43 protein-coding genes, 3 pseudogenes and 1 CRISPR repeat array (1 of these 47 running past the window's edge) are annotated in these 57,671 nt (G+C 41.9%); of the genes and pseudogenes, 30 read left to right on the top strand and 16 right to left on the bottom strand.

Annotation, left to right across the window (positions count from 1 at the left end; translation table 11 throughout):
* Nucleotides 1–1,323: the 3' end of a magnesium chelatase subunit H gene (gene bchH, locus IQ246_RS04565; protein WP_194000538.1), read on the top strand. It extends 2,394 nt beyond the left edge of the window; the window shows 1,323 of its 3,717 coding nt (coding positions 2,395–3,717); its start codon lies off the left edge, out of view; the stop codon is at nt 1,321–1,323.
* Nucleotides 1,324–1,580: 257 nt separating this feature from the next.
* On the opposite strand, the gene IQ246_RS04560 is transcribed toward bchH, so the two are convergent.
* The 3 genes from IQ246_RS04560 to IQ246_RS04550 all read right to left on the bottom strand — a co-directional run bounded on the left by IQ246_RS04560 (nt 1,581) and on the right by IQ246_RS04550 (nt 3,910).
* Nucleotides 1,581–1,976 carry a type II toxin-antitoxin system death-on-curing family toxin gene (locus IQ246_RS04560; RefSeq protein ID WP_194000536.1) on the bottom strand — a complete coding sequence of 132 codons (396 nt, stop codon included), beginning with the start codon at nt 1,974–1,976 and terminating at the stop codon, nt 1,581–1,583.
* A complete protein-coding gene (locus tag IQ246_RS04555; protein ID WP_244141927.1) occupies nt 1,969–2,466 on the bottom strand; it encodes a hypothetical protein in 498 nt (165 codons plus the stop codon). Before IQ246_RS04555 ends, IQ246_RS04560 begins: the two co-directional genes overlap by 8 nt.
* Before the next feature lie 166 nt (nt 2,467–2,632).
* Nucleotides 2,633–3,910 carry a CCA tRNA nucleotidyltransferase gene (locus tag IQ246_RS04550; RefSeq protein ID WP_194000532.1) on the bottom strand — a complete coding sequence of 426 codons (1,278 nt, stop codon included), beginning with the start codon at nt 3,908–3,910 and terminating at the stop codon, nt 2,633–2,635.
* Between the two features lie 85 nt (nt 3,911–3,995).
* Between IQ246_RS04550 and IQ246_RS04545 the strand changes: the two genes are divergently transcribed.
* From IQ246_RS04545 to IQ246_RS04535, 3 genes are all read left to right on the top strand, one after another.
* Entirely contained in the window at nt 3,996–4,244 is a 249-nt protein-coding gene (locus IQ246_RS04545; protein ID WP_194000530.1) for a Ycf34 family protein, read from the top strand.
* 160 nt (nt 4,245–4,404) lie between these two features.
* A complete protein-coding gene (gene tsaB / locus IQ246_RS04540; protein ID WP_194000565.1) occupies nt 4,405–5,061 on the top strand; it encodes a tRNA (adenosine(37)-N6)-threonylcarbamoyltransferase complex dimerization subunit type 1 TsaB in 657 nt (218 codons plus the stop codon).
* 302 nt (nt 5,062–5,363) lie between these two features.
* The gene (locus IQ246_RS04535) at nt 5,364–6,179 is read left to right on the top strand and encodes a DUF1838 domain-containing protein (protein ID WP_194000528.1); all 816 of its coding nucleotides are present in this window, start codon (nt 5,364–5,366) and stop codon (nt 6,177–6,179) included.
* Nucleotides 6,180–6,401: 222 nt separating this feature from the next.
* On the opposite strand, the gene IQ246_RS30775 is transcribed toward IQ246_RS04535, so the two are convergent.
* Nucleotides 6,402–6,536: a hypothetical protein gene (locus IQ246_RS30775; RefSeq protein WP_255515453.1), complete on the bottom strand. Its 135-nt coding sequence runs from the start codon at nt 6,534–6,536 to the stop codon at nt 6,402–6,404.
* Nucleotides 6,537–6,808: 272 nt separating this feature from the next.
* Nucleotides 6,809–7,868: direct repeats of the CRISPR family, unit length 37 nt; unit sequence ATTCCAATTACCTAAAATCCCTATTAGGGATTGAAAC.
* A gap of 54 nt (nt 7,869–7,922) precedes the next feature.
* Between IQ246_RS30775 and IQ246_RS04530 the strand changes: the two genes are divergently transcribed.
* Entirely contained in the window at nt 7,923–8,096 is a 174-nt protein-coding gene (locus IQ246_RS04530) for a hypothetical protein (protein WP_194000526.1), read from the top strand.
* Here the strand turns inward: IQ246_RS04530 and IQ246_RS04525 are convergent.
* On the bottom strand, nt 8,069–8,644 hold the full coding sequence (locus IQ246_RS04525; RefSeq protein ID WP_194000524.1) for a hypothetical protein: 576 nt from the start codon (nt 8,642–8,644) through the stop codon (nt 8,069–8,071). The two genes, IQ246_RS04530 and IQ246_RS04525, sit on opposite strands and share 28 nt — an antisense overlap.
* A gap of 178 nt (nt 8,645–8,822) precedes the next feature.
* Between IQ246_RS04525 and IQ246_RS04520 the strand changes: the two genes are divergently transcribed.
* The gene (locus IQ246_RS04520) at nt 8,823–9,176 is read left to right on the top strand and encodes a phage holin family protein (protein ID WP_194000522.1); all 354 of its coding nucleotides are present in this window, start codon (nt 8,823–8,825) and stop codon (nt 9,174–9,176) included.
* 144 nt (nt 9,177–9,320) lie between these two features.
* On the opposite strand, the gene IQ246_RS04515 is transcribed toward IQ246_RS04520, so the two are convergent.
* Nucleotides 9,321–9,803, bottom strand: coding sequence for a cobalamin biosynthesis protein (locus tag IQ246_RS04515; RefSeq protein ID WP_194000520.1), 483 nt, complete (start codon nt 9,801–9,803; stop codon nt 9,321–9,323).
* Between the two features lie 645 nt (nt 9,804–10,448).
* Nucleotides 10,449–11,732 (bottom strand): ankyrin repeat domain-containing protein, encoded by a 1,284-nt coding sequence (locus IQ246_RS04510; protein ID WP_194000518.1) that lies wholly within the window; start codon nt 11,730–11,732, stop codon nt 10,449–10,451.
* A 248-nt stretch (nt 11,733–11,980) separates the two neighbouring features.
* Here IQ246_RS04510 and IQ246_RS04505 point away from each other — a divergent pair, with 248 nt between their 5' ends.
* Nucleotides 11,981–12,451, top strand: a complete 471-nt coding sequence (locus IQ246_RS04505; protein ID WP_194000516.1) for a DUF4079 domain-containing protein — start codon at nt 11,981–11,983, stop codon at nt 12,449–12,451.
* Nucleotides 12,452–12,558: 107 nt separating this feature from the next.
* On the opposite strand, the gene IQ246_RS04500 is transcribed toward IQ246_RS04505, so the two are convergent.
* Complete coding sequence (locus tag IQ246_RS04500; RefSeq protein ID WP_194000514.1) at nt 12,559–13,242, bottom strand: DUF1997 domain-containing protein; 684 nt, start codon at nt 13,240–13,242, stop codon at nt 12,559–12,561.
* Between the two features lie 179 nt (nt 13,243–13,421).
* On the opposite strand from IQ246_RS04500, the gene IQ246_RS04495 reads away from it, so the two are divergent.
* Both IQ246_RS04495 and IQ246_RS04490 read left to right on the top strand, forming a co-directional pair.
* Nucleotides 13,422–14,081, top strand: a complete 660-nt coding sequence (locus tag IQ246_RS04495; RefSeq protein ID WP_194000512.1) for an NAD(P)H-binding protein — start codon at nt 13,422–13,424, stop codon at nt 14,079–14,081.
* Between the two features lie 329 nt (nt 14,082–14,410).
* Nucleotides 14,411–15,106, top strand: a complete 696-nt coding sequence (locus IQ246_RS04490) for a glycoside hydrolase family protein (RefSeq protein ID WP_194000563.1) — start codon at nt 14,411–14,413, stop codon at nt 15,104–15,106.
* On the opposite strand, the gene menH is transcribed toward IQ246_RS04490, so the two are convergent.
* Nucleotides 15,047–15,937, bottom strand: a complete 891-nt coding sequence (gene menH, locus IQ246_RS04485; RefSeq protein WP_194000510.1) for a 2-succinyl-6-hydroxy-2,4-cyclohexadiene-1-carboxylate synthase — start codon at nt 15,935–15,937, stop codon at nt 15,047–15,049. The genes IQ246_RS04490 and menH overlap by 60 nt on opposite strands.
* Before the next feature lie 111 nt (nt 15,938–16,048).
* On the bottom strand, nt 16,049–16,450 hold the full coding sequence (locus IQ246_RS04480; RefSeq protein WP_194000508.1) for a metal-sensitive transcriptional regulator: 402 nt from the start codon (nt 16,448–16,450) through the stop codon (nt 16,049–16,051).
* Nucleotides 16,451–16,757: 307 nt separating this feature from the next.
* Here IQ246_RS04480 and IQ246_RS04475 point away from each other — a divergent pair, with 307 nt between their 5' ends.
* The 3 genes and pseudogenes from IQ246_RS04475 (at nt 16,758) to IQ246_RS04465 (ending at nt 20,072) form a co-directional block, all read left to right on the top strand.
* Complete coding sequence (locus IQ246_RS04475; RefSeq protein ID WP_194000506.1) at nt 16,758–17,975, top strand: HhoA/HhoB/HtrA family serine endopeptidase; 1,218 nt, start codon at nt 16,758–16,760, stop codon at nt 17,973–17,975.
* Between the two features lie 138 nt (nt 17,976–18,113).
* Nucleotides 18,114–18,401, top strand: coding sequence for a hypothetical protein (locus tag IQ246_RS04470; RefSeq protein WP_194000504.1), 288 nt, complete (start codon nt 18,114–18,116; stop codon nt 18,399–18,401).
* A gap of 491 nt (nt 18,402–18,892) precedes the next feature.
* Nucleotides 18,893–20,072 (top strand): annotated as a pseudogene (locus IQ246_RS04465) (RNA-guided endonuclease InsQ/TnpB family protein).
* A 31-nt stretch (nt 20,073–20,103) separates the two neighbouring features.
* Here IQ246_RS04465 and IQ246_RS04460 read toward each other — a convergent pair.
* A complete protein-coding gene (locus IQ246_RS04460; RefSeq protein ID WP_194000502.1) occupies nt 20,104–24,297 on the bottom strand; it encodes a caspase family protein in 4,194 nt (1,397 codons plus the stop codon).
* A 67-nt stretch (nt 24,298–24,364) separates the two neighbouring features.
* On the opposite strand from IQ246_RS04460, the gene IQ246_RS04455 reads away from it, so the two are divergent.
* The 6 genes and pseudogenes from IQ246_RS04455 to IQ246_RS04430 all read left to right on the top strand — a co-directional run bounded on the left by IQ246_RS04455 (nt 24,365) and on the right by IQ246_RS04430 (nt 32,038).
* Nucleotides 24,365–24,742, top strand: a complete 378-nt coding sequence (locus tag IQ246_RS04455; RefSeq protein ID WP_194000500.1) for a CU044_2847 family protein — start codon at nt 24,365–24,367, stop codon at nt 24,740–24,742.
* Between the two features lie 167 nt (nt 24,743–24,909).
* Complete coding sequence (locus tag IQ246_RS04450; RefSeq protein ID WP_194000498.1) at nt 24,910–27,315, top strand: GH116 family glycosyl hydrolase; 2,406 nt, start codon at nt 24,910–24,912, stop codon at nt 27,313–27,315.
* Between the two features lie 687 nt (nt 27,316–28,002).
* A pseudogene (locus IQ246_RS04445) lies at nt 28,003–28,334 on the top strand (cysteine peptidase family C39 domain-containing protein); the annotation flags it as partial.
* Nucleotides 28,335–29,252: 918 nt separating this feature from the next.
* Nucleotides 29,253–29,525, top strand: coding sequence for a hypothetical protein (locus tag IQ246_RS04440; protein ID WP_194000496.1), 273 nt, complete (start codon nt 29,253–29,255; stop codon nt 29,523–29,525).
* A gap of 43 nt (nt 29,526–29,568) precedes the next feature.
* On the top strand, nt 29,569–29,907 hold the full coding sequence (locus tag IQ246_RS04435) for a HetP family heterocyst commitment protein (RefSeq protein WP_194000494.1): 339 nt from the start codon (nt 29,569–29,571) through the stop codon (nt 29,905–29,907).
* 1,492 nt (nt 29,908–31,399) lie between these two features.
* On the top strand, nt 31,400–32,038 hold the full coding sequence (locus IQ246_RS04430) for a histidine phosphatase family protein (RefSeq protein ID WP_194000492.1): 639 nt from the start codon (nt 31,400–31,402) through the stop codon (nt 32,036–32,038).
* 209 nt (nt 32,039–32,247) lie between these two features.
* On the opposite strand, the gene IQ246_RS04425 is transcribed toward IQ246_RS04430, so the two are convergent.
* Nucleotides 32,248–34,662 (bottom strand): tetratricopeptide repeat protein, encoded by a 2,415-nt coding sequence (locus IQ246_RS04425; protein ID WP_339379143.1) that lies wholly within the window; start codon nt 34,660–34,662, stop codon nt 32,248–32,250.
* Nucleotides 34,663–34,859: 197 nt separating this feature from the next.
* Here IQ246_RS04425 and IQ246_RS04420 point away from each other — a divergent pair, with 197 nt between their 5' ends.
* The 8 genes and pseudogenes from IQ246_RS04420 (at nt 34,860) to IQ246_RS04385 (ending at nt 45,465) form a co-directional block, all read left to right on the top strand.
* Nucleotides 34,860–36,248 carry a 3' terminal RNA ribose 2'-O-methyltransferase Hen1 gene (locus tag IQ246_RS04420; RefSeq protein ID WP_194000490.1) on the top strand — a complete coding sequence of 463 codons (1,389 nt, stop codon included), beginning with the start codon at nt 34,860–34,862 and terminating at the stop codon, nt 36,246–36,248.
* A 213-nt stretch (nt 36,249–36,461) separates the two neighbouring features.
* Entirely contained in the window at nt 36,462–39,038 is a 2,577-nt protein-coding gene (locus tag IQ246_RS04415; protein WP_194000488.1) for a polynucleotide kinase-phosphatase, read from the top strand.
* A gap of 412 nt (nt 39,039–39,450) precedes the next feature.
* Nucleotides 39,451–39,594 (top strand): annotated as a pseudogene (locus IQ246_RS29815) (RNA-guided endonuclease TnpB family protein); the annotation flags it as partial.
* Between the two features lie 71 nt (nt 39,595–39,665).
* A complete protein-coding gene (locus tag IQ246_RS04405) occupies nt 39,666–40,715 on the top strand; it encodes a glutathione S-transferase family protein (RefSeq protein WP_244141926.1) in 1,050 nt (349 codons plus the stop codon).
* 53 nt (nt 40,716–40,768) lie between these two features.
* On the top strand, nt 40,769–41,653 hold the full coding sequence (locus IQ246_RS04400) for an aspartoacylase (protein WP_194000557.1): 885 nt from the start codon (nt 40,769–40,771) through the stop codon (nt 41,651–41,653).
* Nucleotides 41,654–42,330: 677 nt separating this feature from the next.
* The gene (locus IQ246_RS04395; protein WP_194000484.1) at nt 42,331–44,808 is read left to right on the top strand and encodes a dynamin-like GTPase family protein; all 2,478 of its coding nucleotides are present in this window, start codon (nt 42,331–42,333) and stop codon (nt 44,806–44,808) included.
* A gap of 133 nt (nt 44,809–44,941) precedes the next feature.
* Nucleotides 44,942–45,187: an HNH endonuclease gene (locus IQ246_RS04390; RefSeq protein WP_194000482.1), complete on the top strand. Its 246-nt coding sequence runs from the start codon at nt 44,942–44,944 to the stop codon at nt 45,185–45,187.
* 35 nt (nt 45,188–45,222) lie between these two features.
* Nucleotides 45,223–45,465 (top strand): hypothetical protein, encoded by a 243-nt coding sequence (locus tag IQ246_RS04385; protein ID WP_194000480.1) that lies wholly within the window; start codon nt 45,223–45,225, stop codon nt 45,463–45,465.
* 65 nt (nt 45,466–45,530) lie between these two features.
* Here IQ246_RS04385 and IQ246_RS04380 read toward each other — a convergent pair whose 3' ends face one another.
* Nucleotides 45,531–48,299: a DUF3536 domain-containing protein gene (locus IQ246_RS04380; protein WP_194000478.1), complete on the bottom strand. Its 2,769-nt coding sequence runs from the start codon at nt 48,297–48,299 to the stop codon at nt 45,531–45,533.
* Nucleotides 48,300–48,896: 597 nt separating this feature from the next.
* Here IQ246_RS04380 and cax point away from each other — a divergent pair.
* Nucleotides 48,897–49,988, top strand: coding sequence for a calcium/proton exchanger (cax, locus tag IQ246_RS04375; RefSeq protein WP_194000476.1), 1,092 nt, complete (start codon nt 48,897–48,899; stop codon nt 49,986–49,988).
* A 566-nt stretch (nt 49,989–50,554) separates the two neighbouring features.
* Entirely contained in the window at nt 50,555–51,103 is a 549-nt protein-coding gene (locus IQ246_RS04370) for a peptidoglycan-binding protein (protein ID WP_194000474.1), read from the top strand.
* 38 nt (nt 51,104–51,141) lie between these two features.
* Here IQ246_RS04370 and IQ246_RS04365 read toward each other — a convergent pair whose 3' ends face one another.
* Nucleotides 51,142–53,562, bottom strand: a complete 2,421-nt coding sequence (locus tag IQ246_RS04365) for a sucrose synthase (protein WP_194000472.1) — start codon at nt 53,560–53,562, stop codon at nt 51,142–51,144.
* Nucleotides 53,563–54,846: 1,284 nt separating this feature from the next.
* Between IQ246_RS04365 and IQ246_RS04360 the strand changes: the two genes are divergently transcribed.
* Complete coding sequence (locus tag IQ246_RS04360; RefSeq protein ID WP_194000470.1) at nt 54,847–55,044, top strand: NblA/ycf18 family protein; 198 nt, start codon at nt 54,847–54,849, stop codon at nt 55,042–55,044.
* Between the two features lie 228 nt (nt 55,045–55,272).
* Here the strand turns inward: IQ246_RS04360 and IQ246_RS04355 are convergent, their stop codons facing one another.
* The gene (locus IQ246_RS04355) at nt 55,273–56,508 is read right to left on the bottom strand and encodes an LL-diaminopimelate aminotransferase (RefSeq protein ID WP_194000468.1); all 1,236 of its coding nucleotides are present in this window, start codon (nt 56,506–56,508) and stop codon (nt 55,273–55,275) included.
* Nucleotides 56,509–56,940: 432 nt separating this feature from the next.
* On the opposite strand from IQ246_RS04355, the gene IQ246_RS04350 reads away from it, so the two are divergent.
* Nucleotides 56,941–57,189, top strand: a complete 249-nt coding sequence (locus tag IQ246_RS04350) for a hypothetical protein (RefSeq protein ID WP_244141925.1) — start codon at nt 56,941–56,943, stop codon at nt 57,187–57,189.
* 371 nt (nt 57,190–57,560) lie between these two features.
* Here the strand turns inward: IQ246_RS04350 and IQ246_RS04340 are convergent.
* Nucleotides 57,561–57,671 (bottom strand): transposase (locus tag IQ246_RS04340; protein WP_194000466.1); only part of this gene is annotated, 111 nt, incomplete at its 5' end.

The following is a 57,671-nucleotide window of genomic DNA, read 5'->3' as shown; positions in this document are numbered from 1 at the left end:
GAGATAGAAGAGGAAGAAAAGCAAATTACAGATTTGTTGATGCAAACTACGGATGAATTAACGAATTTGTTAAGGGGATTGAATGGGGAGTTTATTCCGCCTGCACCTGGTGGGGATTTGTTGCGGGATGGGGCTGGGGTGTTGCCAACGGGTAGGAATATTCATGCTTTAGATCCTTATCGTATGCCTTCACCTGCGGCGTATGAACGGGGACGGGAAATTGCTCAAAAAATTATTCAGCAGCATTTGGATGAACACAGGACATATCCGGAAACGGTGGCAGTGATGTTGTGGGGATTGGATGCGATTAAAACTAAGGGTGAATCTCTGGGTATTCTGTTGGAATTGGTGGGGGCTGAACCTGTTAAGGAAGGGACTGGAAGAATTGTTCGTTATCAATTAAAACCATTGGCGGAAGTTGGACATCCCCGTATTGATATATTGGGAAATTTATCGGGAATTTTCCGGGATAGTTTTGTCAATATCATCGAATTGTTGGATGATTTGTTTCAACGAGCAACTGATGCTGATGAATCTGAAGACCAGAATTTTATTAGAAAACATGCTTTGGCTTTAAAAGCACAAGGTGTGGAGAATGTATCGGCGAGATTGTTTTCTAATCCTGCTGGTGATTTTGGTTCTTTGGTGAATGATAGAGTCGTGGATGGTAACTGGGAATCTGGTGAGGAGTTAGGAAATACTTGGCAAAGTCGCAATGTGTTTAGCTATGGGAGAGAAGATAAAGGCCAGGCTAGACCAGAAGTATTAAATACTTTGTTAAAAACCAGCGATCGCATTGTTCAAGAAATCGATTCGGTAGAATACGGTTTAACCGATATTCAAGAATATTACGCCAATACAGGCGGTTTGAAGAAGGCAGCAGAAAAACAACGCGGTAAGAAAGTTACAACCAGCTTTGTGGAGAGTTTTTCTAAAGATACCACACCCCGTAATTTAGATGATTTGTTACGCATGGAGTATCGCACTAAGTTAGTAAATCCTAAATGGGCGCAAGCGATGGCTAATCAAGGTTCCGGTGGTGCGTTTGAAATTTCCCAACGGATGACGGCGTTGATTGGTTGGGGTGGTACTGCTGATTTTACCGATGATTGGGTATACGACCAAGCGGCTGATACTTATGCTTTAGATGCAGAGATGGCAAAGAAACTACGCAAAGCAAATCCGGAAGCTTTTCGTAATATTTTGGGGAGAATGTTAGAGGCGCATGGGCGCGGTTTCTGGCAAACTGATGCAGATAAGTTGGATAAGTTGCGCCAGTTATATGAGTTAACAGATGAGGAACTTGAGGGTGTGACGGTTTAATCTAGTATAAATACTGAATTAATGCTGAGATTATCTCAGTAAAATAAGTAAGTAAATTTACATACAGAATACCCCTCAAAAATGGGCTATTTCTGTTTGTATTTTTGTAGGACACCAAATATTATTCCCGTAGATGAAGCAAGAGAAAGTCTACGGGAAGCCATTGAACTTATCTTAATCTCAAATCGGAAACTCGCAGAACAGCAACTCTCCAGTAAAGATGTCGTCCGTGAGCAGATTTAATTTTGTGAAATACTTTAAATAATTTCCGTAATGTAATTTTTTAATATTGCTGTCAACTCTTCTTTGCTAATATTGTTTTCAGCAACCTGTATTGTTAATTCATACGCTTCTTCCTGTGCCATGTTAATTTCATAATTATTCTCGTTCAAGAATGTCACCATAACAGCGAAAGCAGTTCGTTTATTACCATCTACAAAAGCATGGTTATTAGTGATGTGAAACAAGTATGCTGCTGCTTGTTCCAAGATTGTGGGATGTAAAAGTTCTCCGCCAAAAGTTGCTTGAGCTTGGTAAATAGCAGAGTCTAAAAAGCCTTCATCGCGTATACCAAGTGAACCGCCATATTCACTTATCAGCTCACTATGTATACGTATAACATCTTCTTTTTTAACGAATTTAGGACTATGCAAGATTTTTATAAACCCAATCCCATTTTTTCTTTGATGCCAAAAAAGTAAGCACAGTTTCCGATTCTTGAGGAGTGATATCTCCTAATTCCAGTGCATCAACTTCTTTTTCAGATAATGCATTGATTCGTAAACTAGCTCTAATTAGCGATTGTATTTGATGCTTGAGAGATTCTATAAAAACGTATATTTCGTCCTTTTGGGAACTTTGAAAGTTAGCTTCACTCTTGAGTTGTCTGTATACCTCTACAAAACCTAAAGTCAGTTCTTTGAAGATTTTTATACCATCTTTATTCAAAAAAAAGTACCAGTACTCATCTACAATTTCTTTGAGCGCAAAATTGCATCTAACACTAAGTAAAACTGCTAGTTCACCTTGTTTTACTTTTTCATTCAAACCTTCTCTCAGCTTAGTCAACCTATTCAGCTTGTACTGAAGCTGTCTCATTTTCTCTCCAAGCTGACTAAGAGATATTTGCCGACTATTTGCCAATTCAAGTATCTCCGCCATTGGCTCATCTTGAGGCTTAGGATCATTTAGGCATCTTTCCAGGACTTCTATCCTTTCCTGAATGCTGGCAATTGTTTCTTGTGTAAGTATGAAGCTGTGTACCATCTTTTATGTACCTGACTTTGTGGGTTATGCGCTTCCCCTAACACTACTCTAGACTCTCAAGTAACTGACGAGCATAAGCGATCGCATCCTCCACAGTAGCCACTTTCCCCTCAGCTTGGGCTACGCTAATCTCTGCTAACAATTTGCCTATTATTGGTGAAGCTGGAATATCTAATGCTATAATTATCTCCTTCCCACTCACTAAGGGGATGGGATGAGCGACCAGATCATCAGGGTTCAGGTAGCGGTTGATCAACGGCGCGTAAGTGTGTAGTAGCTTGTCGCCAGACGTCGCCTCTACCAAATAATCAAATGCCATAGCTAGTAATGCTGTAGCAGGAAACATAATATCTGCGTCCCGGAACAAAAAACACTGTTCACGCAGGGACATGTTACTTGCTTTGAATTGCGGGAATAGTTTTAAAGATGTAGTTACACCTCGAATTTCCGCCCGGCTATAAGTTAGTTGCTGTAGCTCCATTTCTGCTAATTCTGGATTTGGGTTGACAAGACAAGCAAGCTTGGCAATACCTAACCATGTAGTTTTAATGGTATCGCGCACAGACTCTTGCAGTTGTGCCCCTAGTTGTTGCCAATTTTGGGCTAGTAAGGTGGCTGTCTTATCAACTGCTGCTAGTTTAATCAAGCTTTCGCGTGTGGCGTTTTTAAAGAAAGGAGCAAGTAAACCATCTTCCCAAGCACTGGTTATCCAAGGAGTACCCTGAGCATTTGCCAGCAGATACCCGATTTCTACCCTAACTCGTTCTGCGGCAACTTTGCTGATATGTGATGCCAAAGAGCGAATTGTGGCTTGGGTAGCTGGCTCAATGGTAAAACCCAGTTGGGCGGCTTGGCGATAAGCTCGCATTAGCCGCAAAGGGTCGTCTTCTAAGTTCGCGGGTGATACCATTCGCACAATAGCCTGTTGTAAATCAGCATAGCCTTGCAGAGGATCGATGATTTCTTGCGTATGAGGATTATAGGCGATCGCATTTATGGTAAAATCCCTTCTATGTAAGTCAGTTTCTAAACTAACCCCTTCCTGTTGGGCAAAATCAGCTGTGGCGTGAGCAAACACCACACGAGCAATTCGTCGTTTTGGGTCAAGTAACACAAAACCAGCTTTATAATGACGAGCGATCGCTCTTGCTACTTTTACCGCATCAGATGGTATAACAAAATCTAAGTCCAGATATTCGCTACTTCTGCCAAGAATCGCATCACGCACAGCACCGCCTACCATGTAAGCTGGTTTTGGCAACCATTCTAGGCTAAAAGGCCAATTTTCAGAAGCTAATGTAGAAGAGACTGAAGGATGCATTGTAATAAAAATCAACCCAGCAGTTAATGAATAACAGTTTGGCTTAAGCTAGATTAACAATAAAGGCCCTGGAGTTGGTTCTATTATGTGTATTTGCGTGAACTGCCACTATGTAGACCGCTGTGCAACCTACAATGCCGTGGAAACACAGCACCAACAGCCCCATCTGACCGAAACCCCAGATTTTGATCCGAATGAACCTTCGATCAATGTTAACATCCGTACCAAAGACGATTTCATTGAAATGGAGTGGGATGTTGTTGGCTGTCTCAGCTTTAAGCAAGAAATGGGTAAATGGTCGAAATTGCGTCCGGGTGAATTAGTGCCAACGTGATCAAATAATTAGTAGTTCGTAATTCGTAATTAATTAAGGTTTCAGAGCAACTAATTTTAGTAATGAAAAAGCAAAAAAGCGGAGTATTTTTATTTCAAGACTCCGCATTGATGCATAACTAAGATCATTACGAATTACGCATTAACAATTAGGAATTATGTTGGCAACTGACTTAGAACATCTCGAAATAACAAAATACGCTTTAGCGCTACATACCACCACTCCCGAATTGGGTTTGGTAATCAGTAATTTTGCCAGCGAAACCCGCTCTAATATTTTGAATTTAGGGCGAGATTTATCCAGTCATATACATCAATATTTAATCGAGTTTATCAAACCACAAACTTGGGCAGATTTGGCATTTATTGCAGTGGCAAAAGGGCCAGGTGGCTTTACTGGAACTCGCATTGGTGTTGTTATTGCCCGAACCTTGGGACAACAGTTAGATATTCCTGTGTTTGTTATTTCTACTTTAGCGGCGGTAGCTTGGTCAGAAGCAAGTAAAAATCAAAATTCCAAAACTTTGGCTGTGGAAATGCCAGCACAAAGAGGTAAAATTTTTGCAGCTATTTATCAACTGATGCCAAATAATTGCGGACTGATAGCCTTATTGCCAGATACAGTACTCACACCAGAAGCATGGCAGGAAACTTTGGCTAACTGGAATACAAGTTATCAACTAATTGAAGCAAAATCTGGGTTAGCAGCAACGACGACAAATATCTTAGAACTAGCTTATCTTGATTGGCAACAAGGAAAACGTCCTCATTGGTCAGAGGCTTTGCCGTATTATGGGCAACATCCGGTGGACTTGTAATAAGAGGGCATAATAGCATTAGGACTTACGCAACTGGCACACAAGGCTTCTGGTATAAGAGTCAAGGGTCAAGGGTCAAGAATCAAGGTTTTTTGGACTTTTGACCTTTGACTCTGGACAACCTCTGGCGTTAAAAATATGACACTTGCGTAAGTCCTGAGCATTTAACAAACCCTTGATTTAGTGTTAGTCCACGGAGGTGGACTAAGCTTTGTGTAGTAGCGAATTCTATTCGCCGAAAACTTTTAAAACATCCTCTTAGAAGGTATTGTTTTTTTATTCCAATAATCAGGATGCTATAAATGGTTGCCCAAACTCAAGAACTTGAAGCTCAGCACTGGGTAAAAACTCGTTCTTCCCTCGATCCCACCCAATCCACCTTCCTCACCTGGAAAGGTAAAATTTACGCCTTTATTCCCGGCGAGAAAAGACAACTCCTGTTTAAAATACTGGGGTTGAGCATTAGTAGATGTTTTCCCACAGAAGAAGGTAGCTGGGATTTTACTTCCAGAGAACTGACTTACTACCTGAATCCACAGACAGATGAGATTTTGCCCAAATGGGAGAATCCTTGGACAGGGGAGACAGTAGCGGTAATGCACGTTGCGAATAATCCTGTGCAAGGTAAATTTCAGGGTAAGTTTCCAGCGCAAGTACAGGGTGACAGCACAACCTTTGTGTTTGATTTATTTCCTACTTATCCCAATCCTTTGGCAGACAATCCTAAATTTGCCGAATACAGTCCAAATCCAATTTATCAGGCAGCGGAATTATTTAAAATCACCGTGCCAACCGCAGATTTATTCGACTCAGCACTTTCCTCAGTTTCTCAACTCCAGCTGAGTTGGGATAGAATTGGTCAATGGCTTCCCTGGATGAAAATGGGCGATCGCCCTGGTAATCTGATTTATAGTGCTTTTGGAAGTAAAGTCAGTGGTTTAACAGATTTACCCCAACTGCTGCAAAACGAAATCAATACCCGCATTCCTTTGTATAAGCAAGCCCCAAAAGCATTTGTAGAGGGGGAAGATATGACCTCCTGGTTATACTTCCAAAAGTACTTTCAGGCTTATGTAGCTGGTGAAATCTTCCCGCTTCCCCAACCCGAGGAGCAATAAATTAGCGTTTACTCTTGTCTGGAAAGAGTTTGTCAGAATTCCCCAAGCCGCGATCGCCTATAATCGAGTTAAGTTGCTAAAAAGATATTTGAAAAGTATTAGGCGAATAGAATTCGCTACTACACAAACCAAGTCCACCTCCGTGGACTAACACCAAAATCAAGGGTTTGTTAACCTGCAAAGGTAAGTTTTGTCTCGTGTAGCCAAGCCGCTGCGTTGGTGTTAGCGTTCGCGCAGCGTCTCGTAGAGAAGCGGTAGCGAGTCTTCTCCCAAGGGGAGACGCCAAGGGCGAACGAGCGTCAAGGGTTCCCCGACTTGTAGCAAGTGCCGCGCAATTTCTAATCGCTTTTCAAACAACCTCTAACAATTACCAGCTTGAATGACACCAGTTTTTCTATTTAGTGCGCGGATGGGTAGGTGTTGGTGAACAGGTAATTGGAAAAATGGCTGAATGTCCCTATATGCAACATTTTGAGGACAATAGCATCCTTAACTCATCCGCGCACCTTATCTGGACTGGCTTTTAGCCATTTGCATCTAGCCAAATTACAACTACTCATGTTATGATTTATCCATTCGCGCAACCGCACCATGAAAACCAAATAACACAAGGCTTTCAGCCCCCAGCGATTCCAATTACCTAAAATCCCTATTAGGGATTGAAACAATTAGCTAGTGGGCAGGGGTTGGTAAACGGACTTGCATTCCAATTACCTAAAATCCCTATTAGGGATTGAAACGTATATAGTCTGAATGAAAAAGTATAAACTTGATATTCCAATTACCTAAAATCCCTATTAGGGATTGAAACAAACTTATGGCTAATTTACCATCTGATCAAAGCTTATTCCAATTACCTAAAATCCCTATTAGGGATTGAAACCCAGACGCCAAGAGAATCAAAATTTTTGAAGACTTATTCCAATTACCTAAAATCCCTATTAGGGATTGAAACGCATTTACAATTTGGGAATCCTGGATTTTTAAGCATTCCAATTACCTAAAATCCCTATTAGGGATTGAAACATGTGGCTAAGTACGCTTTAACCATAGGAATAACAAATTCCAATTACCTAAAATCCCTATTAGGGATTGAAACAATTGCTTAAATCGGGCTAAATCAGCTTTTATTTATTCCAATTACCTAAAATCCCTATTAGGGATTGAAACAGCTTATCGTAAAGATCGGGACTAACCAGCATATCCGAAGATTCCAATTACCTAAAATCCCTATTAGGGATTGAAACTGGTTGCTGTTTGTTCTACTAAAAAACCTCCTAATAAAATTCCAATTACCTAAAATCCCTATTAGGGATTGAAACCTTGCCCTCTCTTATCTGCCCATCACAGCTTTTTCAAATTCCAATTACCTAAAATCCCTATTAGGGATTGAAACTCTTTATTATCAATTTGATTCTATGGATTCTCACTCATTCCAATTACCTAAAATCCCTATTAGGGATTGAAACAAGCAACGCACCAAGAAGGAACGCAACTATCAAACATTCCAATTACCTAAAATCCCTATTAGGGATTGAAACCGGATGTCTGCGCTGATGTCTGCGGTCAATCTTAGCTAACATTCCAATTACCTAAAATCCCTATTAGGGATTGAAACTAAACGCCACATTCCTTTCACTGCAATGTGCGATATTCCAATTACCTAAAATCCCTACTAGGGATTGAAACAAACAACTCTATCGATGGCTGTGTGAGTATAGAGATAGTCCAGAGGTAAATTGTATGACTATTGAGACAGCTACCAAATATTACATCGCCAATAAGCCAGTGCGGCATAAAATCCTAGGGCTATTGACTATAGTCGATTTGTACCCATCCAGACTTGATAGCGTGCGTGTAAAACTTCCCAACGGGGTAGAAATGGATTGTCAACTTGAATTTCTGGAAGCCGTGTAGTGCTTAATTATCTGCGTCTTCCTGCATTCCTCACATGGGAATACATCTACTGCTAGCATTACACTTGGGTCGAGTACTACAAGAGATTGACCTAGTAATGGGGCGCTGCTAATGTCACGCAACACTTCTAAATGATGTTCGCTTGCTGCGATCGCATTACCATCAATAATTTTTACTCGATAACCTGGTAGCAAATCAGGCATTGTTGCATTCAGGTGGCCAATCGTAGCTTCCATTTGACTACCAACCTCTCTGACTAGCTCCCCACTGCTGCTTGGTTCGATACCATTGATCTTGTTGTATACCGAAGTGACTGAAACACCGATCTCTTCAGACAATGCTTGGTGGGCTGCATGTACTGATGGGTAGACTCCACAAACAACTAGGCTGATTAAATTCACGACTGTGGAGAATAGTAACTCTCGAGTGTATTGAGTTTTTGCACTACGTTCAAATAGCTCATCCAGTATCTGGGGACATAGTGCTTTCTCTAAAAGCCTACGAACCATCACCGAAACTGGACTTTCTTTTATAAATCGTTCAAACACCTGCCCTAGAAGTATTTCTCTTCTCCACCCAACAGATTTTCACCTATGCATGAGCAAACTACAAATTAAGCCATTACACAACACCTTGAAAGGGCTAGTCCTAGCCTGAGCGTGTTTCACGCCACATCAGGCAATAATGAAAGTAATTAAACTACTGTTAATTTGTCTAAGAAAGCTTATGCAGCACTTTTTATTCACTTGGCTTGGTACTGCGGTGGCATTATTGATCACTGCTAACATCGTTCCCGGATTCATTGTCAAGACTTTTGTAGCCGCCCTTGTTGCCGCTATTATTATAGGTCTGGTTAATGCATTTGTTCGACCAATTCTGCGTATTTTAGCGTTTCCAATTACCTTACTCACCTTTGGTTTATTTACATTTGTACTCAACGCCTTGACTATTTGGCTAGCAAGCGCCCTGACTCCTGGTTCTGGTTTTGAAATCAAGGGCTTTTTGCCTGCTTTGTTGGGTTCCATTGTGCTATCGATTGTCTCTAGCATGATTAACTATATTTTGAGAGTAGTTGATTAGGAAAAAGCAAAAGGTAATAGCAATTTCTTTTAAACGTAAAACATATTTTTTTGTAGAAACGTAGCATTGCTACGTTTCTACAGGATTTAAATGTATCGTGATTAACGGGGAATTGGTATAAGGATGTAGATGCGGATATGACGTCTACACACCTGATTCTTGGGCAACAGCTATCGTTACCGCACCTAGTTGCCCTTGTAACCGGAAAATTCGTTTAGGAACTAAGAAACCCACCGTCAAAACCTCTGTGCTTGCAAACAGAGGAAGTGTTGAGGAGGGAGTGAGTTGAGAAGCTGCCAAAATAGCAGCTGCCTCTGCTACGCTAGGTGTTCCCACCGCTTGGTTGATGATTGTGGCAGGGTTGGGGACAAAGATGGTGCGAAGGATTTCCGCTGAAAAGGTTTTTAAAGGCCAATTGCGTAGGCGGCAAATTTCTAATAAGCCAACTTCTGAGGCTTTAGTATCGATAGTAGCAATACCTGCGATCGCATCTTTAGCAAGTCGATTTTCTTGAAATACTTGCTCAATTGCCATGTCAATCAACTGTTCAGAGGTTCCTCTTTGACAACCAATTCCTACCCACAGAAGCTGTTGATGTAACTGCACTAGGTGCAATTTCTCATTCACTACAGCACCTATACTAAATTTAATTTTTTATTTATTGTTTCCTTGCATATTCACAACAAGCCTGCAAATCCGCTCAAATCAACCTTTTTTAAGGACTTGCTTATATTTAGCGTTCAGTATGATACATAAAAACTGATCTTTAGAATACTTTTCCCTCCAAGTAAAAACTATATTTTGTACATAGCACAGTAGGAAACGCCAAGAGGGAGACAAGGCACAAGGAAAAAGGTAATTTCCTTCTAAATTTTTAATCCTTGTGGCGCAAGCATTTTGCCTGCTCTCTTTTGGTATTCCAATTTTTCTTTTCTCCGCCGCAGCAAGCTCACAACAGCTGCGACGGAGTTTTGCTCTCTTGATGTCTCACTTTTTATGTCTCACTTTGGAACTCAGTTCTCTTTTACCTCCTTGGTATTTAAGTTAATAACTTTCATTTGATGATTTGTCAAGATGTTTATGAAAAAATTTAGAGAAAATTTTTCATCCAAAAAACACTTCGGTATATTTTCATTACTACAAAATTACTTTGATGTAGTACAATCAAGTTACAAAATAATTTTAAGTCCCAATATCCACCAATGAGTTCTGAGTACTCAGCAATCACCACACTCGTAGGTGGACTTTGGCAAACTATCTCTATAAGCGTAGCTATTCCTGTGCTCCAGCTTTTTGCAGACTCTGTACTACATGCTTGTATCCGTTAAATTCTGCAATCATCAAAGCAGTATAACCACCTCGGTTTTTCAAATTCACTTGTGCCCCAGCTTGAAGTAATATCTGCACAGCCTTACCATAACCAGCCGAGGCAGCCCACATTAACGCTGTTGCTCCTGCTGAGTCTTGAAAATTCACATCTGCGCCTTTTGTCAGTAGTAATTCTATTATCTCTATGTAATTACCTGTCGCTGCTTTGATTAAAGCAGTTTTGCCGTCATCTCCAGGAGTATTCGGGTTAGCACCATACTCTAGCAAAACCTTTACTGTTTTGGCGTGACCCTGCGCTACCGCCAGTGTTAAAGGTATCTCACCGAGGTTTTTTCCATTAATATTCCCTCCAAAACGCAGCAGTGCTTCAACGATTTGGTTATGTCCCTGTAACGCAGCTACAAGCAGTGGTGTATCACCCAGATGGTTTCTAATTTGCACATCCGCACCGCGATTAAGTAACGTTTGTATTACATCAACATAGCCTTCCACAACGGCGATGTGTAGGGCAGTTTCACCGTCTTGGTCTTGGAGATTAATCTCGGCATTTCGATTTAGTAAAACATCTGCGATCGCAGTATATCCTGCTGCGGCTGCGGCAGACAATGCAGTTCCACCACCAGAGTTTTTCATGTTCACGTCAGCATCTGCTTCTAGCAGTGCTTGTACAACCTCCAAATGTCCCAAGTCGGCTGCTACCATTAAAGGCGTCTCACCGTCTTCATCTTGGATATTGACGTCCGCACCACTTTGGAGAATTGCTTGGACAACTTCTATGTGTCCCTGCTTAACTGCCAGTTTCAAAGCAGTATCATCATCTTTATCGGCGATATTCACTTGAGCACCAGCAGCTAATAATACTTTGACAACATCGACATGACCTTTAAGTACCGCTGCCATTAAAGCTGTGCTGCCATCTTCATTAGTGGCGTTCACATCAGCACCTTTAGATACTAAAAGCTGCACAATGTCAAGCTGATTGGCACTAGTTGCCAACATCAAAGCCGTTAAGCCATAGAGTTTTCTGGGCAAGTTAATATTTGCCTTTGCATCTAGCAGCGATCGCACAATTTCGGTGTAGCCTAAATTGGCAGCAAACATTAGCGCTGTAGTGCCATTGCGATCGCACGCGTCCACTTTAGTACCAGCAGTTAGTAATGTACACAGCCGCTTGATATCACCACTTTTAGCAGCGTTCAGTAGCAAAGTATCGTTGTTTTCAGTCATGGATGAAATCTCGCACAAGCGAGTTTTGTTCGTCTACCCTCAAAATTTAGTTTGAGATTGTTTATCCACTTTTGCAAGAGGGTGGACGTTAAAGAGCAGGGGGAGCAAGGCGATTGGGGGTGCAGGGGGAGTAGAGGGATCAAAATCTTCCTCAATTTCCTTCTTCTGTTTTACTCTGTGCAACTTTAAGCACAGACAATAGAGTTATGCTAATTTTTATGAAGATTTAATACTTGGGCGAGGACACGATGAGTTTGGAACTTTCTCCATCGGTTAAATATGGGTTGAACTTTTTTCACCCAGTGATGATGTGGGTACTATTAGCACTCTCATTTTATGCTGCTTACTTGGGGCTAAAAGTACAGCGTACCAGAAATGCTCAGGGTGAAGAAAAGAAAGAACTGATCAAAGGTAGATATAACATTAAACACTACCAAATCGGGTCTATACTCTTAGCTTTGATGGTGGCAGGTGCGATCGGTGGTATGGCTGTCACTTACATTAATAATGGTAAATTATTTGTGGGGCCTCACCTGCTAGCAGGGCTAGGGATGACAGGTCTAATTGCATTTTCGGCTTCCCTGTCTCCTTATATGCAAAAAGGGGCGAATTGGGCACGCGCAACCCATATTCTACTGAATTTTGCACTTTTAGGGCTTTTCGTTTGGCAGGCTATATCTGGCGTGCAAATTGTCCAAAAAATTCTCACTCAGGCGTAGTCAGTAGTTAGGAGTCAAGAGTCAAAAGTTTTTTTGACTCTTGACTTTTGTATAGACGCTCAAAGAACGACTTCTCGTAAGAGTATAATCGCGTTTCTACTCTTGACTCACCGCTTTTTTTTAGAATTAATAGGAAAAGGTATTCCCAAAAAGTTATGAAAATCTTCCTGAACTTTGCGAGTTAAGCGGCGGGAGACTTGGCGGACTATTTGATTAAGTAAGCGATCGCCTGTAGATTGAATTAAGGACTTGGGTAATCGCTGAATAAACCTAGGAAAGTGAAGCTCAACTACCAAATCCAATTCCCATTCAACTCGTGTAACCTGACTATCACTGGTGTAAGCCTCATCTACCACGTTTTCTATTAACTGTAGCGCTGCCCGGTAGTCTACGTCATAACCAGGAGGTTGGTAGTTAGGAACAGGAATTGTACGGATGCGGTAAATACCCTCCTGTGGAGGTAATAATTCCAAACCAATTTTGGGCTCAACTTCATAACCAAAAGAAGCAAAACGACCAATTACTAAAGCGTAGCCATTTTCTCCCAGTGGTTGCACCTTCATCGGCTCAGCGCAACGCGAAAACCATAAGGCGTGAGCATCAAGATACTCCGCAACCTTAACAGCTGGAGCAGGCATTTCCATAAAGTCTTGATAACGACCGTAAAATTTGGTTAGCGTCGCCACATTTGCTTCTGTTAATACATTCTCAACTTCTGGTTGGCTTGATACCACAGGTAAAACTGCTTTTGTTATTTCTAAGGATTGATATTCGCCGTTTCTCGAAAGCATAAATGCAGTACTGTATATTTTGGCGTTTGTGTATATTAATAATTCCCAGCTTACTTGGGTTGTTTTGCACTAATGTCCTATTTTGACGGAAACCTCAATAATCTGCCATCAACTCCATAGAATTACTAAAATTAAAGAACTGAACAAGCACACATTAGTTTCCCAGGATAGCGTTAATCATGAAAGCATTTGTAGCAGGAGCAACAGGTGAAACAGGTCGCCGGATTGTGCAACAGCTAATAACGCGGAATATTCCCGTCCGAGCCTTGGTAAGGGATACGGACAAAGCTAGGGGTATTTTGCCTCCAGAGACAGTATTGGTGACAGGTGACATATTACAACTCGAAAATCTGACTGCTGCTTTGGGAGATAGCACTGTCCTGCTGTGTGCTACTGGCGCACAACCTAGTTTTGACCCCACTGGGCCCTACAAGGTGGATTTTGAAGGTACTAAAAATTTAGTTGATGCTGCTAAGGCAAAAGGAATTAAGCATTTTGTCTTTGTTTCTTCTTTGTGTACTTCCCAGTTGTTCCATCCGTTGAACTTGTTTTGGCTGATTTTGGTGTGGAAAAAGCAAGCTGAGGAGTACATCCAGAAAAGTGGTCTTACGTATACGATTGTACGACCTGGTGGGTTGAAGAATGAAGATAACCCCAACGCCATTGTGATGCAGAGTGCTGATACATTGTTCGACGGTAGTATCCCTAGGGAAAAAGTCGCTCAAGTTTGCGTTGAGGCGCTATTTGAACCAGCCGCAGGTAATAAAATTGTTGAGGTTGTTGCCAAACCAGAGGCTACCTATAAAAGCTTCAAAGAGCTATTTGCTAACGTCGCCTGATTAAATGGTGGTGAGTCCAGAGTCAAAAGTCAAAAGTTCCAACATATATGAATCCTTCACTGTTGACTCTTGACTCTAATATAGTAATCCGATTTGATTCGTGAACTGACTCGTAGAGATAGGGGATGGGGGATGGGGGATAGGGAATAGGAAAAAAAGGGAGTTAGAGATGTACGCAGTTTTTTCCAAAATCAAAAAATCAAATAGGAATCCTACTATAGATGAACTTTGCTGGAATAAGTGCGTCAATGGTTGTTGTTAGCTACAGAGAGCCAATAGGAAGGAGTTAGACTCTGAAAGGCTTTGAATTCAAAGGCGTTGAAAAACTGATTGGGCCAATAGCCGCACTTCTCGGCTTGGTGTGTTTATTACAGTGGTATATTTATGGTGAACTGCGATCGCCTTCTGATCCCGTCTTTGAAGTCAAACAGCCACCTTTGGTTATGAAAGGGGGCGACCCTTATATCCGTGCTTTGATGCGAACCATCTCAGCAAGTGAGGCTAATAGCAGCCGTCCCTATTCGCTTTTGTATGGTGGACAACAGATTAACGACCTCAGCCGACATCCGGAGATATGCGTCACAATTGTCACAGGCCCCAACACAGGTAATTGTTCAACCGCTGCTGGTAGATATCAAATCATTAACATTACTTGGTATCGCTTAGCTCCCCGTTATCACCCAAAGCCATCGCAGTTAATGTTTTGGGCTACTTATAGTTTTGAACCAGAGTATCAAGATAGAGTCGTTTACCGTTGGTTGAGTGATTCGCAAGTTTGGGGAACTGATATTTCTCAGCTACTGCGTCAGGGAAAGTTAAATGATGTTCTGCGGCGACTCTCTCCTACTTGGACAAGTCTAGGATATGGCATTGAAACTAATTCCATTAGTAGCTCTTTGCCTAAGGTTTACCAGAAAATGCTGCAAGAGGAATTAAACGCAGCTAAGCAACCAGCATCACAGAAGTTAACCCCATCCCCAACTCCTTCCAGCAGGCAAGTAGAGAAGCAGCCAAAGAAGCAGTGAACTTATCCTAGTTTTTAACTGACTGTGTAAAAATTTTTTGACATTTTGCACAAATGCCAAGGTATTTTCAAAGTGAATGTTATGCCCAGCATGATTAATTATTTCTAGCTGGCAAAATTCACATATTTTAGTAATTTTTATATTGATATCTATAAATTTCTCATCATATTCTCCAGCAAGCAAAAGCATGGGAATTGTGTTTTTTTTAAGCTGTTCCCACAAAGAAGGTTGGGAGCCAGTACCCATGAAGCGCAGGGATTTATCTAATTCCATTGGATTATTTTGCAGCCGACTTTCTATCATGTGGCTATATTCTGGATGATTTTTTACATAACCAAAAATTTTTTGATTATACCAATTTGATATAAAAGCTGCAAATTCAATTCTGTCAGTACTTCTGATTAATTTCCTCGCTATTTGCGTATCATGTCTAATTCGTTCTAATCGTTCTGCTTCCGTTGCCAAACCTGGGGAAGCTGACTCTAAAACTACTTTATAAAAACGTTCTGGAAAGTGTAGGGTGAGGTATAAGCCCAATCTTCCACCCATTGAATAACCAACTAAGAAACATTTGGTAATTTTCAACTTGTCTAGTAAGTTGATTAATGCATAAGCAGTATTTTCGATTGTGTAATACTCGTCCCCACCCAAAACTTGAGTTTTGCCGTGTCCTGGCAGATCAAGTATCAAAGAAGAAAAATCGTTAGATAGTAGTTTTATGGCTTGGTCAAATTCATTAATATCACCCATGAAGCCATGCAAAAAAGTAATTAGTGGTTTGTTTAAATTGCCAATTAAAGAATAGTGAAATTGATAATTTTTTCGGGTCATAGATAGGTGGACAAGAATATTTCCAAATTTGACCTTCAGCACAAACACCAAATGTCCTTTATCCACAAAATATCTTGTGATGCTAGCTGACTATTTGTGTTTTTTGAAACATTAAGGCAAAAATCGATCTAAAGCAGCTTTTAACTGTTCAATTTCAACTTCCATATTGCCCTCCTTGGCGGCTCTGGCAATACACTCAGTTAAGTGTTCATCTAGAACAATTCGCGCTACCCGATCTAATGCGCCCCGGACTGCGGCAATTTGCAACAAAACATCAGGACAAGAGCTACTTTGCTGCACCATTGTCTTAATACCGCGAACATGTCCTTCTATACGCGATAATCGATTGACAATTCGCCGTAATGACTCTTCACTATGGATGTGAGGATGAACCGACTTGCCATGTTCAGGAGTATTGTCTGTATGCTCGTGGTCTGTATGGTGATTGTGGGAGTTTTCTACTTGCTGGGATATGGGCAAGGATTCTTGACCTAATCGGTTTAATCCATTCATGGGTTATGAAAATGCTGGTAGTACTAAGATCCTAGCCTAACTGGGAACTGGGGACTGGGGAAGAGTTTTCCAAATCCTCAATTATGGGGTAAAATCCGTACCTCTAAAGGGTGAATCTCCATAATAGCTTTTAGGCTGAAAATTCCATTAAGTTGATTACAGGTAATTGCACCATACCTCAACTCCAACATTGGGGAGAGTAAGCGAAACCTAAAGCACAGAGTAAACGTCAATTCTGCAAAAATAACTGTAGATAGATTCGTCACGATTAAACAACAAAATTACGTTTATTAATTAGGTTCTGATTATGCGATTTTCCAAATTACCCCGGTTTATACGTCAACTAGGTACTCATGTTTTAGCGATCGCTCTAGGGATTACGTTAACGGTTAGCAGCCTCCACGTATTGCCCTCTCAAGCAGAACCTGCGCCCCTTACAGCTGCTGGAGATGCGCCAGAACTAATTGCCCAACGCCAATCACCAGTGAATGCTGCTATTGGTAGCAGTAGTTTTGTGACAGCAGCAGTCAAGCGCGTTGGTACAGCAGTTGTACGCATTGATACAGAACGTACAATTACTCGTCGTGTCGATCCATTTTTTGAAGACCCGTTGTTCCGTCGGTTTTTTGGTGAGGGCTTACCTCAACAGATGCCTTCTGAGCAATTGCGCGGTCTAGGCTCTGGTTTTATTCTTGATAAGAGCGGGTTAGTTTTGACCAATGCTCATGTGGTCGATAAAGCTGATAAGGTGACAGTGCGGCTCAAAGATGGTCGCACCTTTGAAGGGAAGGTTCAAGGTATTGATGAAGTCACAGATTTGGCGGTAGTCAAGATTAACGCTGGTAATGATTTGCCAGTTGCGCCCTTGGGTTCTTCTAATAATGTACAGGTAGGAGACTGGGCGATCGCAGTTGGTAATCCTTTGGGATTTGATAACACCGTTACCTTGGGAATTGTTAGTACCCTCAAACGTTCCAGCGCTCAAGTCGGTATTAGTGATAAACGCTTGGACTTTATTCAGACAGACGCCGCCATTAACCCTGGGAACTCTGGCGGGCCACTATTAAATGATCGCGGTGAAGTAATTGGTATTAATACAGCGATTCGTCCTGATGCGATGGGTATTGGGTTTGCTATTCCTATTGATAAAGCTAAAGCGATCGCATCTCAACTGCAACGTGACGGTAAAGTTGCTCACCCCTATTTAGGTGTGCAAATGCTAACTTTAACACCCCAGTTAGCTAAGCAAAATAACACTGACCCTAATTCTCCTATCCAAATACCAGAAGTTAACGGTGTTTTGGTAATGCGAGTTATACCCAAATCCCCAGCGGCGACTGCGGGTGTCCGGCGAGGAGATGTAATTCTTCAAGTTGATGGTAAACCAATCACCACTGCCGAACAATTGCAAAACATTGTCGAAGATAGTCGCCTCGGTCAAACTTTGCAGTTAAAAGTGCAACGGGGTAATCAGACACAGCAACTTTCAGTCCGTACCGCTGAGTTGCAAAATGCTTCTTCTTAGTAAATGATTTCACCATTTCGTATAACCCATCATTACACCTCGATCCATGATCCAAGAATGCGATGAAGAGTTGGATTGGTGAGTGAGCGCAGTAATGGAGAGCCACTTCCGAATTCTGAACAAGTAAGTTGATTGTGGTTGACTCGTGAACTACCCCGCCGTAAGACGAACGGGGCTTCCCAATTCATCGGGAATAGCCATCAATTACCCCGTAGTTTTTTTGGTCTGACATTCCCTCCAAGGGCAGGAGTCCTGGTTCCCAAGACCCAAATTTTTTTCTTCTCCCAAGGGGAGACGCCAAGGGCGATGCAACATATACCTATTAGCTTGGTTTTCGCTTATGGCATTGATGGTCAAGACGCTATCTATCTTACCAGAAAATCCTGGGGATTCGTCATCCATCCAGAATTTGTTTTTACCAAGTAAAAAATCAATTCTAGATGGAATCCTCACCCCCCGCTCCATATCCCCACCCTACTAAAAGTTGAGGGTGGGGACTTCCGCGAAGCGTTAAATAATCGCCCTTCACTCACAATAATTGACCCTTGGATCTAAGATATTGCAGTTCAGAGGTTAAAATTCCGAGTTCGGAGGTTAAAATTCCGAGTTTAGAGGTGAAAGTTCCGAGTTCGGAGGTTAAAATTCCGAGTTCAGAGGTAAAAGTTTCGAGTTATGAAGGTGAAAACTGGAGTTCTGAGCCTAAATGGTGGAGATAATTAAGTAAAGAACGTGGGTAAGGGCACGGCAATAACGTGCCCTTACCCACGTTCTTTACCGAAAGACGAGCGGAAAGCCCCTGACTTCAGGCATGGGGATGAACGCGGCTGCGACTAAAGTCGCCTACAATCTTTGGATATCTCTTGTCGATTGATGATTATTTTTGCGCTACGATGGTCAGCGTAACTTGGAGAAATCCGATGCTAGTTTTTGAGTTTAAAACCTACGGAAAACAAAAGCAGTTCGCCGCTATTGATGAAGCTATTCGTACCGTGCAGTTTATTCGGAATAAGTGCATCCGTTTGTGGATGGACGATCCAAAGACTGGCAAGTACGACTTGAGCAAACAAAGCGCGGTTTTAGCTGGTCAATTTCCGTTTGCGGACAAACTCAATTCAACAGCCCGTCAAGCAGCAACAGAACGTGCGTGGGCGGCAATCTCTCGTTTTTATGACAATTGCAAGGCGAAGATTTCTGGTAGAAAAGGTTATCCCAAATTTCAAAAAGATAATCGCTCAGTTGAGTACAAAGCATCAGGATGGAAGCTTGCAGACGACCGTAAATCAATAGCATTCATTGATAAAAATGGGATTGGTCGATTAAAAATCAAAGGTACTCGCAACCTGAACTTTTATCAACCAGACCAAATTAAGCGGGTGAGATTGGTTAAACGGGCTGACGGCTATTATGTTCAATTTTGTATCCAAGTAGATCGCAAAGAAGTCATTGAGCCAACTCATAGAACCATTGGTTTAGATGTTGGATTAGAGTCTTTCTACACCGATTCGTTGGGCAATAAAGTTGAGAATCCTCGGTTCTACCGGACTGGGGAACAGAAGATGAAACGCTCACAAAGACTTGTTTCTCGCAAGGTTAAAGGCTCTAGCAATAGACGTAAGGCTAGAATTAAATTAGCTAGAGTTCACCTCCAAATAAGTAGGCAACATCAAGACCATGCTATTAAATTGGCGCGGTGCGTAGCTACATCTAAACGATGTCATCGTCTACGAAGATTTGAGGATAAAGAACATGGTTAAAAATCATTGTCTGGCGAAGTCAATTAATGACGCTGGATGGTATCAGTTTCGAGTTTGGCTAGAGTATTTTGGCAAGGTTTTTGGGCGGATAACTATTGCTGTCAACCCTGCCTACACGTCTGCTGAATGCTCTAGCTGTGGCCTAATTGTGAAGAAGTCGCTGTCTACTCGCACTCATGTTTGTCAATGTGGATGTAAGTTAGATCGCGACCACAACGCTGGTATTAATATCCTTAACTCAGGATTGGGTACTACAGGGCATGTAGGAACCTTTGCGCTCGACGCAAGCAACGCTTGGGGAGACAAGCCCTCTATCTTGATTGGTGAAAACCAGTTAGGGTAAGGCATGTCGCAGAGCCAAGAATCCCCCGCATTCATGCGTGGGGAGTGTCAATCCAAACATATTTACGGCAGACTTCGCAGGCTGCCTTGGCTTCCTCTGTTTGCGGATTGGTGAAGATGGGATGGTAGCGCAACCTGTCGCAACAGACTTGCAACCATCCACGCCAACCACCCCGCCACAACCGCACCGTACCGTCAGCACCGCCACTGACAATTATCTGCCCATCTGTGCTAATGGTGACAGAATTGACACTACCCTCATGACTATGCAATGGTTCAGCTAAGGGGAGACCTTGGCGATTCCATAACCGCACTGTGCCGTCACTACCCCCACTGACAATTGTCTGCCCATCTGTGCTAATGGTGACAGAATTGACATCACCCTCATGACCACGCAATGGTTCAGCTAAGGAAAGACCTTGGCAGTTCCATAACCGCACTGTGCCGTCACTACCCCCACTAACAATCGTCTGCCCATCGGCGCTGATGGCGACAGAATTGACATAACCCTTATGACCACGCAATGGTTGAGTTAAGGGAAAACCTTGGCGGTTCCACAACCGCACTGTGCCATCACTACCCCCACTGACAATTATCTGCCCATCGGCGCTGATGGCGACAGAATTGACACTACCCTTATGACCACGCAATGGTTCAGCTAAGGGAAGACATTGGTGGTTCCACAACTGAACTGCGCCGTAACTATTGCCATTGATAATCGTCTGCCCATCGGCGCTGATGGCGACAGAATTGACATAACCTTGATAATCAACGGTAGGTTCAGCTAAGGGAAAACCTTGATGGTTCCACAACCGCACCGTGCCCTCACCACCACAACAGACAATTGTCTGCCCATCGGCGCTGATGGCGATAGAAGAGACAACATGCTCATGACTACGGAATGGTTCAGCTAAGGGAAGACCTTGGCGGTTCCATAAACGCACCGTGCCCTCACTACCCCCACTGAAAATCGTCTGCCCATCGGCGCTGATGGCGACAGAATTGACACTACCCTTATGACCACGCAATGGTTCAGTTAAGGGAAAACCTTGGTGGTTCCACAACCGCACCGTGGCGTCACCACCACCACAGACAATCGTCTGCCCATCGGCACTGATGGCGGCAGACTTGACCAAACCCCGATAATCAAGCAATGGTTCAGCTAAAGGAAAACCTTGGTGGTTCCACAACCGCACTGCGCCATCACTACCGCCACTGATAATCGTCTGCCCATCGGCGCTAATCGCGACAGAATTGACACTACCCTTATGACCACGCAATGGTTTAGCTAAAGGAAGACCTTGGTGGTTCCACAACTGCACCGTGCCATCACTACCGCCACTAATAATCGTCTGCCCATTGGCGCTAATAGCGACAGAATTGACACTACCCTTATGACCACGCAATGGTTTAGCTAAAGGAAGACCTTGGTGGTTCCACAACTGCACCGTGCCATCACTACCGCCACTGATAATCGTCTGCCCATCGGCGCTGATAGCGACAGAATTGACCAAACCCTGATAATCAAGCAATAATTCAGCTAAGAGAAGACCTTGGTGGTTCCACAACCGCACCGTGCCACCACTACCGCCACTGACAATCGTCTGGCCATCGGCGCTAATAGCAACAAAAGAGACAACATGCTCATGACCACGCAATGATTTAGCTAAGAGAAGACCTTGGTGGTTCCACAACCGCACCGTGCCATCACTACCGCCACTGACAATCGTCTGCCCATCGGCGCTAATAGCGACAGACCTGACATAACCCTTATGACCACGCAATGGTTCAGCTAAGGGAAAACCTTGGCGATTCCACAACCGCACCGTGCCGTCACGACCACCACTGACAATCGTCTGGCCATCGGCGCTAATAGCGACAGAATTAACCAAACCCTCATGACCACGGAACGGAATGGAGACTCTTACTTTATTCATTACCCGATTCAAACTATTCTCAACTGGTGCAAGAATCTGCTGAGGTAATTTCTCTAGATTCTCACCCATAGCTTGAATTGCCAAAACCAGACTATCTAGGGGGTAGAAAGACAATAAATTCTCTACCCTCGCGGCTTTTTCTCGCAATTGTGATTCAGTGAGCGCTTTTTCTAATGTGGCAATCTGGTGCTGTTCAAAAGCATCGCTGAGTTGGTAAAAATTCTTTGTTTGAGGTGATGATAAAGACTCTAGCTGTTCCCAATTTTCCCGCACCTCTGCCAGCAATCCCCCCTGTATTAAGTATTTTTCATTCTCCCTTCTGTTCAACCACTCGCGTAAAGCATCAGCTAACCTATCATTCAACCGTCGCAAATCTCGGTCTTGTTGTCGCCATTGGGCAAATCGCTGCCAACCCTCAATTAAGGCTTCGTGAGCTAAATCAATCCACGCTTTTTCTTGTTCATCTTTGCCAGCTACCAGCAAACGTCCTTTCACTAATCCTTCATCTAGCAATTCACTTAATGCTTCCTGCTTTTCTTGCTCATTACTTGCAATGGTTAACAGTTCAACTTTTGGTTGACGCTGTCTGGTATCCTTTTCCCCCTTTCCCGTTCGCACTAATCGCAGGAAAATTTGCTGAATCCAGTTTTTCTGTTGTTCATCTCGTTCTTTAGTCGGGGGATCCTGCTGATAATCTTCGTAAAGATAAACATTTTCTGCATGAAGATTCAGCGCCCCTGTCAATCCTTGGAAGTTTTCATACTGTTCTAAGGTGAGCTGATGCTTTTGTTGGTCGCGTTTTTCCCAGAGTCTAGTTAAAGCAAACTCCATCAACGGCAAGTATCCCGGTTCTTTACCAACATCTTCTAAAATTTTCAGTACTAGTTTTTCTTCAACACTATGACCTTGGAGTTTAGCAGGTTCGGTTATTGTCTCTTTTAAATCAACTCCAGTGATACGCGGCATCAAAACAAGCTGATTTTCAATCAATTTATTTAAAGACGGAAAGTCTAAACATCGTTCTAGAAAATCCGATCGCATGGTAATCACAACTGCTAACCGCGAATCGGTTATCTCTACTACCTGAGTCAGCAATTCAATAAATCTGTGCTTGTCTTCAGCAACAGAGACAGTAAATAGTTCCTCAAACTGATCTACTACCAATAAAAATTTTTCTGCCCCTGTGAGATGCTCCAAAATTCTAGGTAAAGGATTCGCTTCATTAGTAATCAACTCCCAAAGCAATCTTTCTGTTTTCGCTCCCTGAAAAAATGCTTTCAGAGTTCCTCGCAATTCCTGCAAAGGCTGAAATCCTGGCTTAATTGGCGGTAAAATTTGCCAGACACTATCATCTAATTCTGGAATCAAACCCGCCTGAACTACAGAAGATTTACCACTCCCGGAAGCACCAATAATCGGAACAAAGGGCTTTTGTGCCAGTTTCTCCAAAATCTTCCTCACAACCTGCTTGCGCCCAAAGAAAAACTGTTTTTGTTCAGCTTCAAAGGCTTTTAAACCTTGGTAAGGACATTCTTCCTTTACCTCAAAGGTTGGAGCTTGTGTTTGATTGTTGTGGGTAATTAGAGTAATGGAACGCCCCCAACCCATGCGGATTGGTTCTTGACCACTGCCTTTGAGTTCTGTAGCAAGTTTATCGAAAAGGCGATCGCCTGTCACTTTTCCATGATCATTAGTGTTGTTTGGTGATAAACCTGCCAGCAAAGCTGTTGTAAAAATACTATGTTGCTCACTTTTATTTGCATAAGCTTGTTGAAAACCTCTGCAAGCAGCAATAAAGTAGTAATCGCGCTGTGAAATAAAGGCAGTCAGAGTTTTTTCGATGAGATTGCGTTCTAAAAATTCACCGCTATGACAGCAATCTAACAGCACTACTAGACTACTCAGGTCGGAGTCTCTAATTAAATTGTTGAGACTCAGAAGACTAATCCCGCCTGTTTGTTCAATAATTTGCTTACCTTGAGTCACAATTGTCAAGTCATAAGTTGCTAGATATGCTTGTTGTGTTCCTAAGCTGTCAGAGACGGTGATGCCATGCCCTGTAAAGTAAATTAGGGCTTCGTTTTTAACTGCTTGTTGTTGCAAAAGTGTTTTTAAAGCTTCAGCCAACTTAGTTGTACAAACTTTCCCCTTGAGAACGGCAATATCCTCAAAATCACCATGCGCTTTTAGTACCTGCGCGACTGCTTCTGCATCCGTAGCTGGTTTTGTGAGGTTGTTAATCTGACTTTTGTAATCTGTAATGCCAACTACAAGCGCGTAACGAGCCATCTATACATATTTAAGTTGTCTGTTACAGAATAAGATAACGTAAATACACTTAAAATCTGAGGGCTTGATGTCGAACATAGAACGTTTAGTCTTTGAAGAAGACGGGGAAATCTATACAATTCTCTTCGAGTCAAAGGAAACGCCAACTGTTCCAGAAGTACTTACACCAGAGGTTGATGACGATAAAGAATCCTACGGCTTTCGAGAAGAGGCATTTGTCAAGATTGAGGAAGTTCACCATCAAATTCGAGCTTATACCAAATATGCTATTGGCGCTTTCAAAAATTTAGGTGCAGCTGAAGTTGAAGAGATTACTTTGAAGTTTGGCTTGAAGATAGGCGGAAAAACTGGTATCCCTTTCGTAACTGAAGGTTCCGCGGAGAGTAATTTTGAAATTGAGGTTAAGTGTAAGTTTCCTGAAAATAAGCACACGCATACGACGTAGGGGTACGGCAATGCCGTGCCCCTTGAGAAAAATCGCACATCGCGCTAGTCTTCATGTGTCAGTTGCAAGGACAAACGTCTTTGTTTGGGATGCTCGATCTGGGCTAAAGCTCAGTGGCTTCAGCCCTGAGTTGCTTACTGACGTAACTGCACGCGTAACATTAGGCGATGACTAATCAACTCTCCCCCAAAATTCCCTCTTGCACTTGGAGTCGTCCCATTGGTTTAGGCTGGGATAAGCCTTATACCGTCCGCTACATTAGTAATATCGATGATGGCCCTTGGCATGGTATGCCTTTAGGTGGCTTTGGTGCAGGTTGCATCGGTCGTTCTTCACGGGGAGATTTTAATCTGTGGCATATTGATGGCGGTGAACATATCTTCAAGAACGTCTTTGCCTGTCAATTCAGTGTATTTGAGTCTAATAGCTCTTCTTCCCAAGCCTACGCTTTATGTACGCAAGCGCCAGAAGATGGCACTCTCAAAGCTTGGCACTGGTATCCTACACTTGACGGTACGGAGGGGACAGGCAATTATCACGCGCTATACCCACGTAGCTGGTTTGTGTATGAAAATGTATTTCAAGCACAGTTGACTTGTGAGCAATTTTCCCCAGTATGGGCAGATAATTACCAAGAAACTAGCTACCCTGTGGCAGTATTCCTCTGGAATGCTCACAACCCTACAGATACACCTATTACCCTTAGCATTATGCTCACTTGGCAAAATATGGTGGGCTGGTTTACCAACGCCCTCAAATCTCCTAAAGTGCGGGTGCGCGATGATGGTAGTCCAGTTTACGAATATCAACCGCGCTGGGGCGAAAGTAAAGGGAACTATAACCAGATAGTTGAAAATACACAACAATTTGGCTGTGTTTTAGGTCGAGTTGGTAATGATGCTTTGCAGGAAGGGGATGGAAGCTGGTGTATTGCGACGCTCAAACATCCCCAAGTGGAAGCGTTTCACCACACCCGCTGGAATCCTGTGGGAATGGGTGAGGATGTGTGGCAAAGTTTCGCGGCTGATGGCTCTTTGCCTAATTATATAGATGCAACTCCAGCGCTAGAAGGTGAACAAATAGGGGCTGCGATCGCACTTCGTTTTACTCTCCAACCAGGCGAAACTCTAGAAATCCCTATTGTACTGGCTTGGGATTTCCCGATCACAGAATTTGCCGCGGGGGTTAACTATTACCGCAGATATACAGACTTTTTTGGTAATGATGGCAATAATGCTTGGGCGATCGCATCTACTGCGCTACAACAATACCAAAGTTGGCGATCGCAGATTCAAAGTTGGCAACAACCCATTCTCGACCGAGAAGATTTACCCGATTGGTTTAAAATGGCTCTATTTAATGAGCTTTACGATCTCACCAGCGGCGGTACTCTCTGGAGTGCTGCATCAAAACTTGACCCCATCGGTCAGTTTGCAGTATTAGAATGCTTAGATTACCGCTGGTACGAAAGTCTAGATGTGCGGTTGTATGGTTCTTTTGCTCTGCTGATGCTGTTTCCCGAGCTGGAAAAGTCGGTGATGCGCGCATTTGCACGCGCAATTCCTCAAGGTGATAATACTCCCCGGATAATTGGCTATTACTTGACAATCAAGGCAGAAAGTCCGATCGCAGTTCGCAAAGTCCCAGGTGCAACACCCCACGATTTAGGCGCACCCAATGAACACGTTTGGGAAAAAACCAACTACACCAGCTATCAAGACTGCAATTTATGGAAAGATTTAGGTAGTGACTTTGTATTGCAAGTATACCGAGATTTTCTACTCACGGGTGCTGACGATGTGGAATTCTTAGCAGATTGCTGGGATGCGATCGCCCAAACCCTCGACTACCTAAAAACTTTTGATCTTGATGGTGATGGGATTCCGGAAAATTCCGGTGCGCCTGATCAAACCTTTGATGATTGGCGATTACAAGGCGTAAGCGCCTATTGTGGTGGGTTGTGGTTAGCGGCGCTACAAGCAGCGATCGCCATCAGCGAAGTTTTATTAAATCACAATCTTGGCGATATTAGGGCGATGGCGGTTCAAAAATCCACCTATGAAAACTGGTTAGAACAATCTCGCCCCATCTACGACGAAAAACTTTGGAATGGTCAATATTACAAACTTGATAGTCAGAGTGGTTCTGATGTGGTGATGGCAGATCAGTTGTGCGGACAATTCTACGCGCGTCTGTTGGAATTACCAGATATTGTACCAAGCGATCGCGCCCTTTGTGCCCTGAAAACTGTTTATGATGCTTGCTTTGTGAAATTCTGCCAAGGTGAGTTTGGTGCTGCTAATGGTGTTCGTCCCGATGGTTCACCAGAAAACCCTAAAGCTACTCATCCGCTGGAAGTCTGGACGGGAATAAACTTTGGACTAGCGGCTTTTCTTGTGCAGATGGGAATGAAGGATGAAGCATTTAAGTTGACACAAGCTGTGGTACAACAAATTTACGATAATGGGCTGCAATTCCGCACACCTGAAGCTATCACCGCTGCTGGTACTTTCCGTGCTAGTACGTACCTCCGGGCAATGGCAATTTGGGCAATTTACTTAGCTATTAAGTAATGGTGTATCAACCAAAATCATCTTAAAGATCAACAGTGGTCAGTTGTAATCACTACTAACCACTGCTGATGAATCTCTTTTAATATGGAGGTTTTAGGCATTTGCGAACAACGCCATTGAGGTTGACAGCTACGTTATTAGTGCGCTCAATCGCCGAGTCATCTAACTTTTGATTTGCAACTTTAGATACATGTAGACACATATAGATGTTTTCGTATGTGCGTTTCAAAATGTACCTAGTATTCATCTGATAAAGCAGAGACTACATCTAACATTTTATTTTCCGGGTGTTTCCGGAAGCGAAGAAAAATTTAAGTAATGGTAAGAGTTGAAAGATTTAGAACTCCAGACTACTGGTTAAAAAAATGCCAATATCACCAGATCCATCCATAAAAATTCCTAATATTTCCCAGATTATGTTCACAATTGTCAATTTTATTCCGAAACAAATTATTCGACGGCAATTTCAACGTAAAAATTAGGACAACTCAAGGAATGAATACTGGATAAAGAGCAAGTAAAACTTTGAATCAAGTATGAGATGTTTATTGACAACGAGAGTCGAAATTTTATCAGAATGCATCAGAAGATGATTAATACTGTGGTATAAACAGGAATTCGGTTTTGCTAGTAAAATTTTTTTTCCAAACTTTCCCTTACGGAAAGCTACTGAGAAATGATACCTGCCAATACGGGGGTAAACGCTTGAGCCTCAACACCTTGCGTAACTTGGCACGGAGAGATTGTATGGGTGCGTCTGTCCAGAATTTAGCAGAAGCAGCCCAAACTTTAGGATATGAAGTGCTATCGGTAAGGGCGAGCTTAAGTAAGTTGGACTCATATTATAACCCTTGGATAGCTCATTGGCAAGCAATTCATTATGTAATTGTCTGGCGAGTTAAAACGATCGCATATTGATAAGAGGCAGGTGTAGGCGATGGTTCTTGCGCCCAGGGTATGCCCTGCTTTTAAACCCCACAGAAAATTTGGATGCTCTCAAAAGCGAAAAAGTCTCTCTAACGCTGAAAAATTTTTATTGATGGTTTACTTACTACCTTTCTCATCTCCCGTCGTCTCTCCACTGTTCGTCATGCCGACTCTCTCCTCGTTATATACCCAGGTATCTTTACTCAACAAGGCACTCATCAGGAAGTAACGGCAATTGGCAGTTTTATTATTAATTTACCCAACTACAATTGCATTTATAATTTTACTTTTATTATTTGATTAGATGTCAGAGATGTATATCATACTCTTACTAAGTAAGATTAGTAATTTTTCTAATAATTAAATTTGTGTAAGTTACTAAACTATTTCAGGCTATACAGTCTTAATTTTTCATGAACTTATTTCTTTAAGCATCTCTTTGTAGTTGTTTTGCTATATTTGGCTGATATGTAATTAAGGTTTTTTGAAAAATAACATAAACTTGAATTTTTCGCAACATATTTATCTGTTATTTTTGACTAACAATCATGAAAAAATCACGAAAAAGCTACTCTAACTTTGTCAAATTTTTATAGCTGTAAACCTTGATAGCAAACCTTTATTCTCCATATATAGAATTTTCTAATCTCTGAAGTACAAAAATAATCCTCAATAACTATATTTGGCAATAATTTTACAAACATTAGCCATATTGCTGCCAAATTGAAGGGTGTAACACCTCATAGTTAATAATAAATTTTCTAGTATATTAAGGATAATCAAGGTTAAAAAATAACAGTAAGCGAGGGGTAATACCCCCTATAGATTAGATAAAATGGACAAACACAAAAGTTGCACAATACATAAGGTAGTTTTGAAATATTTTCAGTAGATTTGATTTATAGACATGCTAATTTAGCAGATAATATGAAGAACAAATACATAATACAAATCTGAATTTTGTTCTTGATATTCAAAAATGAATTATATTTCTCTACTAGCCTAAATAAATGTGCAAACTTACTGAAGGCTCTTTAAGTTGCAAGCAATATTATATACAGGCTGTTAAATCAGGAAAACTAATTGAGTTAGAAGTAGGGAAATTAAACAGGATAAAACTGCATCTACAAAAGCCACACCCGGATTTTTATCTTGCCAGTCGCATGACAGGACAAGAGGTAAATTTTTACCTTTTACTTATTAACAAGCAAAAGCTACAGCCGAGAAGTAACCAGCAGCAATTTCCTCGGTTAATCGGAGGGAATCTGGAGAACTACGGTTAAGCAGCCAACACACAAATTAAAAACAGCAAGACAAATAAACACTATGAATCAACACGTTCCTGGCATTAGTAGCAACTTAGACAAGACAATGAAAAATCAACATTTTGATAAAGTAGTTGAAGCAATTCTTGCCGGAAAGTATTCCTGGGCATGTGTTTTAATGCTGCGATTTGCTGGCTACAATCCTCTACATTACATTCCCTACCGCACATACAACCGATTGCTCAAAGAAAATACTCAAGCTAGTAGGTCGAACCAGCAGCAAAATGAAAATATAAAAATAGTCAAACATTCCACTGATTCAAGATCTGATAGTAATGTTTCGCCAGGCTGCTTAAGTAAAATTAAAGATCTAGCTTATCTTAAAGTAGTTGGCAAGTAAAAAACAGCTGTCTATTTACAGCTTGAAAGTACTCAAGAGATTTCCTTAAAATCTGGGGGTTACACCAAAGAGTATGTTAAATCCATAGATTTTACTCTACATCTGAGGGAGTATCCCGTTTTGGCAGATCGCCCTGCGCTAAGGCGCACGCTACGCGAACAGACTAGAAGTCTGGGGCTATACAAACTAAACCCGCGCAGGCGGGTTTGGGAGAGTCCGCGTCGGCGGACTTCTCTGCGAGACGCTATTGGTGAACGTTTGTGTAGCCGCGATTTCCAATCGCCCGGTGTTTCTTCCAAAGATGGATGCTCCCACATCTGATTGAGTATTTCATAACCTACCATGCTAATTTAAAATCTCTAGCACGGTAGGTTTTATAGCAGTTTGCAATTGTACTAAGTTCCGGTTTTTAATATAGGAATCATATTTGATTTCTGAAAAAAATTCAGTACATCTTTATTACTTCTTCTCCATGCCCCATTCCCCATTGCCTCTTCGCCCCTAATCCCCAAAGGGGGCCCCACATTCTCCATTCGGTGTCTCTACGAGTCAGTTCACGAATCAAATCGGATTACTATATATCAGCATGGGATGTAATAAATCTCATGAGCTATCTTCAAAAATCTGCCAAAATGGCAAATATATACTGTTGGAATAATTTAAATTATAAATAGTAATTTAAATAAAAAGACAGAGGTACTTGGCAAGCAAATTAATTTTTTAATTATGACCATGAAGTACATTTAACTGATTGCTAAAACAGTCAGTATTTCATGGATTAGATAGCTTCTACACCAAAATTGACGAGCTAACCGTTGCTGCTGGTGGTTCTTTTTCCAAGGAAGTATGAGCAAATAAAATTTGGAGTGGCTGCTTCCCAGAAGTCCGGGCGGAACTTCAGCAAGTCAATCTAAACTTTGTACGTCTTCTGCCGGTGGCAAACGGCAAAAGCAAAGCTTATAGAACTTCCTGTAATACGGTTGGTGTTGCTTGAGTTCAAAAAACTCACTTTTAGCACCAGCACTAAAAATGGAAATAGGAAAGTTACGGTTAAATCATTGTTCTGGCTTGTAGAACTTAGAGCTAATACGCTTCTCTTTTGGCTAACGTAATCCTAGTCCTCCCAACCGGGATTATGTCTGCTTGGTAAATTGGCAATTTATATAGCAACTACTGGAAGCTAAACAATTTGAATAGCTTCCAGTTTTTTATGTGTAAATAGTAGAGACGTTGTATTGCAACGTCTCTACAGGTAACAAAAAATTGGTCGTTTTACCGAAGACAAATTGGGTTTTTGCGATTACGGAATGGATGCTTTAGGTCGTGAGGCAAGAGTGCGATCGCACTCTTGCCAAAACTGAAAAGTAATTCATTGATTAATTAAATTAATCAAAAATATTATCAATTCGTAGTAATATATCATAGGCATTAACTATCTCCAGCTATCTCTGATTGTTAGCGCTCTTAAATTCACAATCGGTAAGACTATAGCGTGAGCCTAATTCTTTATTTCCTCCGTCATGGACAGACAGAAGCTAGCCGCAATAATGCTTTTTGTGGTTCTATAGACTCAGAACTTACCGCAGAAGGCTTGGAAATGGCAAAAGCTTTTGCATCTGCATACATTTCTACACCTTGGACTGCAATCTTTTGCAGTCCAATGAAACGAACTGTGGCAACAGCAAAACCCCTATGTGCAGCCATAGGGATAAAACCAGAACTAAGAGATGGTTTGAAGGAAATTAACTATGGCCAGTGGGAAGGAAAAACGCCAGAAATAATTAGCCGTGAATATCACGATGATTATATTCGTTGGTCAGCCGACCCGGCTTGGTACGCGCCTACTGGTGGGGAAATGGCAGTGACAATTGCTTCTCGTGCCTTGCAGGTAATTGAAGAAATTAAGCATCTTTATAAGAGTGGCAACGTTTTAGTTGTTGCCCATAAAGCAACTATCAGAATAATTCTGTGTAGTTTGCTAGGAATTGATGTGGGACGCTTCCGGTTTCGTTTGGGATGCCCTGTCGGTTCAGTCAGTATTGTAGAATTTGGCTCACATGGCCCACTATTGAAGGCTTTGGCAGATCGCACTCATTTAGATGAGCGTTTGCGAAATTTACCGGGTACATGAGGGGAGACAATTTGCTCTGTAAACCATCATCGGCGCAGATTTCAGCACGAATTTTGTCGAAGGTTAGCCGCAAGAAAGATTTGCCCTTGCCACAATCTCTTTTGCCAATTTTCTCAACAGTGCATCAAAACTAACTTCCAGATAGCCGTTGTTTTATTTCAGGGTAGTAAGCGCTTGTTGCACTGAGGTTTGTAGTGTAACCTGCTCATTTACCCTCGCAGCAAGGACTGAAATTGTTCATCATTACGAATGCTGTCAAAATCAGAGTCTGTTTTCACTCTTTCTCGGCATTCTTCAGGATTTAGATTGATAGCTTGTTGTAAACTATAAATAGCTTGCTCAATACTACTCTGTAATCCGTAACAACAAGCCTTACCGTACCAAGCTTGGTATAAGTCTGGTTTTAATTCTATGGCTTTGTCGTAAGAAGCGATCGCTTGTTCAAATCTTCCTAAATTAGATAGCGTATAGCCCCGGTTATTCCAAGCTTCGTGCTTATCAAGTTTGATTTCTATGGCTTTGTCGTAAGAAGCGATCGCTTGTTCAAATCTTCCTAAATTAGACAGCGTATAGCCCCGGTTGTTCCAAGCTTCGTGCAAGTTTGGTTTTAATTCTATAGCTTTGTCGTAAGAGGCGATCGCTTCTGATTTTCTGCCTAAACTAGATAGTATATTGCTCCGATTGTACCAGGCTTTGTGGTAGTCTGGTTTGATTTTGATAGCTTGATCATAAGAGGCGATCGCTTCTGATTTTCTTCCTAAACTAGATAGTATATTGCCGTGATTATTCCAAGATTCGTGCAAGTCTGGCTTTATTTCTATGGCTTTCTTGTAAGAGGCGATCGCTTCTGATTCTCTTCCTAAACTAGATAGTAATAAAGCTATATTGTACCAAGCTTCATGTAAATCTGGTTTATATTCTATAGCTTTCTTGTAAGAGGCGATCGCTTTTGATTTTCTTCCTAAATTATCCAGGGATAAACCTATATTAAACCAAGCTTTGTGGAAGTCTGGTTTGATTTCTATGGCTTTGTTGTAAGAGGCGATCGCTTCTTCAAATTTTCCTAAACTATAGAGCGTATTACCCTCATTATACCAATATTCGTGGTCATCTGCTTTGATTGTTATGACTTTACTATAATAAGTTAGCGCTTCTGATTTTCTTTTTGAATTATGCAGTGCATAGTCCCTTAAAAACAAAATTGAATTAGATTGCCGTGATATTTTTAGAGCTTTATCAAAGCTGACGAGTGCCTCTTTATAGCGACCTAAGTGAGAAACTTCATTACCAAAATTAACTAGTGATTCCTGCATTTGGGTGGGGTAACGTTCTGCTAGTTTTAGCAGCAAGCGCGATAAACGCAAAATGTGTTCTCCTGCTTCTACCTGCTTCGCCTTCGCCTCAATTTGACCATTGCAAGGTTTTAAAATGCGTTCACTATGAATCAATAAGTTAGTCGCAATACGAATTTGCCACCAATAACGTAATTGCTGCCAAAAATTTCCACCTACTAGCATTCTTGCTGTCGCTTCCACGGTGAACCGCTGAAGTTCGATGTCGAATTTTTGCAGCAAATCCACAGCATCATAAATGTAGCGGCTTGCCGGATATTTCCGCACAGCCTTTTTGTAGCGTTCCTCCCAAGTATCTTTCAGCGTGTCCCGATAATTTTTGAGGTTCAAAGGTTGTTGATTGTTTTTCAGCGTGCGGAGATTCTCGACAACATTTCTAAAGGTGCGGTCATTGCGCCTAGCTAGTGCGGGGTAATCTTCAACTTTGGCGGAAATATTTGTGTTGGGGATAGTTTCACTGAACAACTCAATGATTGCGTCATCTTCCGGTTTTGCCAACTCGTAACGAGTAAAGCGATTCCACAACTGCGGGTATCTCTCCCATTGCAGTTTGTCCCAATGGGTTGATTCTCCCTCAAAGTCTGAGATTCTCTCATTCCGCGCTGTGGCAATTACCCGAATTTCTGCCTTACCGCAAAACTTCTCGTACTTCTCCAGCGCTTGCAGTAGTCGCTGTTGTAATGGTACTCTAAACTGCTCCACCGGATTTTTCTCTGCTTCTGGCGATATCTCTTCACGACCGCGCAGCATTTTCTGGTTCAAATCATCTAGGAAAAATAGCAATTTCCGGTCTGTGCCAATCTCTGTTGGAAACTGCGCCGGAAAATCTAGCCATTCCCCCGGCTTGAGGAATAAAACTGTCCAGCCTTCTTGGTTGAGATGATTTGCCAATTCCGTTGCTTCTCGCGTTTTCCCCAGCCCACTCTGTCCCAGAATTAATACCCAGCGGGATTCTTCTTTTTCCAACAACTGTTTTAATTCTTGGCGGACGCTGCAATTAGCCACCCGTACTTGGTAAGCAATATTTCTGTCAGCTAAGGGGTCATTATCATCCCCGCCGAGAATCCGTTGCAACACATCTTGACTCTGAGGCTTAATGACCTGGAAGGGGAAAGTTGAAGGGGGAATGCGACGTTGGCGATGTCGCATTCTCAACCACCACAATAAACCTGCAATTACAGGTATCATTGCCGGCAGACTACCGGAAATGAGATTGTTAATAAATTGTTTGTGGTCTTGATAGAATTTTAGAACTGTCTGTATGTTCAACACAGAGTTGATTGTTAAGATAGATACGCTGCACAGTTGTATGAATTATACCAACTGCAACTCTAAATGCTACAAGTAAAGAACGTGAGAAGTCGAACTCACGTTAACTTAAGATTCCTTAACAACACCATCATTTTTTTCCGTAACCGCTTACCTTGAAGCGGTATTCATCAACTATTGCCTTACCTTTACATAAGTGAATGCTGCTCACCATTGCTACAACCCACTCCCCAGCAACCGAGTTAGGTTATCTACTACATAAACACCCTGACCGCTGTCAGTCCTTTTCTCTGAGTTTTGGACAGGCGCACGTCTTTTACCCGGAAGCGAATACGCAGCGATGCACAGTGGCATTGCTGTTGGATGTTGACCCTGTGAAATTGGTGCGGGGACGCAGTGCTAGGCTGGAACAATATGTAAACGATCGCCCTTATGTTGCTTCTTCATTTTTAAGTGTAGCGATCGCTCAGGTGTTTAGCACAGCTTTAGGAGGTCGCTGCAAAGACCGTCCAGAATTGGTACAAACTCCTATTCCTTTGACAGCGAAACTGTCAGTTTTACCCTGTCGTGGTGGTGAAAGTTTCCTACGGGAACTGTTTGAGCCTCTGGGCTACAGTGTCAGTGCCCAAAGTCACATCTTAGATGAGGAATTTCCTGATTGGGGACAGAGCCAGTACTTGACTGTTGAGCTTCAGCACACTTTGCCTTTAAATGATTTGTTAAGTCATCTCTACGTTTTGATTCCAGTATTAGATGACCATAAGCACTACTGGGTAGGTGATGAAGAAATCGAAAAACTATTGCGTCATGGTGAGGGTTGGTTAACTGTTCATCCAGCGCGAGAACAAATTACCAAGCGTTACCTAAAACGACAACATCGCTTAACTCGTCTGGCTTTAGCCCAACTAGCAGAGGAAGATAATCTTGACCCCGATAGTACTGAAGAAAGACATGCTCAGGAAGAAGCAGTAGTAGAAAAGCCCATTAGTTTGAATCAGCAGCGGATGAATGCGGTGATTGCTGCTCTGAAGCAAAGCGGTGCAAAGCGGGTGATTGATTTAGGTTGCGGTGAAGGCACTTTGCTGAAAAACTTGCTTAAAGACGGCTCTTTTGAACAGATTACAGGTGTTGATGTTTCTTTTAGGGCATTAGAAGTCGCTAAAGAAAGATTAGACCGCTTGCGCCTCCCCCGTAACCAATGGGAACGTCTGCAATTAGTACAGGGCGCACTTACTTATCAAGATAAACGCCTCATTGGCTATGATGCTGCTACGGTGATTGAGGTGATTGAACATCTAGATTTCTCACGACTTGGGTCATTTGAGCGGGTTTTGTTTGAGTTTGCTCAACCTAAAACGGTAGTGGTGACAACGCCCAATATTGAGTATAATGTCAAATTTGAAAACTTACCTGCGGGGAAACTGCGACATAAAGACCACCGCTTTGAATGGACGCGTCTAGAGTTTCAAAACTGGGCAAATCGCGTAGCAGAACGCTTTAGCTACACTGTGCAATTTCAACCTGTAGGGACGGAAGACTTAGAAGTCGGCGCACCTACACAGATGGTGGTGTTTAGCCATAATTCCTAAGTACACAGTTTCGTAAATTCGTAGCCAATTGAGGGTTTAAGTTTAAACGCAGAGAAGCGCAAAGTTTGTTTTACTGCCTACGAATTAATGCAATAGCTGTACTAAGTTCATCTTATTATTCCTTCCTTTGTGTCCTTTGCGTCCTTGGCGTTACTCTGCGGGAAGCCGCTTCTCTTCGAGACGCTGCGCGAACGCGTCTACGTAAAAAAAATTATGAAAATAACTATTCCCGAACTTTCCCTAATTGTGCTCATCGGTGCTTCTGGTTCCGGTAAATCAACTTTTGCCCGTAAGCACTTTCAGCCTTTTGAGGTGCTGTCTTCAGACTTTTGTCGCGGGTTGGTTTCTGATAACGAAAATAGCCAGTCCGCCACTAAAGACGCCTTTGAGGTGCTGCACTACATTACTGCTAAACGACTAGCAGCAGCTAAACTAACTGTAATTGATGCTACCAACGTGCAGATGGAAGACCGCAAATCTCTACTGCAAATGGCACGACAGTATCATTGCTTTGCGATCGCGATCGTTCTTGACCTACCAGAAGAATTATGTCATGAACGCAACCAACAGAGAATTAATCGCCAGTTCGGCCCCCACGTCGTGCGGCGTCATAGCCAAATGTTGCGGCGTTCTCTACGAGGTTTAGAAAAAGAAGGTTTCCGCTATGTCTACACTCTCAACTCTTTAACAGAAATTGAATCCGTCGAAATCGAACGTCAACCCCTTTGGAACAACCTCAAGCACGAACACGGCCCCTTTGATATTATTGGCGACATTCACGGCTGCTGTGACGAACTGGAAACATTACTCCAACAGTTAGGCTACCAAATCTCTTCATCTCCCCCTGCCGCCCTCTGGGAATCCCCCACCTACCACCATCCCCAAGGACGCAAAGTTGTTTTTTTGGGTGATTTGGTAGACCGAGGGCCCCGCATCTTAGATACAGTTAAACTGGTGCGAAACATGGTTATGGCAGGTACGGCTGTCTGCGTTCCTGGTAATCATGAAAACAAGCTGTTGCGGAAACTACGCGGTAAAAATGTCCGGGTAAATCATGGGTTAGAGCAAACTCTGGCTGAGATTGAGGCGTTACCAGATGAAGGGCGCGAAGCCTTCACTAAAGAACTGCAAAAGTTTCTAGATTCCTTAATAAGTCACTACCTTCTAGATGATGGGCGGTTAGTGGTGGCTCACGCCGGGATGAAACAGGAAATGCAGGGACGCGGATCTGGTGCGGTGCGGGAGTTTGCTTTGTATGGCGAATCTACTGGCGAAATTGATGAGTTTGGTTTACCCGTGCGCTACAACTGGGCGGGAGAGTATCGGGGTGAGGCGATGGTGGTTTACGGGCATACCCCTGTACCAGAGGCAGAATGGCTGAATAATACTATTGATATCGATACAGGCTGCGTTTTTGGGGGAAAACTCACCGCTCTGCGCTATCCAGAAAAGGAATTGATGAGCGTACCCGCTGCTCATACTTACTGCGAACCTGTGAAACCTTTGGTACAAAATACAGTAACTCGCACATCTCAACAAGAACTTGATGATGTCCTGCACATTGAGGACGTATTGGGTAAGCGCATCATCAACACGCGGCTTAAGTCTAACATTACCATTCGGGAAGAAAATGCGATCGCGGCTTTGGAAGTGATGAGCCGTTTTGCTGCTAATCCCAAATGGTTGATTTACTTACCCCCCACCATGTCCCCTGTGGAAACATCCTCAGCACCAGGATTTTTGGAACACCCTGCACAAGCCTTTACCTACTACCAAAACCAAGAAATTACGGAAGTAGTTTGCGAAGAAAAACACATGGGTTCACGGGCTGTAGTGGTTATTTGTCGAGATTTAGCAGCTGCTGAGAAACGATTTGGGGTGGTAGATGAGGGCATTGGCATTTGTTACACCCGCACAGGAAGGCGCTTTTTTGATGATCCAGCATTGGAGGCGGAACTATTGGCGCGGGTAAATTCTGCTCTTAGCCAAAGCGGCTTTTGGGAAGAATTTCATACCGATTGGGTATGTCTGGATTGTGAATTGATGCCTTGGTCAGCTAAAGCTCAGGGACTGCTACGAGAACAGTATGCACCTGTGGGAGTGGCATCACGTCTTGCTCTCAATGATGCAGTAAATTTGCTACAACAAGCAAGCGATCGCAGCGTCGAGGTCAGTAACCAACTCAATCACTACCAACAACGTGCAGAGATGGCAAATCAGTACATCACCGCCTATCGTCGCTATTGCTGGTCTGTCAACGATATTTCCGACTTGAAACTTGCCCCCTTCCACATCCTGGCAACAGAGGGAGCCGCTCACATCGACAAAGACCATTGCTGGCATCTGGAGCAAATTGCTAAAATTTGCCAATCAAACCCCGCCTTGCTCTTGGAAACTGCCTACAAAGTGATAGATTTGAGCGACCCTAGCAGTCAAGCTGAGGGAGTTCATTGGTGGGAACAACTCACATCTGCGGGGGGTGAAGGTATGGTTATCAAACCAATGCAATTCATTGTCCAAAGTAGTCGCGGTATTGTGCAGCCTGCGGTGAAGTGTCGCGGACGGGAATATCTGCGGATTATTTACGGTGTGGAATACTCAGCGCCAGAAAATTTGCAACGTCTGCGACAACGTGGGTTATCCTATAAACGTTCTCTGGCTATGCGGGAGTTTGCTCTGGGTGTTGAAGCATTGGAGCGATTTGTCTCTCATACTCCTCTGCGCCGGGTGCATGAATGTGTTTTTGGTATTCTGGCTTTAGAGAGCGAACCCGTAGATCCGCGACTTTAGTAATAACTAAATTAAAATGATGGCTTTAGACCAGATACATCTTTTTGAATCCAGACAGGAAGCTTTTAGTGATGATGAAGTTTTGCAGGAGACAATTATCATTCATGCTCTAAAGCAAACAAAAAAAATTGACAATGTACACATCAGCACAAGTTCAAGTGCTAATGACGATTTTATTCTGTCTAATTTATTACCTTATAGGGAGATAGTTCATCCCAATGACTCGCAACAGTTCATCCACATTATCCCAGATACACTGAGTCAGCAGGTCATTCGACAAATGGCGAATTTTACCTACACATTAAAAGACCTTGGCTTGACCGTATCAACGGGACGTGTTGTAGATTTCCGTGCAAAAGAATATCTATGTTTAATGCCAGAGGAAAACACTGTTCCTTTGATTTATCCATATTTGTCTATCAGAGAATGGCGTTGTTCGGGTTGTCAGTCAATTAATGGTAGGGATGAAAACGCCGCACTCAATATTCAAATGGTTGGGGCATCAACCATTGGGTTAGGCGATGTAAGTCGGGCTTTGCCTGCAATTGCTGTTTGAGCCTAGAATCCCCACCATTCAATGGTGGGGAGTATGTCAACATAAATTGTTTTGTAACAGAAACCGTCGCCATGACCAACTCAACCCCAATGGATGACAATAAAAACCTCAGAAAGAAAAAAGGCAAGTCACTTCCTCCAAAGCTGATCATCTGGCTCGGAAAGTTTGTCTGGACGACTCTCTGGCACATAATGATGTCAAAGCTGGCTCCTCGCAATCAGTCGGGAGCGTACATCCGTCCCAACAGCCAGTTCCGAAAGTTCATCGGTACAGAGGCAGGAAATCCGTATCCGCCAGCAACGGGGCGTTATAAACTTTATGTTGGGTTAGGCTGTCCTTGGGCACATAGAACCCTGGTTGTGCGATCGCTTAAAGGACTCGAAGCTGTAATATCTGTATCAATCGTGTCTCCTTCTTCAACAGAAGGCGGTTGGGTGTTCGATCAAGAAGACGAAGGTTGTCGCACACTTGCTGAACTATATCAGCTAGCAGAACCTGGCTACAGTGGACGCGCTACAGTTCCAGTATTATGGGATGAGCAAACGAAGGCGATCGTTAACAATGAGAGTGCAGAGATTATTGTCATGCTGAACTCGCAGTTTAACGAGTTCGCGAACAATCCTACGCTCGATCTCTACCCGGAAAAACTTAAAGATAAGATTGACTGGTGGAATGAGAAGATTTACAATGCGGTGAATAATGGCGTCTATCGTTGCGGCTTTGCCCAGACCCAAGAAGCATATAATCAAGCCTGTAATGAACTGTTCGTAACTCTGGATGAGATTGACAAGGCATTGCAGACTAGTCGATATTTGTGTGGGGATCTTACACTTGCAGATATCCGTTTATTCACAACGTTATTTCGTTTTGATAGTGCCTACTACGGGTTGTTTAAGTGTAATCGCCAGCGAATTCGGGACTATCAAAATTTAGGAGCTTACTTACGCGACTTATATCAGCTTCCAGGTGTTGCTGATACCTGCGATGTAGAGAGTGTAAAGCGGGATTACTACGGTAACTTGTTCCCACTCAATCCCGGCGGAATCATCCCCAACGGCCCTGATATGGCATACCTTTATGAACCACATAACCGCGAGAGTATCAGCATGAAGGCTTCATAAGTTATCTTGAAAACATATTTCTCGATGACTGCATGTCCGAAGTTGGTGTAACTGTGAACCAGATTAATCGAGTAGCTATTGTCGGTGGAACTCATGGTAATGAGTTCACAGGAGCTTATCTAGTCAAAAAGTTTGCCCAGTTTCCTGGCCTAATTACTAAACCCAGTTTTGAAACTGTGACTTTGCTAGCAAACCCTAGAGCTTTCGCAGCAGTAAGACGATACGTAGACAAGGATTTAAACCGCTGTTTTATCAAGCAAGAACTTCAAGATACTACTCTCGATAGTTACGAAGAATTGCAAGCTAAATCAATCCAAAATATCCTGTCATCAAATGGAGATAAACAAGCAGATTTTATCTTAGATTTGCATAGCAGCACAGCCAATATGGGTTTGACAATTATTCTGGTAAACAGTCATCCTTTCAACTTGAAACTGGCTGCTTATCTAAGCTGTATTAACCCTTTAGTTAGAGTTTATCGGTGCTCTTTTCAAACAGTAGAAGAAAACCCATTTTTGAATTCTCTATGCAACTTTGGCTTTGCAATTGAAGTTGGCCCTATTGCTCAAGGTATCTTAAAAGCGACGCTGTTTCAACAAACAGAAGAACTTGTTAATGAGGTTTTAGATTATCTGGAACGGTTCAACCAAGGTGAAATTCCCTCAACCAAGGCAACGCTGGTACTATATCAGCATTTATCCGTTGTAGACTATCCAAAAGGGGAGGATGGTTCAATCTGTGGGATGATTCATCCAGAGCTTCAAGACAGGGATTATCAAGCCCTGAACCCAGGAGATCCGATGTTTCTAACCTTTAATGGTAAAACAGTTGTTTATGAGGGTAAATCCACTGCTTGGCCTATTTTTATCAATGAGGCGGCTTATTACGAAAAGGGAATTGCAATGTGTTTGACACAGAAGTTGCAAATCAATCTCTAAGACTTTTTTGTATTCTCAATGACGAAGATAGTTAACCTTGAGCAATCCTTTGGATAGAGGAAATAGTTGAGGCATCAAAATAAATTTGTTACTAGAATGTGTCCGTTTATTCCAATGTCTTTGCTAATATCCTCCGGCGGTATCTCTTCCCTGGAGGCTATTTTTTTGCATACACCATATTTGATAATAAGATATTCTCAAGATAGTGAATTTTAACTAATTTTAGGCTGCGATCGCAGCCTAAAATTAGTTATCAATTATCAGTTATTAGAGTGATGCTGAGTGCCGCACTAATATACAGCAGTTAGCATTTTCATGAATCATACGTAGAGACGTTACATGTAACGTCTCTACAGGGTTTCGGGTTTTATTTATGTACTTCATATACCTGAAATCTGCTGTAAATCGCTTGTTAAAGTTAGAGTCTAAATTCCTAACTAAAATCTTGATAACTATTCACTGATTTCATATTTTCTTGTTTGGTAAAATTTTTGCAGACTTGTCTTAAATCTTTGTTAGGTTGTAACCTGATGGCAAACACTTTTGTTAATCAAGAGGCTGAAGGTTAGTTAATAGTAATTCTCTAAATAAGATGAATAACTTAGTGCGTAGTATTACGGTACTCAAATTAAGAGCACTGTTAATAAAATATCTGATAATGTTATTGGGTGCTTAATATGTCAGATATGCTAGCTCAGTGCCAAAATTTGAAAGAGCAAGTTGAGTCTATATTACAACTTTTACAGCAAGAACCAACGCTACTTTACCAAGATATTACATCTGTACAAACCTCTCTTAATAAAGCAATTTCCCCTAAATTTGAGATTGTATTTGCGGGTGCATTTAGTGCAGGTAAGTCAATGCTAATCAATGCACTGTTGGAGAGAGAGTTACTATACAGTGCAGAGGGACACGCCACAGGTACGGAATGCAAAATTGAATATGCAGAATTAGATCAAGAACGTGTTGTTTTGACATTTTTAAGTGAAGCAGAAATTCGAGAACAAGCAGTTTTGTTGTCTCAGCAGATGGGATTTAAGACAGTAACAAATATCAATCAACATGATGTAATTAATTTGTTACGTCAAGGTTGTGAAACTATTATCCAACAGGAGGGTGGTGAAAGTAAATCGGAACGTGCCAAACAAGCAAAGGCTTTAATACTGTTATTAAAAGGGTATGTAGCAAACCGCGATCGCATCCATACGGTTAATAATGCCACATATTCAATGGAACAATTTAACTTTTCCAATCTCAAGGAAGCAGCTGGATATGCTCGTCGTGGTAGCAATAGCGCCGTTTTAAAACGGATAGAATATTACTGCAACCATCCTCTATTGCAAGATGGTAATGTAATTATCGATACTCCTGGAATCGATGCACCTGTGGAGAAGGATGCACAGCTAACTTACGCCAAAATTCAACATCCTGATACATCAGCGGTGATATGTGTGCTTAAACCTGCTTCAACGGGGGATATGACAAAGGAAGAAACGGAACTTTTAGAAACGATGCGGGAGAATGGCGGAATACGCGATCGCGTTTTTTATATCTTCAACCGGATTGATGAAACTTGGTACAATACCCAGTTAAGGCAACGATTGGATGATTTAATTACTGGGCAATTTCATCATACCAGCAGGGTTTATAAAACTAGTGGATTATTGGGATTTTACGGCAGTCAGATTAAACAAACAAGCGAACGAGATAGATTTGGTTTAGATTCTGTATTTGCAGAAAGTGTCAAAGGTTTGGATGGTAGAGAAGAAACACCACAATTTATTAACGAATTTAATCGTTATTGTGCTAATTCAGGTAAATTGTCAGCTAGTAAATTCCGTATTTCGGTCAACAGCTTTGAAACCTCAAATGAAAACTATGTAAGGATTATAACTGAACAGGGAACGCCATTAATTAACCAGTTAATTCAAGATAGTGGTATTGACGAATTTCGCACAGCTATTACACGTTATCTTACAGAAGAAAAGCGTCCGCAATTATTTAAAAATCTTGCTGATGATTTGGAAGATGTTTGTATTAAACTGAAGAGATATTATCAGGAAGTGCAGCGAAATTTAGATAGTCAACCGCGAGAACTTGAGGCGATGAAGGCGCAAGAGTTACAACACCTCAACCAGCAACTTCAGGAATTTGGTAAAGACTTTAGTCAGCAAATCACAGAAGAAGTTAATCAATTAATTAATAATTCTTGTGACGCTTTTGAGGCAGATTTTCGGCAATTGCAATCACGCATGATTCGCCGTTTAGATGAGTTGCTAGATAGTTTTTCTGTTGCTTATGCTTATCAACGCGCAACCCTTAGCCATCCGCGCAATGCTACCGCGCCTTTAATTGCTATTTTAGTAGAAGCATTTTATTACTTAGCAAATCAATTAGAAGATATCTTAGTTGAGTCGTCTCAGCAAGTGATTGTGAATTTTTTCCAGCGGTTAATCCAAAAAGTTCGCAAGTCAGAATATTATCGTCAATTATATCGCTTGTTGGGTAATGATGGCGGAATTGAACAACAGATAAGAATTGTAGAAAAACAAGTTACTCAATCATTAGTTAGTGCAGCTAGCGTAGAGTGCGATCGCTTTGTACGTGAAAGTCCTAGATTTTACGATGAAGGCACTTTTTCTATATATCAATTTCGCCAAACTTTGCTACAAACTTCTCAAGGTTACGACTGTGAAAGCATGGTAGAAGCAGAACCCGCAATTAGGCAATTATTGAAGTTAGATTTTGAGTCAAAAGTTTCCCAAACCATTCGCAAATCTTTCCGCCAAACCGTTAACCAAACTCTCAAAACTGAGTTGTTACCAATGGCGGATAAGCAAGCAGATGAAATTTGTCAGCAGTATCCACATGCGCGTGCTTATTTAGAAAAAACACTGGAAAAAGAAGCTGAAGATAAAATTAGTCATAATCGACTATTGTTGAACGCTGTTAAAGAGAAGATTAATGTATATAATTTAGCTGTATATAATATCAATAGTTGTTTGCAGGCAATGCAATTATCTGATCATTTTTTACCTATAATTGGTGATGCATATTCTCTGCTTGCAACTGACTCAGAAGTTGTTAATAGCAGTTTTTCTAATAATGAGTTTATCCCTTCAGACCGATTAATTGATGAGGTAGTAGAAGTTTAGGATTAATCGCAGATAAATACAGATGATTTGAATAATTACAGCAAATTTCAGGTACATGAAGTACATAAATAAAACCCGAAACCCTGTAGAGACGTTACATATAACGTCTCTACATGATCAATGAGGGTAACTCATGATCAAAACTCCTCGTATTCGCATCCCTCCTGAAGTAAGAAAATATGTCTTTCAACGTGATAAATACCAATGCCAAAGCTGCGGTAAAACCAATTTAGAAACTGACCTTACCATTGACCATATCATCCCCCTGGCTCAAGGTGGTCAAAATGATATCAGTAACCTACAAACCCTCTGCTTTACGTGCAACCAGCAGAAAAAAGATAAAACTGACCACCGCTTCCGGCGACATTTTGATATTTAGGTTAAGTTAGGAGCGACTGTTAGTTTTTAAGGTTTATGTCTCAAAACGTCAACAGCAATTCCCGAAAATTTGCTAAAGTTAAAACCACAGTTCTGTACCTCTTCGCTGCGATCGCTATTTTAATAGCAGCCTTTCCCTGGCTGTATGAAATCAAAACGAAAGCTGGGATCAACATATCACGTAGCCGCCACGCTGGAACCTTTTTAGAGAGACACACTCACGGACTTTTTAGGTGTGAGTGGCTTTATCCATACCATTGCGATCGCTCTCAAGGTTAAATATAGCCATAAAGAAGAGATGTGATATCTCACATCTCTACATCGAACTGCTATCTTTCGGGAGCTTATACAAATTGATCCCAAATCATGCTGACATCAACGGCTAACTTTTGCCCTAACTTCAGCAATTGTCGGCACTGTTGAGTATCTTCTTGGTTAGCAAGGGTAGTAACACACAGAGGCACTATCTGACTGTGCAGACAGCTGAAGTACAGTTCTTGGGATCGCTGTAGAGAGATATAGATACTTAGTTGATCCCCAACATCAATCAACCGCTCTAACTGTTGGATATCTGCATTAAAACTACCATTAGAATCATGCAACAGTTGCCAGAGTAACCGCGCAATTAACTGTTCTAACATCTGCTTGCCTTCGGGAATATTCAGCCGACAACGCAGATGCTTTGCTTCGGTGGCGATCGCCTCCAATTCTACTATGTGATTCCACATCTTTTGCGGTTCGGTAATATCTTGCTCTAGCGATCGCAATGTCATCATACAGCGATGCCCTAAAGCAATCTCCGCTGCTACCTGCAATTCTTGTGGCACTGCTAGCTCATCCCGATGGAACGCCATGAGCACACCATAATTATCACGGTATGCCTGAGTATAAAGCTGACCTAAACGTGTTAGTGTTTCCTGACTGAGCAGCCGCATAATCCTATGACGTTCTTCAGCAAAGAGATTTTGTAAGCTGAAAGCTTCTTCTCCAAATAGCTGTGTCATTGCCAAGATAGTATGAGCCGCACTTGCTTGTTGCAGCGCCCCAAACAGCTTTTCTTTTAATTGGCTGTAGTCACGCCGCCCGGTAAATTGTTGAATACAGCAATGGAAATCCCAGCCTCCTAAATGCAGAACAGCAAACACCAAATGCTCACTTTCCCAAGTAATTTCTGACACCAGCTTTAAATGTCCAACTACCAAAGTCAATGATCCCATGCGTTGCAGCTGGTAATCTAGCTCATTGGCGGTGTAGCAATAAACCCGTTTGTGAGAAGCATGAGAGTGTTTACTAGCTGTATCTTGTCCAGACTGTAAATTACGCGTTTCTGTAGATTTGTGATTGCCAAACAGGGAAGTAATCGCGTAATGGGCTGCTACTTCCTTGAAACCAACCTGAGCAGTCAACACTAGCTGGCGATAAATTTCCGCGCCGTGCTTGAAGTGCTCAACATTACTGGGAGCTAAACCAAGGCGTTTGAGGAAGCCTTTTTCCAACTGCACACCAGCCACTTCTCCAGCCAGTTCCAAAGCACGGGCGGCATAGCGCAGAATCTGCGTTCCTTCTGGGCGGGAAATTTCTTCAAAAAACCAGCCGCAACTGGTGAACATCAGCAAAGCGTGACGCTGCATTTCCAATAGGCGTAGGGCATCTACTTGTTCTGCTGCTGTCAGTTTGCGGGTTTGATGGCGAGAAAGGAAACGGCTAACATTGGCAGGGGAGCGATCGCGCATCACTTGAATATATTCATCTCGTGCTTGCCAAGGATCACGAAATAGCTGCCTACCATGTTCCTCATATACTTCTATGAGCTGATCCCGCAGCCAATTCAACGCATCCCGCAAGGGGCGACGCCATTTCTGATGCCAAAGACTGCCTTCACCACCGCAACCACAATCATCTTGCCATCTGCCGACACCGTGAGCACAACTCCATGCTGTGACTGACTTTAATTCCACTTCCCAGGTGGGAGAATTTAAGCTGAGGTAGTGAGCAAAGTTAGTCACTGTCCAACCATGTTGGGGAAACTCGTTTATAAAGGCAAAGGCGAGAGTTTTTTCAGTTCCTTTCTTGTGGTGTCCAAAGGTTTCCCCATCCGTCGCTACAGAAATCAATTGTGCCGGACGGTGATCCCCACGTACTGCTGAACCGATGCGTCCAGCAAAGTGGCTGGAATTATAAACAACATCGCTAAAGCCCATATCCCGTGAAATTGGGCCATCGTAGAAAAAGATATCAATATAAGGCAAGCCCTCTGTGTTGCCTTCTTCGTGAGCAGACAAAGAGTGCTCAGTCTTACCGTTGCTGGCGGCGATACCTGCGGCGGGCGTAGCCATCGCATTCAGAGGTGAAGATGTGCTGAGTGTTGGCTTTAAATAACAACGATAGGGACGGGTGGGATCAATCTGACTACCACCAACTTCGTGCCATTGGGGATGGGGATCATCCTTGGTAGGTTGGGGACGGCAACGCTGTGCCTGAGATGGTGCAAGAATAATGAAGCGAATACCTTCGGCAACTAGAGCTTCTAGGGTGGCATAGTCTACACCTGTTTCCGCTAGCCATATACCTTCGGGATCGCGTCCGAAGCGGGAGCGGAAGTCTTCTTTGCCCCAGCGAATTTGGGTATATTTATCCCGTTCGTTCGCCAGAGGCATGATGATGTGATTGTATACTTGTGCGATCGCATTTCCATGACCATGCAAGCGTTGGGCACTTTTGGCATCCGCCTCCAAAATCCGCTGATAAACCTCCACATCGTAGCGTTCCAGCCACGACATCAGCGTCGGCCCAATATTAAAGCTCAAATACTCATAATTGTTCACGATCCCCGTCACTTCGCCTCGGTCATTTAACACTCTGGCAAAAGCATTCGGGCGATAGCATTCCCAATGAATCCGCTCATTCCAGTCATGGAAAGGTGCAGCACTCGGTTGGCGTTCAATCGCGTCCAAATAAGGGTTTTCCCGCGGCGGCTGGTAAAAATGACCATGTACCGTCACATAAACACCAGTAGCCTTTCTCAGGGGATCGGTCTGTTGGGTATTTTTGGGATCTGAATGCAATGTGAATGTTGAGCCAGAGCTAGCTGGCATTTCAGCAGCAGAAGTCATGTATATATTTATCCAAAACAAAAAACTTGCAGTTGCGTCGAAAATATTGTGCGTAAACCTCTCTACAACAGTTTGAACACAAATCCGAGATAGACGACAACTATGGGATTCAAGCAAATTTCCTAGGAAGCGGTCTTAGTATGGCAGGAAATCTGCGTTATCACACAGCCTTTTTCCTAAAAATTTAAAGTAGTTAGCCATTGAATGACGCCTCGGTTAGGATTTTTTTCGTTGGCAGCGCCAATAAAAAATTTAATTGTCTTTTAATACATTAAACCCCATTTCTGGTGTAATATTTTGGCTTAAATTCATAGTTTTGCAACAAAAGATTGCAAAAACACAATAAAACGCAATCTTATATTACATATCTAGCACAAGAGTGAAAACAGTAGAATCTCTGAATAAGTCTACAGATGGTTGAGAGTATCCTATGGGAGTGCTGAGTGATGAGTAAGTCAAAAGAATGAAGATTAGTAACTAGCTAAACAGAAATAATTAAAGTTCGTAACTCTTGACTCAGTACTTATAACTCAGGACGGGCTACGCCCCGCTACGCTAAGAGCACTCGGATAAGATACCCTCAATTCAAGGTGACAAATGTCAGGTAAAAACATTGTTTTTCTAGTTTTATTGCTATTTATCCCGATTTCATTAGCAGCCCACTTTCTGGAGTGGGGTGAATTAATCGTTTTCATTACAGCAGGATTAGCGATTCTGCCCTTAGCAGCTTGGATGGGTACAGCCACAGAAGAAATTGCTGTAGTAGTTGGGCCGTCATTGGGAGGGTTGTTAAATGCTACCTTTGGCAATGCTACCGAACTGATTATCGCCCTAGTTGCTCTCAAAGGCGGATTAGTAGAAGTGGTAAAAGCCAGTATTACGGGATCGATTATCGGCAATTTACTACTAGTGATGGGTCTTTCCATGCTTTTGGGCGGTTTGCGCCACAAAGAACAGACATTTCAGCCGATTGTGGCGCGGGTTAATGCTTCTTCTATGAATTTGGCAGTAATTGCAATTTTGCTGCCAACAGCAATGAAATTCAGTTCTCAAGGGATTGGTGAACAGACGTTGCAACATCTTTCCGTTGCAGTCGCTGTGGTGTTAATTCTCGTCTACGCCCTAACACTGCTATTTTCAATGAAAACCCATTCCTATCTCTACGATGTAGGTGTAGCAGAGATAGAAGGAGAACAAATCCCTCATAGTAAACCAAATATTTGGTTGTGGAGTGGAGTCTTACTAGTATGTACTCTCTTAGTAGCAATTGAGTCAGAACTACTTGTTGACACTTTAGAAGTAGCAACATCTCAGTTGGGTTTAACAGCACTGTTTACAGGGGTAATCCTCGTACCCATTATTGGTAACGCTGCTGAACACGCTACAGCAGTTACAGTAGCAATGAAAGATAAGATGGATCTTTCTGTTTCCGTGGCTGTGGGATCAAGTATGCAGATTGCTCTATTTGTTGCTCCCGTTTTAGTTATTGCTGGGTGGGTATTTGGCCAGCCGATGGATTTGAATTTCCATCCCTTTGAATTAGTAGCTGTGGTTGTGTCGGTATTGATTGCCAATAGCATCAGTTCTGATGGTAAGTCAAACTGGCTGGAAGGTACGTTGCTATTAGCTGCCTATACGGTTTTGGGGTTTGCCTTCTACTTTCATCCAGTAATCGATAGCCTGGGGTAGTTAACTGCAAAAGCGATCGCTTTTTGATTAAACTACAAGCGATCGCTTTTAATTAGGAGTGATAGCACACCCTACTCTTACTCTATAAAAAGTTTATAACCACCATCTGCGGGAGGACAATCTTTTTAGAATCTAGAGTCTATCATTGTTGTCAAACTCTGCATTGATGATTGCTTAAAAAAACTAACTCCGTATGTCCAGTAGTATTATTGGTAGCTGTCTAAACATGCTTTAAGCCGCATCAGCAGAGTAACTACCAAATGAAGATAATTATGCAAATTTGCTTGATGGCATTTCCATGAGATCACATAGTATGTTATTGTCTAAACCGTTGATTTAGGAGCAATGTTTTACAAATTGATGCCTTAATCACAGATTAAAAAAAGTACAAAGCCTAAAGCAAAGTAGTCTAATTAGACCGAAGTATGAGGAGAGAAAATGAGACAAGGACGATTTATATGAAAAAATTAGTACATGATTTTTCAATTAATTCAGTATGCACTATTCCGGAATAGCAGCATTTTTGTTCGTCAAAAGAAGTATTGGTCTTAGTAAAATGAACTACCATGACTGAAATTGGCCTGCTAATGACGAGCGTGTTAACAACAAGACAAGCATCTGGGCCCAATTTGCCGGAGCAACAATTATTTCAGATGGAAAATGGCGTCCAACAGTCAATAGAGAGTCAGTTATCTCTAGCTGCTCAAGTCACACCACCTGAATTCGTGCAGGCAGATGCAGCTTCCCAGACTACTATGTCAGCGCTCACAAAAGAAAATACACTTAATCAAATTAAAAACAAGAATAAGTCTCTAGGTTCTTCTGGCTTATCGGAAGCTAAGAAGTATTCACAATCCGTAGGTAAAGACCGTACAAAGGCTGTAGGCCGATTCCAAAAGTTTAGTAGCCAACCTTTGCCAAATCTCTATTTTGGTAGCTCCGGTGTAGCCGTTAGAGCTTTACAACGGTTGTTAATCTCTAACGGCTATACCGTCCGAATTGATGGGATTTTCGGAGCGCTGACAGAGACTGCTGTCAAAGCCTTTCAAAACCAGCAAAATTTAGCAGTGGATGGAATAGTTGGTCAACGAACCTGGCGTGCGTTGACAATTTAGTCAAGAGTCAAGAGTTAAAACGAATGACAAATGACTAATTACCGATACTTATGCTGCTCTAATAGTTGTTGCGCTTTTGGTTTGTAAATTAAATAGAACAAAGCCTCAATGTAGCGCAACAAATCCTCTCGGTTTTCCTTCGATGTAAAGTTCCAGAACCCATAAATCCGTGCTAACGATAATAGCTTGTTAGTGTGAATTTTCCAAGTATAAGTGCTGTAAACTCGGTCAACTGCTCGCTGGGAAATTTCATTCCAATAATTAGGATTCTGTTGGCATTTAATGACAAACTCTACAATTTTTGCGGCTGTATCTTCTAAATTTGTTGGGTTAATGTAAAATCCATTAAGCTTATCCTGAATAATTTCTAATGGACCACCAAACTGTGTGGCAAAAGTCGGTATTCCGGAAACCATCGCCTCTAAAATTGTCAAACCAAAAGCTTCAAACAAAGCCGGTTGCACAAAGATTCCTTGGTGATCGGCTATCACTCGGTAAATTTCACCAGAATCAGTTTTAGATAGGCGTACACCGAGCCAGCGAATCTTCCCGTGAAGATTGTATTCATCAATGATCTGGTAAAGTCTAATAATTTCGTCACGTTCTTCGTTGTCGCCTGATTCTTCCACACGCAACTTACCCGCAACTAAAATTAGGTTGCAATGCTGCTGTAATTCCTTACTTTGACCATAGCATTCGGCTAAACCTGTGAGGTTTTTGATCCGGTCAAGACGCGCCATTGAGAAGAGAGGACGCTTACTAGGATCGTCAAGTGTGCCAAAGATTTGGGTCGGATCTTCCAAGGTAAAAAGTGTATCTGCAAGACGTTGGCGATCGCTCTCTACTCGGTCTTGAGTTTGCGAATAGGGAAAATAGTAATTCTCGTTTACTCCAGGCGGTACGACGTTAAATTTAGGACTAAATAATTCAATCCCATTCACTACATGGTACAACTCCGGCATGGTGAAGCATTTGTAAGACTCGTACTGTCCCACACTATCGGTTGTTCCGACAATTTCTTGATAGGTGCTGCTAATAACGAAGTTGGCAGCATTCATTGCAATTAAATCAGCAGTAAATTGCAATGAGAAATGATATTTATCTTCTAAATCTTGCCAGTAGAGGTTGCTGAACAAATATTTAGATTTCTCCAAAGCATGGGCGACATTGCACTGAGTGACTTTCATCCGCCGTGCTAGCAAAAACGCCACTAAATTCCCATCAGTATAGTTACCAACAATTAAGTCAGGCCTACCTTGAAATTCTGCTAATAGTTCTCTTTCTGAATCAATAGCGTAGGTTTCTAGATAAGGCCAAAACTCAAACCGGGAAATCCAGTTTTGAGTCATGTTGGGATTAAATTCTCGCAAAGGTACTCGTAAAATCCAGGCGTTTTCAGTACCGTGGACTTTTTCTAGTCGTTGATTACAAAGAGTACCATCACTATTAGGAATTAGGCGGGTGAGAATAATCACCTTTGGCTGGACGTTCAGTTTTTCTAAACCAGCTAGTAAGGCATCTTCTTGCAACTGCTTTTCCAGACTCTTTGCTTGATCAAGCACGTAAACCACCTGACCACCAGTGTCGGGACGCCCCAATACGCCTTCTTGCCCAAACCAACCGTGGGCTGAAACGAGGACGATTCTAAAAATCATCGGAACGCGAGAAATAAAGGCTTCTAGAGTCTGGGGATCAGGAGAATCAATTAATTCATCGAGAATATTTAAAGTGTCTTGCACGCGCTGGGCCGTGTTACCCCAACCCGGTTCAAAACCCATTGTTTGTAATTGTAACCGGAAGTCTTCGTAAGGTTCTTCATTGGGGCGATCGCTAACAAATGTGATCGCTTTTTTAACTTGCTGGGAAAGTTGTTGCTCCGATTGAATGCGATCATTTACCAGCAGCTGAACACCGTTGTATTGATGCAGACGTAAGAAATTTAATAAGCTTTCCAGCAATTGTTTAGAGTCTTGAAATATTTTGCTGGATAGATAGCGGTTGAGAAATTGCACCCCTTTACCAATATTTTTGGGGTCGCGGATGACTGGGGTGTAGTCATAAAATGGCCCAAAGTCCAACTCTAGGAGGTGGCCTTCGTTAGGATGAAACTTGTTCACTAAGCGATCGCGCAGATCGAGTAGATCTTGTACAGTCATTGGCTCGACACTCAAGTCTGATGTCAACCAATAAATTTCTTGACTAGCAATCTTAGGACGGATAATAAAACAGAAGTTTGAGTCCTCCTGAATAATTTCCTGAGTATAGTAAATTAACTTGCCTAAATCAGAGGTAGTAAAAAACTTCTCAGATTTCTGATACTTAGAGCAGTATTCACTATACACATTCAGTATGTCGTTACGTAGCAAATACTTTTTGTCTTGCTGACGTAATTCACTTATGAAGGAACGCAAATCACTCTTTTGTTCACTATCTAGGACTGCTTGGAATAATTCAGACACGGCAACCCCGCTATAAAATTTTACATTGTTGGCTTTCAAGGCAGAACTAGTAAGCTCTTACCTCGTTTGCATCACATATAAACACGAATTAATCCAGATAAATTATATTCACTGATGCATCTAAGGGTAGCCACTTTTCAGCAAGTACCTAAATCGTGTTCTTCTTTAGATAAAGTATCTATTACTCGGTATTTTTTTATCTAACTAAAGGAATACAATTTTTGTTTCGTTTGACAGATGTTATAAATTATTTATACAAAAGTAGCTGACATAGTAAAGGGACGGGGAAATTATCTTGTTTGCAAGTCAGAGCTTAGTAGTTCCTCTATCTCTGCAATAGTGGCTCCTTGCTTGAGAGCCATATTTAGCTTTTTCGAGACATAATTAAAGTTATTATGCCTGTAATTTTTAACTGGATTAGAATATTAATTTCAGAAAAACTATTAAGTAAAAATTGCTGCTAATTTTACAAATGTATTGTGTCTCTATCTAATTGCATAAACCCCATAGCTATTGCCTAATATCAAATTTAGGGTTTTCCTTTCTCCTGATACACTTAGATAAAAATAAAACCTTAAATTAAAATAATAATTGTAAATTAGTTTTTTTAATAAGATAATACAAATTATTGTTCTTGGCTTAAATACTTTTCATGCGGAGATTAAACGTTAATAAGTTCATGGAATGACAATATTTCCTTAAATTAATAAATAGACTGATCGTTTTTTATTAATAAATCAATTAATTACTTGTCAAATCAATCGTTATCCTGAAAGTATATACAGACATAAATCTTTTATTTATGTCTAAGCAATCAATTCACAAGACTTGATTTACCAGGGTGAAATTGCAAAAATCAAAATTAAAGTTAGAAAATAATAGTCTAATGTTACTTTGGATTTGAAAAACAATTGCTTGAAATCAGGACTTACGCAAGTGTCACAAAAATCTCAATTTTTTGTTTGTCCTCAAAATAAGGACTAAAGTCCTTACTACGAACTTAAAATAATATGCCAGTTGCGTAAGTCCTGGAAATAAAGAAGAAAGTTTAATGGCTGCATAACTATATTTTAGTTAATACTGAGATATGGCATCGGTTCCAAAAATTACCTGAAATTAAGTTCTCAAGCTAAGCTATTACGCAAATAAACTTGCATATTATGAGCGTTGAGGCTGTACACCAAACGTGAGTCCTTAAGTTTTTGAGTCTCAGGTTGCAATGTATGAAATTAGCAAACTAAAAACCTAAACAAGAGATTGAAACCTATCAATAGGAGAGAAATTATGAAATCTATAGAACTCACTATAGAACAGCAATTTAAACTAAAAGTTCTAGAAACGCATATTCAAGGTTTAAATCAACAGCAAGCACAAAAGCTATTGGTAAAATTTGTACAAATAGGCATGATCAAAGATAATATTATTAGTAATTACACAGATGTCCAATCAATAAATCTACAAGGCTATCTTCAAGATCGTTGAGCAAGGCTTTATTGAAAGCGCCAGTAGACTTCAACTTTAAAGTGGGCGTTGTCGAAAAGCCATCCCGCTGCTTTGGACATAATTTTTATAGCTTTCCCATCGGCATAAGTCTTAAGTTATTTATTAAGGTCGGTGGGTAATGCTGCCCACCATAACCTTTAATACTCAGAACTTACGCAAAATTATCACAAAACGTAGACGCGGAGCAGCTTGCCGTTAGACATTGCTTTATACTTTAAAGTTATTAGCAATCCGCTTCATTGCTTCTTCGACATTCTCCCGGCTATTAAATGCTGAAATCCGAAAGTAACCCTCACCTGCGGCGCCAAAGCCAGAACCAGGGGTTCCTACAACATTCACAGTGTGCAGCAGCTTATCAAAAAATTCCCAACTGGACAAACCATTAGGCGTTTTTACCCAGACGTAAGGCGCATTAACGCCGCCATATACTGCTAATCCGGCGGCTGTAAGTTTCTCACGAATAATTTTGGCATTTTCTAAATAGAAACTAACCAATGCTTTGATTTGTGTCTGTCCTTCTTCAGAATAGACTGCCTCGGCTCCGCGTTGTACGATGTAGGATACCCCATTAAACTTGGTGGACTGACGACGATTCCACAGTTTCCAGAGTTCCACATGGGAACCATCAGCCGCTTTTCCTGTTAGTGTTTTTGGCACAACAGTTAATGCACAGCGGGTTCCCGTAAAGCCTGCATTCTTAGAGAAGGAACGGAACTCGATCGCAACTTCCCTTGCTCCTTCAATCTCATAGATAGAGTGGGGAATTTGGGGATCAGTAATGTAGGCTTCATAAGCAGCGTCAAAGAAAATGATCGAGCCATTAGCTTTAGCATAGTCTACCCACGTCTTTAGGTATTCTTTGGTGGCGATCGCACCAGTAGGATTATTAGGAAAGCAAAGATAAATTAAATCAACTTTTTGAGAGGGAATCTCAGCGGTAAAGTTGTTTTCAGCAGTAATCGGCAGATAGACTAAGCCTTCAAATTCGCCTTGATTGTTGGCATCTCCAGTATTTCCCGTCATGACGTTTGTATCTACATACACCGGATAAACTGGGTCAGTGACGGCGATGGTGTTGTCATGTCCAAAGATTTCCAGAATATTGCCCGTGTCACATTTGGAACCGTCAGAGATAAAGATTTCCGATGCGTCTATCTCGGCTCCCCGCGCCTGGAAATCCTGGATGGCAATTTTCTCCCGTAACCAAGCATAGCCTTGTTCTGGGCCGTAGCCTTTGAAAGTAGCGCGATCGCCCATTTCTTCAACAGCTTTGATCATAGCTGTGCGGCAAGCTTCAGGCAGCGGTTCGGTGACATCGCCAATACCTAGCCGGATGACTTTGGCATCAGGATTAGCTTCAACAAAGGTATTAACCCGGCGAGCAATTTCAGGAAATAGATAACCTGCTTTCAGTTTGAGATAGTTGTCGTTAATCGTTGCCATAGTAAATTGTTACAAACGCCCTACAACAGCTTACTGCTAATTCATCCGTGGGATAACCTTTGTTGCCAGGGCTATTTCATTCACTTACAGTAACGACAGCTTTTTGTGAAATTACTTGAGTTTCAACTCTTTGAGACTTAATCAAGTGTGCATTAGCGTAGCTTACCGCAGGTTTCGCTTGCTGAAATTTAGGATAATCTAGAGGGTATCCAGTCGGTAGCTTGAAATACCTATGACTAGTAAGGAAGAATTAAGAAGTGTTGCCTCAGAAATTCCATTATTTAATAATATTGAGCAAAAAGAAACATTTTTGTTTCAGAAGAAATCAGTGCTAAATCTGATGCAGCGAGTCAGCAGGTAAAAGCTTTAATTGATGCCGATAAAATATTAGTCAAAGAAATTCAATTACTTTCCTTAGCCAATCGTCTAAATATGCGACTAGGGAGAGGAGAATCAGAGGCTATTGCTTTAGGCACTGAATTACAAATAGATTACATAATTTTAGATGACTTTGCAGCTAGAAAAGAAGCAACTCGACTGGGATTAAATGTTAAGGGAACCTTAGCAGTCATTAAGAAGCTTCAGGTAGATGGCAAAATCACCATTACTAGCACAGACCAATTGTATCAAGACATCCTGGCAATGAATTTTAGAGTCAAGCGTTGGTGTAGCCCGCCGTAGGCATCGCTCTTTACTGCCATTTTTTCAGATTAGATGCAGAGTTGACGGGAGTGACTTCAGGGTTGGCGGGAGTGACTTCAGGGTTGACGGGAGTGACTCCAGGGTTGACGGGAGTGACTTCAGGGTTGACGGGAGTGACTCCAGGGTTGACGGGAGTGACTTCAGGGTTGGCGGGAGTGACTTCAGGGTTGGCGGGAGTGACTTCAGGGTTGGCGGGAGTGACTTCAGGGTTGGCGGGAGTGACTTCAGGGTTGGCGGAAGTGGCTTCAGGGTTCTGCGATCGCCTAATTATAAAAACTTATTACCAGCGAAGCAATCTTCGATCCTTGCTCGCTATGACAAATAAATCTTTTTGGGTTCTACCGATCCCCTTATGGAGATTTAACACTAAAGTGCCAAGATAATAGGCAGCGCAATCGAAAGTTTGCGAAATTACGAAAGCCATAACCTAGCCTTTTAATCAGCTTCAACTTATTGTTAAT

This window comes from aff. Roholtiella sp. LEGE 12411, assembly GCF_015206995.1.
In the GTDB taxonomy this organism is placed as follows: Bacteria; Cyanobacteriota; Cyanobacteriia; order Cyanobacteriales; family Nostocaceae; genus Komarekiella.
Note: the sequence above shows the minus strand (reverse complement) of the source record. Positions and strands in the feature narration are given on the sequence as shown.

What these genes read in the sequence shown, in the direction of transcription:
- IQ246_RS04475 (WP_194000506.1), top strand. Translation starts at nt 16,758, where the DNA reads ATGCGATTTTCCAAATTACCCCGGTTTATACGTCAACTAGGTACTCAT.
- IQ246_RS04355 (WP_194000468.1), bottom strand. Translation starts at nt 56,508, where the DNA reads ATGGCAACGATTAACGACAACTATCTCAAACTGAAAGCAGGTTATCTA.
- IQ246_RS04505 (WP_194000516.1), top strand. Translation starts at nt 11,981, where the DNA reads ATGAGTTTGGAACTTTCTCCATCGGTTAAATATGGGTTGAACTTTTTT.
- IQ246_RS04460 (WP_194000502.1), bottom strand. Translation starts at nt 24,297, where the DNA reads ATGGCTCGTTACGCGCTTGTAGTTGGCATTACAGATTACAAAAGTCAG.
- IQ246_RS04385 (WP_194000480.1), top strand. Translation starts at nt 45,223, where the DNA reads ATGTCTCAAAACGTCAACAGCAATTCCCGAAAATTTGCTAAAGTTAAA.
- IQ246_RS04500 (WP_194000514.1), bottom strand. Translation starts at nt 13,242, where the DNA reads ATGCTTTCGAGAAACGGCGAATATCAATCCTTAGAAATAACAAAAGCA.
- IQ246_RS04550 (WP_194000532.1), bottom strand. Translation starts at nt 3,910, where the DNA reads ATGCATCCTTCAGTCTCTTCTACATTAGCTTCTGAAAATTGGCCTTTT.
- IQ246_RS04420 (WP_194000490.1), top strand. Translation starts at nt 34,860, where the DNA reads ATGCTGCTCACCATTGCTACAACCCACTCCCCAGCAACCGAGTTAGGT.
- IQ246_RS04380 (WP_194000478.1), bottom strand. Translation starts at nt 48,299, where the DNA reads ATGACTTCTGCTGCTGAAATGCCAGCTAGCTCTGGCTCAACATTCACA.
- IQ246_RS04495 (WP_194000512.1), top strand. Translation starts at nt 13,422, where the DNA reads ATGAAAGCATTTGTAGCAGGAGCAACAGGTGAAACAGGTCGCCGGATT.
- menH (WP_194000510.1), bottom strand. Translation starts at nt 15,937, where the DNA reads ATGACCCGAAAAAATTATCAATTTCACTATTCTTTAATTGGCAATTTA.
- IQ246_RS04350 (WP_244141925.1), top strand. Translation starts at nt 56,941, where the DNA reads ATGCGACTAGGGAGAGGAGAATCAGAGGCTATTGCTTTAGGCACTGAA.
- cax (WP_194000476.1), top strand. Translation starts at nt 48,897, where the DNA reads ATGTCAGGTAAAAACATTGTTTTTCTAGTTTTATTGCTATTTATCCCG.
- IQ246_RS04530 (WP_194000526.1), top strand. Translation starts at nt 7,923, where the DNA reads ATGACTATTGAGACAGCTACCAAATATTACATCGCCAATAAGCCAGTG.
- IQ246_RS04360 (WP_194000470.1), top strand. Translation starts at nt 54,847, where the DNA reads ATGAAATCTATAGAACTCACTATAGAACAGCAATTTAAACTAAAAGTT.
- IQ246_RS04510 (WP_194000518.1), bottom strand. Translation starts at nt 11,732, where the DNA reads ATGACTGAAAACAACGATACTTTGCTACTGAACGCTGCTAAAAGTGGT.
- IQ246_RS04395 (WP_194000484.1), top strand. Translation starts at nt 42,331, where the DNA reads ATGTCAGATATGCTAGCTCAGTGCCAAAATTTGAAAGAGCAAGTTGAG.
- IQ246_RS04405 (WP_244141926.1), top strand. Translation starts at nt 39,666, where the DNA reads ATGACCAACTCAACCCCAATGGATGACAATAAAAACCTCAGAAAGAAA.
- IQ246_RS04520 (WP_194000522.1), top strand. Translation starts at nt 8,823, where the DNA reads ATGCAGCACTTTTTATTCACTTGGCTTGGTACTGCGGTGGCATTATTG.
- IQ246_RS04435 (WP_194000494.1), top strand. Translation starts at nt 29,569, where the DNA reads ATGAATCAACACGTTCCTGGCATTAGTAGCAACTTAGACAAGACAATG.
- IQ246_RS04535 (WP_194000528.1), top strand. Translation starts at nt 5,364, where the DNA reads ATGGTTGCCCAAACTCAAGAACTTGAAGCTCAGCACTGGGTAAAAACT.
- IQ246_RS04440 (WP_194000496.1), top strand. Translation starts at nt 29,253, where the DNA reads ATGTGCAAACTTACTGAAGGCTCTTTAAGTTGCAAGCAATATTATATA.
- IQ246_RS04370 (WP_194000474.1), top strand. Translation starts at nt 50,555, where the DNA reads ATGACTGAAATTGGCCTGCTAATGACGAGCGTGTTAACAACAAGACAA.
- IQ246_RS04390 (WP_194000482.1), top strand. Translation starts at nt 44,942, where the DNA reads ATGATCAAAACTCCTCGTATTCGCATCCCTCCTGAAGTAAGAAAATAT.
- IQ246_RS04455 (WP_194000500.1), top strand. Translation starts at nt 24,365, where the DNA reads ATGTCGAACATAGAACGTTTAGTCTTTGAAGAAGACGGGGAAATCTAT.
- IQ246_RS04415 (WP_194000488.1), top strand. Translation starts at nt 36,462, where the DNA reads ATGAAAATAACTATTCCCGAACTTTCCCTAATTGTGCTCATCGGTGCT.
- IQ246_RS04545 (WP_194000530.1), top strand. Translation starts at nt 3,996, where the DNA reads ATGTGTATTTGCGTGAACTGCCACTATGTAGACCGCTGTGCAACCTAC.
- IQ246_RS04450 (WP_194000498.1), top strand. Translation starts at nt 24,910, where the DNA reads ATGACTAATCAACTCTCCCCCAAAATTCCCTCTTGCACTTGGAGTCGT.
- IQ246_RS04480 (WP_194000508.1), bottom strand. Translation starts at nt 16,450, where the DNA reads ATGAATGGATTAAACCGATTAGGTCAAGAATCCTTGCCCATATCCCAG.